Source organism: Pseudoalteromonas fuliginea (genome assembly GCF_000690055.1).
Classification (GTDB): Bacteria; Pseudomonadota; Gammaproteobacteria; order Enterobacterales; family Alteromonadaceae; genus Pseudoalteromonas; species Pseudoalteromonas fuliginea.
In genome coordinates this window covers 1-56,257 of sequence record NZ_JJNZ01000070.1, presented here as the reverse complement: position 1 = coordinate 56,257, position 56,257 = coordinate 1, and the positions used below count along the sequence as shown (strand labels likewise).

42 protein-coding genes are annotated in these 56,257 nt (G+C 38.6%); 26 read left to right on the top strand and 16 right to left on the bottom strand.

Going from position 1 to position 56,257, the window contains the following annotated elements:
- Positions 1–358 precede the first annotated feature (358 nt).
- Positions 359–2,068 carry a bifunctional ornithine lipid synthase OlsF gene (gene olsF, locus DC53_RS03120; protein WP_007376911.1) on the top strand — a complete coding sequence of 570 codons (1,710 nt, stop codon included), beginning with the start codon at positions 359–361 and terminating at the stop codon, positions 2,066–2,068.
- A 196-nt stretch (positions 2,069–2,264) separates the two neighbouring features.
- Here the strand turns inward: olsF and dapE are convergent, their stop codons facing one another.
- The gene (gene dapE, locus DC53_RS03125; protein ID WP_033031544.1) at positions 2,265–3,449 is read right to left on the bottom strand and encodes a succinyl-diaminopimelate desuccinylase; all 1,185 of its coding nucleotides are present in this window, start codon (positions 3,447–3,449) and stop codon (positions 2,265–2,267) included.
- Between the two features lie 499 nt (positions 3,450–3,948).
- On the opposite strand from dapE, the gene DC53_RS03130 reads away from it, so the two are divergent.
- A complete protein-coding gene (locus tag DC53_RS03130) occupies positions 3,949–4,602 on the top strand; it encodes an OmpW/AlkL family protein (RefSeq protein ID WP_007376909.1) in 654 nt (217 codons plus the stop codon).
- A gap of 61 nt (positions 4,603–4,663) precedes the next feature.
- On the opposite strand, the gene DC53_RS03135 is transcribed toward DC53_RS03130, so the two are convergent.
- Positions 4,664–5,200, bottom strand: a complete 537-nt coding sequence (locus DC53_RS03135; protein ID WP_033031543.1) for a thioesterase family protein — start codon at positions 5,198–5,200, stop codon at positions 4,664–4,666.
- A gap of 105 nt (positions 5,201–5,305) precedes the next feature.
- Between DC53_RS03135 and DC53_RS03140 the strand changes: the two genes are divergently transcribed.
- Positions 5,306–5,800 carry a hypothetical protein gene (locus DC53_RS03140; RefSeq protein WP_008134718.1) on the top strand — a complete coding sequence of 165 codons (495 nt, stop codon included), beginning with the start codon at positions 5,306–5,308 and terminating at the stop codon, positions 5,798–5,800.
- Between the two features lie 30 nt (positions 5,801–5,830).
- Here DC53_RS03140 and tyrR read toward each other — a convergent pair whose 3' ends face one another.
- The 3 genes from tyrR to bcsE all read right to left on the bottom strand — a co-directional run bounded on the left by tyrR (position 5,831) and on the right by bcsE (position 10,957).
- Positions 5,831–7,387: a transcriptional regulator TyrR gene (tyrR, locus tag DC53_RS03145; RefSeq protein ID WP_007376906.1), complete on the bottom strand. Its 1,557-nt coding sequence runs from the start codon at positions 7,385–7,387 to the stop codon at positions 5,831–5,833.
- Positions 7,388–7,588: 201 nt separating this feature from the next.
- Positions 7,589–9,169, bottom strand: coding sequence for a cellulose biosynthesis protein BcsG (gene bcsG, locus DC53_RS03150; RefSeq protein ID WP_007376905.1), 1,581 nt, complete (start codon positions 9,167–9,169; stop codon positions 7,589–7,591).
- 168 nt (positions 9,170–9,337) lie between these two features.
- The gene (bcsE, locus tag DC53_RS03155) at positions 9,338–10,957 is read right to left on the bottom strand and encodes a cellulose biosynthesis protein BcsE (protein WP_033031542.1); all 1,620 of its coding nucleotides are present in this window, start codon (positions 10,955–10,957) and stop codon (positions 9,338–9,340) included.
- Positions 10,958–11,069: 112 nt separating this feature from the next.
- On the opposite strand from bcsE, the gene bcsR reads away from it, so the two are divergent.
- The 12 genes from bcsR (at position 11,070) to DC53_RS03215 (ending at position 31,041) form a co-directional block, all read left to right on the top strand.
- Entirely contained in the window at positions 11,070–11,261 is a 192-nt protein-coding gene (bcsR, locus tag DC53_RS03160) for a BcsR/BcsP family cellulose biosynthesis protein (RefSeq protein WP_007376902.1), read from the top strand.
- A gap of 21 nt (positions 11,262–11,282) precedes the next feature.
- Positions 11,283–11,996 (top strand): cellulose biosynthesis protein BcsQ, encoded by a 714-nt coding sequence (gene bcsQ, locus DC53_RS03165; RefSeq protein WP_033031541.1) that lies wholly within the window; start codon positions 11,283–11,285, stop codon positions 11,994–11,996.
- Entirely contained in the window at positions 11,993–14,665 is a 2,673-nt protein-coding gene (bcsA, locus tag DC53_RS03170) for a UDP-forming cellulose synthase catalytic subunit (protein WP_033031539.1), read from the top strand. Before bcsQ ends, bcsA begins: the two co-directional genes overlap by 4 nt.
- Positions 14,658–16,904 (top strand): cellulose biosynthesis cyclic di-GMP-binding regulatory protein BcsB, encoded by a 2,247-nt coding sequence (gene bcsB / locus DC53_RS03175; RefSeq protein ID WP_033031536.1) that lies wholly within the window; start codon positions 14,658–14,660, stop codon positions 16,902–16,904. Before bcsA ends, bcsB begins: the two co-directional genes overlap by 8 nt.
- On the top strand, positions 16,904–18,034 hold the full coding sequence (bcsZ, locus tag DC53_RS03180) for a cellulose synthase complex periplasmic endoglucanase BcsZ (RefSeq protein WP_033031534.1): 1,131 nt from the start codon (positions 16,904–16,906) through the stop codon (positions 18,032–18,034). Before bcsB ends, bcsZ begins: the two co-directional genes overlap by 1 nt.
- Entirely contained in the window at positions 18,025–21,843 is a 3,819-nt protein-coding gene (locus tag DC53_RS03185) for a cellulose synthase subunit BcsC-related outer membrane protein (RefSeq protein WP_033031532.1), read from the top strand. Before bcsZ ends, DC53_RS03185 begins: the two co-directional genes overlap by 10 nt.
- A 247-nt stretch (positions 21,844–22,090) precedes the next feature.
- Positions 22,091–23,584 carry a peptide MFS transporter gene (locus DC53_RS03190; protein WP_033031529.1) on the top strand — a complete coding sequence of 498 codons (1,494 nt, stop codon included), beginning with the start codon at positions 22,091–22,093 and terminating at the stop codon, positions 23,582–23,584.
- Between the two features lie 138 nt (positions 23,585–23,722).
- Positions 23,723–26,470, top strand: a complete 2,748-nt coding sequence (locus DC53_RS03195) for a metallophosphoesterase (RefSeq protein ID WP_007376895.1) — start codon at positions 23,723–23,725, stop codon at positions 26,468–26,470.
- Positions 26,471–26,773: 303 nt separating this feature from the next.
- Complete coding sequence (hppD, locus tag DC53_RS03200; RefSeq protein ID WP_002958202.1) at positions 26,774–27,820, top strand: 4-hydroxyphenylpyruvate dioxygenase; 1,047 nt, start codon at positions 26,774–26,776, stop codon at positions 27,818–27,820.
- Between the two features lie 136 nt (positions 27,821–27,956).
- Complete coding sequence (gene fahA / locus DC53_RS03205; protein WP_007376894.1) at positions 27,957–29,270, top strand: fumarylacetoacetase; 1,314 nt, start codon at positions 27,957–27,959, stop codon at positions 29,268–29,270.
- Positions 29,271–29,405: 135 nt separating this feature from the next.
- Positions 29,406–30,569 carry a M23 family metallopeptidase gene (locus DC53_RS03210; RefSeq protein WP_007376893.1) on the top strand — a complete coding sequence of 388 codons (1,164 nt, stop codon included), beginning with the start codon at positions 29,406–29,408 and terminating at the stop codon, positions 30,567–30,569.
- Positions 30,559–31,041, top strand: a complete 483-nt coding sequence (locus DC53_RS03215; RefSeq protein ID WP_033031527.1) for a bactofilin family protein — start codon at positions 30,559–30,561, stop codon at positions 31,039–31,041. The genes DC53_RS03210 and DC53_RS03215 overlap by 11 nt, the downstream gene beginning before the upstream one ends.
- A gap of 21 nt (positions 31,042–31,062) precedes the next feature.
- Here DC53_RS03215 and DC53_RS03220 read toward each other — a convergent pair whose 3' ends face one another.
- Positions 31,063–31,536 carry a hotdog fold domain-containing protein gene (locus DC53_RS03220; RefSeq protein ID WP_033031524.1) on the bottom strand — a complete coding sequence of 158 codons (474 nt, stop codon included), beginning with the start codon at positions 31,534–31,536 and terminating at the stop codon, positions 31,063–31,065.
- A gap of 183 nt (positions 31,537–31,719) precedes the next feature.
- Between DC53_RS03220 and DC53_RS03225 the strand changes: the two genes are divergently transcribed.
- From DC53_RS03225 to DC53_RS03235, 3 genes are all read left to right on the top strand, one after another.
- The gene (locus DC53_RS03225) at positions 31,720–32,919 is read left to right on the top strand and encodes a multidrug effflux MFS transporter (protein WP_007376890.1); all 1,200 of its coding nucleotides are present in this window, start codon (positions 31,720–31,722) and stop codon (positions 32,917–32,919) included.
- Positions 32,916–33,560: a LysE family translocator gene (locus DC53_RS03230; RefSeq protein ID WP_007376889.1), complete on the top strand. Its 645-nt coding sequence runs from the start codon at positions 32,916–32,918 to the stop codon at positions 33,558–33,560. The genes DC53_RS03225 and DC53_RS03230 overlap by 4 nt, the downstream gene beginning before the upstream one ends.
- Before the next feature lie 66 nt (positions 33,561–33,626).
- Entirely contained in the window at positions 33,627–34,091 is a 465-nt protein-coding gene (locus DC53_RS03235) for a methylglyoxal synthase (protein ID WP_002958191.1), read from the top strand.
- Positions 34,092–34,110: 19 nt separating this feature from the next.
- Here DC53_RS03235 and yegD read toward each other — a convergent pair whose 3' ends face one another.
- The 6 genes from yegD to DC53_RS03265 form a co-directional block, all read right to left on the bottom strand.
- The gene (gene yegD / locus DC53_RS03240) at positions 34,111–35,475 is read right to left on the bottom strand and encodes a molecular chaperone (protein WP_007376888.1); all 1,365 of its coding nucleotides are present in this window, start codon (positions 35,473–35,475) and stop codon (positions 34,111–34,113) included.
- Between the two features lie 62 nt (positions 35,476–35,537).
- Positions 35,538–36,380: a DNA ligase gene (locus DC53_RS03245; RefSeq protein ID WP_007376887.1), complete on the bottom strand. Its 843-nt coding sequence runs from the start codon at positions 36,378–36,380 to the stop codon at positions 35,538–35,540.
- A 33-nt stretch (positions 36,381–36,413) separates the two neighbouring features.
- Positions 36,414–37,070 (bottom strand): HAD family hydrolase, encoded by a 657-nt coding sequence (locus tag DC53_RS03250; RefSeq protein ID WP_033031522.1) that lies wholly within the window; start codon positions 37,068–37,070, stop codon positions 36,414–36,416.
- Positions 37,071–37,308: 238 nt separating this feature from the next.
- Positions 37,309–37,608, bottom strand: a complete 300-nt coding sequence (locus tag DC53_RS03255; RefSeq protein ID WP_007376885.1) for a hypothetical protein — start codon at positions 37,606–37,608, stop codon at positions 37,309–37,311.
- A gap of 105 nt (positions 37,609–37,713) precedes the next feature.
- Positions 37,714–39,996, bottom strand: a complete 2,283-nt coding sequence (locus DC53_RS03260; RefSeq protein ID WP_033031519.1) for a TonB-dependent receptor — start codon at positions 39,994–39,996, stop codon at positions 37,714–37,716.
- A gap of 438 nt (positions 39,997–40,434) precedes the next feature.
- Positions 40,435–41,298, bottom strand: coding sequence for a mechanosensitive ion channel family protein (locus DC53_RS03265; protein WP_008137029.1), 864 nt, complete (start codon positions 41,296–41,298; stop codon positions 40,435–40,437).
- A 700-nt stretch (positions 41,299–41,998) separates the two neighbouring features.
- On the opposite strand from DC53_RS03265, the gene DC53_RS03270 reads away from it, so the two are divergent.
- Together DC53_RS03270 and DC53_RS03275 are read left to right on the top strand one after the other, a co-directional pair.
- On the top strand, positions 41,999–44,134 hold the full coding sequence (locus DC53_RS03270) for a M3 family metallopeptidase (protein ID WP_033031517.1): 2,136 nt from the start codon (positions 41,999–42,001) through the stop codon (positions 44,132–44,134).
- A 114-nt stretch (positions 44,135–44,248) separates the two neighbouring features.
- Positions 44,249–45,112, top strand: coding sequence for a carboxylate/amino acid/amine transporter (locus tag DC53_RS03275; RefSeq protein WP_204247241.1), 864 nt, complete (start codon positions 44,249–44,251; stop codon positions 45,110–45,112).
- A gap of 269 nt (positions 45,113–45,381) precedes the next feature.
- Here DC53_RS03275 and DC53_RS03280 read toward each other — a convergent pair whose 3' ends face one another.
- The 4 genes from DC53_RS03280 to DC53_RS03295 form a co-directional block, all read right to left on the bottom strand.
- The gene (locus DC53_RS03280) at positions 45,382–47,814 is read right to left on the bottom strand and encodes a hypothetical protein (protein ID WP_033031512.1); all 2,433 of its coding nucleotides are present in this window, start codon (positions 47,812–47,814) and stop codon (positions 45,382–45,384) included.
- Positions 47,815–47,847: 33 nt separating this feature from the next.
- Complete coding sequence (locus DC53_RS03285) at positions 47,848–50,544, bottom strand: TonB-dependent receptor (protein WP_033031510.1); 2,697 nt, start codon at positions 50,542–50,544, stop codon at positions 47,848–47,850.
- Between the two features lie 117 nt (positions 50,545–50,661).
- Positions 50,662–51,651 carry a FecR domain-containing protein gene (locus DC53_RS03290; protein ID WP_033031508.1) on the bottom strand — a complete coding sequence of 330 codons (990 nt, stop codon included), beginning with the start codon at positions 51,649–51,651 and terminating at the stop codon, positions 50,662–50,664.
- Positions 51,652–51,660: 9 nt separating this feature from the next.
- Complete coding sequence (locus DC53_RS03295; RefSeq protein ID WP_033031506.1) at positions 51,661–52,173, bottom strand: sigma-70 family RNA polymerase sigma factor; 513 nt, start codon at positions 52,171–52,173, stop codon at positions 51,661–51,663.
- A gap of 245 nt (positions 52,174–52,418) precedes the next feature.
- On the opposite strand from DC53_RS03295, the gene exbB reads away from it, so the two are divergent.
- The 6 genes from exbB to DC53_RS03320 all read left to right on the top strand — a co-directional run.
- Positions 52,419–53,390, top strand: coding sequence for a tonB-system energizer ExbB (exbB, locus tag DC53_RS03300; protein WP_050484165.1), 972 nt, complete (start codon positions 52,419–52,421; stop codon positions 53,388–53,390).
- Between the two features lie 3 nt (positions 53,391–53,393).
- Positions 53,394–53,828, top strand: coding sequence for a biopolymer transporter ExbD (locus DC53_RS03305; RefSeq protein WP_033031504.1), 435 nt, complete (start codon positions 53,394–53,396; stop codon positions 53,826–53,828).
- A 2-nt stretch (positions 53,829–53,830) separates the two neighbouring features.
- Positions 53,831–54,664, top strand: coding sequence for a TonB family protein (locus tag DC53_RS21420; RefSeq protein WP_050484164.1), 834 nt, complete (start codon positions 53,831–53,833; stop codon positions 54,662–54,664).
- Between the two features lie 74 nt (positions 54,665–54,738).
- Positions 54,739–55,341, top strand: a complete 603-nt coding sequence (locus DC53_RS03310; protein WP_045984463.1) for a biliverdin-producing heme oxygenase — start codon at positions 54,739–54,741, stop codon at positions 55,339–55,341.
- Positions 55,342–55,391: 50 nt separating this feature from the next.
- The gene (locus DC53_RS03315) at positions 55,392–55,799 is read left to right on the top strand and encodes a YbaN family protein (RefSeq protein ID WP_045984464.1); all 408 of its coding nucleotides are present in this window, start codon (positions 55,392–55,394) and stop codon (positions 55,797–55,799) included.
- A 54-nt stretch (positions 55,800–55,853) separates the two neighbouring features.
- The coding region (locus DC53_RS03320) for a transposase (protein ID WP_240474586.1) at positions 55,854–56,257 on the top strand (404 nt) is incomplete at its 3' end.

Here is a 56,257-nt window from a genome sequence, read left to right as displayed (position 1 = left end):
ATAAGTAATACCAACCTGCATAAATCTTTGATCAATTTAACGAATTAAATTGCACTATAACGTCGTTAAAAATTTTTTATTTAGAACAACTAGATACAAAAATTTTTGCCTAGTCCTAGCGTAATTTTCTTAACGTTAAATAGACCCCATATATAAGCTGATTGGTATAAAAACCGAGCAACAAAGAGTAAATTGCCCCTAGGCAGAGTCCTACGGGCTGCGGATGTTTAACCTCAAAAGATAAACATGCCCTGGCTCAATTCGCACTTTAAAAAGTCACACAACTGCAAAGTAACTGTCACACCCTTTTTTTATTCTAAGTAAATGGTAAACATGCCAATGCGTGAAAGAGGTTTATATGATTAGTATTGATAAAGTGATTGCAGCAAATTTACCACAATTAGAAAAATCACCAAAAGTAAAAGGCCTTGTAAAAAAAGGGCTAGGGTATCTGTTACATGAACAGGAGTTTGTTGCCTTTGGTGATGCTTACCCTCACTTGCAAGGTTTAGAGTTTGTTGAACAGGTATTAGATGAGCTTGATTTTGATACACGCTACAAACCTAAACAAATTGAACATATCCCCAATGAAGGTAAGCTGGTTATTGTTGCAAACCACCCTATCGGCTCTTTGGATGCACTTGCACTTATTAAAGTACTCTCAACTGTTAGACAAGATTTAAAGGTTGTAGCTAACCGTATGCTGATGTCGGTTACCCCCATGCATGAACTGTTACTACCCGTTGATAACTTATCTGGAACAAGTAAAAAACAAGAACTCAATAATATCCACCAACACTTAAAAAACGAAGGTGCACTGCTTATATTCCCAGCCGGTGAAGTCTCTCGTTTGAGCCCCACAGGCATAAAAGATTGCAAGTGGAATAGCGGTTTTTTACGTATGGCAAAAAAAGCCAACAGCCCCATTTTACCTGTTTTTATAAAAGCTAAAAACAGCCCTTTATTTTATGGCACATCAATGATTTATAAGCCTCTAGCGAGTTTGCTACTGGTCAAAGAAATGTTTAAGCAACGTCAAAAGTCATTGGAGTTTGAAATTGGAGCTTCAATTCCGCCTGAGTCTTATTTGATAGAAAATCTAAAAGATAAAGAAGTTGTAAACCTTATTCGTAAGCAGCTTTATAGGCTAACGTCTAAAAAGCCGTTACCACTAAAAACACAAATGCCTCTTGCTATACCTGAATGCAGAAAAGAGCTAAAAAAAGCGATTGATCAATGCCAGTTGCTGGGTAAAACAATCGACGATATGCATATTCACCTTTATCAATATACCGGTAGCTCTGCGGTGTTTAGAGAGCTAGGTCGATTAAGGGAAATTGCATTTAGAGCAGTGGGAGAAGGCAGCGGTAAGCGTCGAGATATAGATAAATATGATATGGATTATCAACATCTTGTATTATGGGATCCTACTCAATTAGAACTCGTTGGTGCATACCGATTAGCTTGTGCGCAAGATATAATAAAAAAACACGGACGAAAAGGGCTCTACACCGATAGCTTATTTTCCTATACAGAGGCCATGACCCCCTACTTACACCAAGGTATTGAGCTTGGTCGCAGCTTTGTACAACCAAAGTATTGGGGACGTAAAAGCTTAGACTATCTTTGGTATGGTATCGGCGCCTTTATTAAAAACTACCCACAATACCGTTACTTATTTGGCGCTGTAACCGTACCTAATACCCTACCAGAGCAGGCAAAAGCCATGCTTGTTTATTATTATCAACATTACTACAAAAACAATGTGCAACTAGCAATGCCTAACAATGAATTTAGACTAAGCGATCAACAACTAACACAATGCCAAACAGTGTTCAGTGGCAACAATGTGAAAGAAGATTTTGTAGAGCTTAAGCACGTACTAGCCAATATGGGAGCGCAAGTCCCCACATTATTTAAGCAATACACTGAGCTCTGTATGCCCGGTGGCGTACAGTTTTTAAGTTTTAGTATTGATCCCGACTTTAACAATTGTATAGACGGCTTGGTTTTAGTCGACCTGGAAAGCGTAAAAGAGAACAAAGCAAAACGTTACTTAAAAAAATAATAACTAGTGCAAAAACTAGAAAAATTTATTACAGCATGTGTTTGGCATTCATGTTATCTCATTGCCTATTTATGCACAGTAACGGCATTGCATAGACGTGGCCGATTAAATAACCTGAACTCTGGATAAATCTATCTCAAGTAGAGTTCAGGTTAAACACACTATTACAAATACAACCTCAAAAGGTCAACACGCCCTAGCAATTTAAAAAAACCTGCTCGAGCAAAGAGCTATAAATTGCTTCTATTTTTACTAAATCACTTATAGGTACATGTTCGTTTACTTGATGTATCGTATTATTACGCACACCGCACTCTATAACTTGAGTGTGGTTATTTGCAAAAAAACGCCCATCGGATGTTCCACCGCTGGTACTGAGCAGTGGATAACAGCCTGTTTGCTTGTAAATAGCCTGCTCAACATGAGAAAGTAAACTCCAGTCATGAGTGTCTGCTGTATAATATGGCTCACACGGACGCTCCCACTCTATTGTAAAGTAATGGGCAAACTCACTAAGCGATTGTGTCAATAACGCTTTAATCGCCTCGCTGCTATATGCATGACTATAACGCACGTTAAAAGTAACCTCACAATAAGCTGGCACAAGATTATCAATAACGTTATCAATATTAATACCCGTTACTTGCAATGTGGTTTTTGAGCTTTGTTCATCAAGTTGCCACGTTTGTTCACTCAAGTAATTAACTATTTTAGCAGCTATAAAAGCTGCATTGATCGTATTATCAGGATAAGCCACGTGCCCAGCCTTACCTGTTACCTTAATGCGTGCAGAGAGTGCACCTCTTCGCCCATTCTTGATAGTGTCACCTACGCACATATGGCTGGTTGGCTCTCCAACAATACAGCCATCAAGTACAACACCTTGCTCGGCCAGTTTATTAACGATTACTTGAGAGCCAAATTCAGCCTCGCCTTCTTCATCAGATGTAATAAGCCAATACAATGTTCCTTGCTTATTCTCGCTATTATTAATCAGATTATTTGTTGCGCTAAGCATTGCAGCCACACCACCTTTCATATCTGCAGCGCCTCGACCATACACTGAATCACATACAATATTCCCTGCAAAAGGTGGACTTAACCATTGCCCTGTTGCTGCTGGTACTACATCTATATGCCCTGAAAAGGCGACGCATGGTCCGGTTCCAAAACTAATTGAAGCGATTAAATTACTCACGCCGTTTACATTAAAATGCTCACACTGTAATCCCAAGTCACTCAATTCTCTAGTAAGCCAATCAATTGCTCCAGCCTGATTAGGTGTAACAGATTCAAATCGAATAAGCGTTTGTAAATATGCAACAACGTCGCGTTGGAATTCTCTTTCACTGATTGCTTTATCAAAAATAGCGATAGCCATATCAAACGCCCTTTATTGCTTAGCCCTAACTTTAGTTAAGAGACTCACGAAAATATTGAGTTATTATTAAAGCCTGAATTTATGACTAAGCGATGTCAGTATTAATACACAGCTGTGACTATTTTTTATATTTTATTATTATAAGGTGTTTAACTTTTGAGGTTAAATTTACAGCAAACTGTGTGGCAATCAGGTAAGGCAGAGCCTAATCATGAAAAAAGAGACGTTGTTTTCTCGATTCTGGTTAAGGGGGATTTATAACTTTTGCTACCTAAAAACCTGAACTTGCACGCACTAAACACATTCAGAACAGCGCTTTTAGTTATTTAAGAAATCAAGAGTCAAGTATCTCTGTCGCTAATCAACATCAAAATTAATCTAAATCAATAAAACACTTCACAACGTTCAAACATTTTTGAAACTTTGATCTAGAACAGGTTTTGAACATTTTAAAACTGCAATAATAGCGTCAATCAAAAAGTAGTTCTTGGAGAACAACATGAAAACCACTATTAGTATTGCATTACTGACTTCTTTATTAGCACTTTCTCCTGCTGCACACGCCAATTTTAGCGTAAATGTGGGTGCTATTAACATTAACCCTGATAACAGCAGCTCAAAAATTAACGAAGCACCGACTTTAGGTCTAAAAGGTGATTCTGATACGCAACTAGGTATTACGCTTGACTACGCATTTAACGACCAATGGGTGCTAGAGCTTATTGCAGCAACGCCATTTTCGCATGATGTTAATGGTACTGGTGGGCTAGCGGGTAATAAAATCGCGAATATAAAACAACTCCCCCCTTCACTTATTGCTCAGTATCACTTTTTAGATACAAGTTATGCATTAAGACCATTCGTGGGTATTGGAGTTAATTATACAACATTCTTTGATGAGCAACCGTCGCAAGCGCTTAAAACAACGCTTGGTACAAATGATGTAGAAGTAAAGTTAGATGACTCATTTGGATTTGTAGCACAAGTAGGTGCAAATTATAAAATTGATGAAAAATGGGGTTTACATGCAATGGTATCAATTATGGATATTGATACTGATGCAACAGTATATGCTAATGGCGCAAAAGCTCTCACTTCAACCGTTGAACTGGACCCAGTAGTCGCCATGTTTGGGGTTAGGTATAATTTTTAAAAATGCTTTAATGCATGTGTGTGCAAAAGGCCGAAAGGCCTTTTTTATTTTAATTAACTAATCACTTGGGTAAGTTATTTGCTTTTTTCTGTTCAAGCATTTCTTTCCAATGCATAACTTCACTCGGTAGTATCGGTGTTATACCTTTAAAACTAGCGACTTCAAGCATTTCTTCGATACTTACAATGCCTTTTTTACTTTTAAACACACCGCGTACATAAGCAATAGCATGTAAGCCTCGTGCTGAATGAAATTTTTGTTCTATATAAAAATACTTATGATCCCAACCAACTAGTTTTGTACTAATAGTGTAGCGTTGCATTGGTTTAATATCACGGATATACGTGATAGCGGTAGCATTAACAATAGGAAACCAACGGCGTTTCAAAATTTGCTTAAGCAAACCCACTCGTTCCGTCATCCATGTACGTGACAAATCCATCATGGCTAAATAACGTGAATTTGTTAAATGCAGATTTATATCGCAATCAGTTGGTAGTGCTTTGTAATCAATATCTACTGTATCAAGTAAGTCTTGATATTGATGATTACGCTTAATTTTAAAAAATAATAAAAGAAGTCGAATATATAAGTTCACAGCAAAGGTCTTACCAGTTCAATTTACCTGAGTGTAACACAGGCACTTGCTAAGACGAATATTCTACTTTAATCTGAGGTTATAAATACAACTAAGAACTTACTTATGAATTCAAAATTAAACATCCTTATTGCTAGTATATTCTTAACAGTGAGCCACCACGCGTTAGCCGATTTTAATTTCCCCGGTAATGGCTCTATTACTTACTCTACAGGGGTAGAAAAATCGTTTGAATTTGGTTTTGCTTGGCAACAAAAATTTAAGAAGTTTACTATTGGCTCAAAGAGTTATGAAATGGATCAAATTCCTAGTTCTTACTCAGTCGCCATCACGCTTGCAAAAGACGGCAGCCAAGTATGGGTTCAAGAATTTAATAATGGATTTATAGAAGCGTTTGATTGGACAATAGGCAAGCACACCATCACTCTAAAAAAACAACAGTTTAGTGATCAAGTGAAAGGGAATTATGTTATTGAGTTAGATGGCCGAAGTTACTTTTTTGCTCGTAATAATGCCAGTATTGTTATGAAATTTGATGAAGATGGTATAAAGACGATTGCCATTGATGGTGTCAAAAAAAATATGGGCACTAAAAATTAATTAGCGCCCTATTTTAAATATTGCCGTATTTTAAACTTTAACTGTTTTACGGTTAATACCGTAATCTCGTAGCTTATTTGCAACTGCTGTATGGCTAAGACCTAAACGTTTAGCGAGCTGTCGTGAGCTTGGATAAGCTGGATAAAGTTTGCGTAATAATGTTGCTTCAAAACGTTTTACCGCTTGATCCAGTGAACCTTCAAAATCAGATTCTAAATACCCTAAGTCATGCGTAAACGTAGGTAACTGTAAATGCTCTACTCGTAACTCACTATCATCTAATAAAGATACCGCACGATAAATTGCATTTTCTAATTGGCGTACATTTCCAGGCCAAGGATACTGTTGTAAAAAGCTTAAGCACTCTTGAGATAACAGTGGCACCGCGTGACCATTTTGCTGTGCATATTTTTGAATAAAATGCTCTGCGAGTGGCCCAACATCGGCTTTTCTATCTCTAAGTGGTGCAATATCTAATGTTAATACGTTGATACGATAGTATAAATCCTCTCTGAACACGCCCTCTTGCACCATAGCAGGTAAGTCTTTTTGAGTAGCTGCGACTATACGAACATTAACTTTAACTTCGTTCTCATCACCTACTTTTCTAAATGTACCATCTTGTAAGAAGCGCAATAACTTAGTTTGCAGTTGAGTCGACATTTCGCCCACTTCATCTAAAAATACAGTCCCACCATCGGCTTGCTCAAGTACGCCGCGTTTAGGTGCTGCATTTTCTTCATAGCCTGCGTAGCCAAATAACTCAGATTCAGCAACATCATCAGGAAGTGAAGCACACGACAGCGCAATAAAAGGCTTCACTGAGCGATTAGATGCGTAATGACACGCCCGTGCTAATAGCTCTTTACCGGTTCCTGTTTCACCCGTAATTAGTATTGGTGCTTCTAACTGAGACATTTTACGCGCTTCGCGAACAACACGACGCATAGCAGTACTAAAGTTATGAATAGTTGCAAAGCTTTCTTGTCCGTAACGTCTAAATGCACTAACTTGTTGACCTAATCGGCTTTGTGATTTTATATTAATAACAGCACCGGCAAGTACATCACCTTCACCACCTTGCGGCACAGCAATAGGTAAAATATCGGCTATAAAGTCTTCACCAGCGACTTCCACTCTGGTGGTTTGCCCTAATACTTCTTTACTTTCTAACCAGCGAGTAAAATTAAAGCCTTTCAACAAATTATTGATATTTGCACCAATAACCTCTTTTTCACTCAATTGTAAGTCTTTACAAGCCGCATCGTTACATAAGCGTACCCAACCCTTGGCATCAATAGAAATAACACCATCGGGCAATGCTCGAAGCAATGTGTTTAGCTCATTATGCTCACGCTCAGAGGGTAAAAAAGCGGTTGTACGTACATCATGAACACCATCAATTAAACGAATTGATGGCATTATTTTCTGGAACTGTTCAAACTCAATTTCAGGGAAACTTACATACATACGACAATTAACTGAATCAACCTCTATTCCTTTTAGATCAACACTGTAATTAACTAAAATATTGAGAATTTCTTGGGCGATACCGATTCTGTCAGCACAATGAATATCTAAACGCATACATCCTCTAAGGAAGGAAAACTATATTAATTGAATAATACGCTAAGTGGCAATGAGAAGGTAGTTTATTGTAAACATTTATTATAAATACTAGTATTTATAATAAATGAATAGATACATGGATTTATTCACGTAATAACAGCAATAACATATTTACTCCATGAAATATGCCACTACTGCTATTGCAGTTCTTAATAAAAATTAATCACCTTGTGGGTATTCAGACCAATCACCGCCATCTAATTGTATGTATGGTCGTTGATTAACATACATCATTATAGTATCTGCATTTTCAGCAACTTTTGGAGCTTTCGGTAAATTATCTAACAAATTTGCTATACTATTTTTCCCACCAAAAACATTAGTTTTCAATGTTTTACTCACTAATTCTGACAATGAAAAATAACTGATTGAATCATCAATTACAATTTGGGAATAGTTTTGCACATCAGGGCCAATAAATTTAATTGCAACTGGAACTGATACAATAGCTGGGCTTGGTATTTCTCGCAAACCAGCAAATTGTACTTTGTCTCCTTTTAGTGCAGCACCATGCTCAGGTACTACCATCAGCATTACATTTCTACCACGTTTTTCTAGGTTTTTAATAAAGCCATTAATATCAGAAAATAAGTTTGCATGCCTAAGAGGATAACTCTGCTGGCTATTCATGCGGGCTCTATTAGCAAGTTGATTACCATCGTGTAAACTCGTGGTATTGTAGTACATTGCACAAGGCTTACAGTCTTTAGCTTGTTGGTCAAGCCAGCCGTTTAGAACCGCACCATCTGAATAAATAGGGCTATTATCAAACCCATACTGAGCAATAGGCATAGAATCAATATTAAATGGCTTGCTGTCTAAGCCACCATATCTATTTATTAGGCCTTTAAATTCATCAAAATGCCCATCGTGATTCATCACTACGTTGTTTTGATAGCCTAGTTTTTCTAAGTTCTTAAATAAATAACACTGTTCTGGCGCATCTTTGAACAAAGACGCTTGGTTTGTTTGTCCACAGCTTGCTCTTAATAATCGAATGGCTGCTGGACCACTATATGATGTGGCTGAGTTGAAATCAGGAAACACCACATCAAAATCTTTATACATGTCTGTAACGCTAATACCTAAAAAATTTAAGTCAGCAACTGCCATAGAACAAATATTTAAAATAATAACGTCAAACAACTCGCCATTGTATTCCTTTGGAAAGTGACTTGTTAATAAGCTTTGTTGTTGATAAAAATCACTAAGCTTTTGGTCGGGCGATTGGTATTGGGTTGTTACAACAGGCGCCTTACTTTGAGTTGCAATACTACTGTTATTAACCACTGTAGGGCTTTCATTAATATCTAATGAGTTACTTTGACCTTGCCAGCCAATAAACGCCAAGCCAATAATAGTCACTGTAGTAAACCGAATCCATTGAGAGCTGTACCAAAATAAAACAACAATAATGAATAAGCCAAGTAGCATATCGACATTAACTACCCGCCCAACTAGTTCGATAAAATAATCAAAGCTAAAATCTTGAACGTTACCAGCCTGTTTAATTAAACGATTAATGGGAGGTAACCACGAATCTTTATACAGTAAAATCACAGCTATAATCAGTGCGATAATGTGTTTAACCTTCTCAACTCGCGCATTTTTAAATTGTATTACTAACAAAGCGGCCAACGCAGCATTGCTCAAAAAACTAAAATCGATTACGCCGTAATAATACAGGGCAAATTTAACTAAAAAATAGAGATTCCAAACCCCTAGACCAGACAATTTCACTTACGTTCCTTATTTTTAGGTGTATAGGGTTCTAGCACTTCGTGCTTAAATGTCATTTTGTAATAATACTTTTTTAATTTAGATACTATGTAAGAGCCAATTAGGCACAATAAAACACCAAATAACCCCGAGATTAATGCTGTAATTAAAAGTTGATTAATACTCATATCACAGCTCTTTAACTTTCATTGTAAAAGCTTTTGCATCAGGGCGTTCCTGAGTGAAAAATTCAGGCGTAGCAATATCAATACTGGGATTTTTTGCTAAAGCAGGATCGAACTTGTAACTGTCATTTTCTTTTAGTTGATTTGTAAAATCACTCACATCTTTATCTCTATAATATCGGCGTAATTGTTTACATTCTTGCTGAATATAGAAGTGGTCCGAAATAATGCTCTGTTGAGCAAAAAAATCACTGGTTTCTAATTTGAATAAATGTTTAATCGCATTCATTACATCATTTTCTCTACAAGCATGTAGATACAAGTAAACTTTGTTTTCAGCAACACTAAATACATCACCTTCACGTTTTATGTGAAATAGATGAAGTGGGTGAATAGGATCTATTCTTGGTAATAACTCAAGTACAACCAGTACCCCACTGACACCTAAATTAACCGCCGAGTCACTGTGCACTTCAACTTGGCGAGTAAAATCAATAAATGGTAAGTAACCTTTTGAAAACGTGTTTTCAGTATATCGTAATACATGCTCAACAGATGGAGGCAATGGTCGAGAAAATTGAAAGCCTTGGATCGACTGAATTTGCGATAACAACCGAGAAGGTTCGGAAAAGCTATACAAAATAAGATTAACACCCAGCGTTAAAAATAAGCACTCGTCTTGGTGCCTGATAATCCCATCTACATTTTGAATCACGAGTTTTAACCAACGACCACAATTTTTTCTCAATTCAAAACATTGTTTACCCAACTCAGATAAGTCGGTATAGCGTGTAACCGAAAATACTAATGTTGCGGCTTCTAGCTGAGGACCTTTTTCAAATAAATCGCTGTTACTTTTTACAACATGATAATTTGCAGGCAGCTTTGTTCCCTCTGGTACTGAGTTTTGTACTAACCACACAACATCTTCATCATTAAAATGTTTATTGCTAAGTGTTTGGGTTTCTATTTTCCCTTCTTCTACAACTAACCGATCATTTTGCAAAATTAACTGATAGTGAGTATTTGATAATACCCCTGTGCTGTGTCTCCAATAGTCGTACTCAAGTACTCGTGCAGCCGAATCATTATCGACAAACACAACGCCGCTAAAGAGTTGATTTAAGCGCCTTACTAAAAATCGATAATTAGCAACTTCAGGACCTGAGATTAAAAATAGAAGACTAGTATTTGTATCAATTAAAAATGATTTATATTGCTCAATAAGCGTTTCAAATTGCTGTTCAGTGGTATCACGTAATTGCTGAGTACTAAAATGAACAACGATTAGAGCATTTTTTATATTTTCATACGCACTTAACTCTTTAATAATCCCTTTATTTATGCGTTTTGCATTCCACTCACTAATTTCTTTTGTAAATGAAAAAGAATGTACTCGGCCTTGCTCACTAGCATCAAGTAGTAAATTCGAACAAGAAGATTCAAAGAATGACTCTATCTGAGAAGAGACTATAAAAATATTTTCTTTCACATCATTGGGGCTTATTGAATGCAATATAAACTCAATAGAAAAATTGTCTAAAGGCGCTAAAACAGCATAAATTGCAGCAGGTTTTATTTCTTCAGCTGCGGGGTCTAATCCCAAAATGTTAAACTTATGCACACAAAACACCTTTCAAAAAAATACTTTTTTACTAGTTTTAGCCGCTATTCTATATATAATAGTCAAATAATGTCCATATATTATAAAATAAAACATACTGATACAGGTAGTAATGCAAAACTTAATTTCAAAAAATCCTCAAACACTCACATCTAACGATATAGCAAACTTAGCTCATCGCTTTGGCGGTAAAAGTGAAGATTACATTGAAATAGTGAATACGCAAAAAAACATGCAAACTATAAATAAATATGCGTTATTAAAAGAAATTGATAACGAACTTGCGTCTATTACTAGCCGTTGAAACTATAGGTAACCCCATCACGTGCAAAGAATTTTTTTAAAAGGTATAAAAGGTGGTACAGGTTGTACCGCAATTGTGGCTAATCTTGCCTGCGTGCTGAAAAAATCCGGTGTACACGTAATTGCGGTTGATTTAGACCCAAAAAGTGATTTAGGGCTGCATTTTGGTTTGCCTTGGAAAAATACACAAGGCTGGAGCGACGCTGAAAATTTCAACGATATCCTGACATGTTTTTACCAAGATAGTGACGGCATCATTTTTTTACCCCATGGCGAAAAAACACCTTCTAATACCGCATTAAACGAACTGATTGATAATTGCAATAAACTGGACAATGTTCAAAACGCTTGGGTACTCTTCGATTGTCCAAGTCATATAGATATCAGTAACTACACCTTACATAAAGACGATATTGTCATTGAGTTAGTCAATTGCGATGCGGTATGCCACAGTCTTATTTATAGACGTTTGCAAAAACTAAAAAAGACAGAAAATTCGTGGCATCACTTTTTTTTAGTTAACCGATACAATTCATCCTCTGAATTAGAATTCGATTTATTCTCACTTTGGCAGTCAACACTCCCACTTATGGCACCTTTTTTTATAAATAGTGACGAAGTGATTAAAGAGTCAACGGCTTATCGTAATGTGGCACTAAACTGTGCACCTTATAGCATTGCTAACGACGATTTCGAAACGCTGGCTGGCTGGTTGGTAAGTAAAACAGCATTATGATCTCATTTAAGGCACTTCATAAACACCCTTTTCAAAACACCTTTCGACTGGTGCTGAGTTTATTGTTTAGCGAAAAATTAGTCCGTTTGATTCTGTTTAAGTTTCACGGCTACTTCAATCAACACAGAATGAATGCGATTGAAGCATTGCTGATGCCATTTCTGATTATAGTAAGTTCTCTATTTGTAAAAATTAGCGTTCATAAGCGTAATATTCGTGAATCGATAAGCGTGAATTATCCGCATTTAAGACAACCGTATAGAAACCATCCTTATTCAAATTCAATACGCTTTATTTTACAAAGCGTTTTTTTGACGTTCGTTAAAAAAACGACAAAAAAAAGGGCGACGAAAGAAAAAATATCACACCATTTCTATGACTCAGTGAATCGTCTCTTTAGGCAGTTTAGGTGGTTTGATTTAAAATTAGGTAAGTTACTAAGGCGTATACTGTCAAAAAGCAAAAAAAAACCTAAACAAAGTGCTTTTTACTCTATTGCCGATGCGCGTGTTTGGCAAAATAAATATGTAAAATACATTGTGATTGCATTCATATTGTTTTTATTAACGATTTTTATCACTATTCCTTTCAGTCTAGAAGCGCAAGCCATTTTTATAAGCTTCATTTTATTAGTCGCCTATTCACTTAAGCGAATAAAAGGCCAGATGGCAACGATTGTAATGATCACTTTATCGGTAACAACGTCCTCACGTTACTTGTGGTGGCGTTACACTGAAACACTCAATTGGGATGATCCTCTTGCTTTAGCCTTAGGAGCCGGACTACTACTTGCTGAAACATATGCTTGGCTTGTTTTAATACTTGGTTTTTTCCAAACTATTAATCCACTCGAACGCAAGCCCATACCATTACCTAGAAACACTGACTTATGGCCTACGGTTGATGTGTATATCCCAACTTACAATGAGCCATTGAGTGTTGTAAAACCAACTACATTAGCAGCGCTAAGTATCGATTGGCCTGAGGACAAGTTAAATGTGTATATTCTCGATGATGGTAAACGTCCTGAATTTGCCGATTTTGCAAAAGAAGTTGGCGTAGGGTATTTAACGCGTCCGGATAACAATCATGCCAAAGCTGGCAATATGAACAGCGCTATGCGCTATACCCACGGTGAGTACATTGCTATATTTGACTGTGACCATGTTCCCGCGCGTTCTTTTTTGCAAACAACCATGGGCCAATTTTTAAAAGACAGTAAAGTCTGTTTAGTGCAAACACCACATCATTTTTTCTCTGCTGATCCGTTCGAAAGAAACCTTAACAATCACAGCCAAATCCCAAATGAAAACATGTTATTTTACGGGCTTATTCAAGACGGTAACGACATGTGGGATGCGACTTTCTTTTGTGGTTCTTGTGCGGTATTAAAACGAGAAGCGCTGGATAATATTGGTGGTTTTGCATTTGAAACTGTAACCGAAGATGCTCACACAGCACTGCGCATGCAACGCGCAGGCTATAAAACAGCTTATATCAACATTCCACAAGCCGCAGGACTCGCTACGGATAGTTTATCGGCGCATATTGGGCAACGAATTCGTTGGGCACGCGGTATGGCGCAAATTTTCAGACTTGATAACCCTTTAATGGGCAAAGGGTTAAGTATTCCTCAACGCTTGTGCTATATAAACGCAATGTTACATTTTTTATCGGGAATACCTCGTATTGTATTTTTAACAGCCCCTTTAGCACTGATCTACTTTAATGCCTATATTATTTATGCGCCTTTTTTAGCTATTTTTATTTATGTAGTACCTACGCTTATTCAAATTAAAGCGACTAATTCACGTATTCAAGGTAAATACAGGTACTCATTTTGGGGCGAAGTGTATGAGTCGGTGTTGGCTTGGTACATATTGAAACCAACCACTGTTGCCTTATTTAATCCTAATAAAGGTAAGTTTAATGTAACAGAAAAAGGTGGGCTAAATGATGAAGAGCATTACGATTGGGGAATTTCGAAACCCTATCTCATACTATTAGCAATTAACCTTCTGGGCATCGTGTTTGGGGTACTGCGTTTGATCTTTGGTGACCCTTCTCAAATAGGTGTGTTAGTGATTAGTATGGGCTGGGCGCTCTACAACATGATTATTCTAGGAGCCGCTGTTGCTGTTGCAGCAGAAGCGCGTCAAGTAAGGCACTCACACCGAATAAAAGCCAACTTTCCAGCGGGTATTCGCTTAGCGAATGGGCACACATTAAAAGTTAGAATCACTGATTACTCAGATAATGGTGTCGGTATTGAGACAGAGCATGCCCACCTATGTAGAGTAAACGATAAAATTGAGTTGTTAATGAGTCGAGGAGACAAACAATTTTCGTTTACAACTCATGTGTGTAATACCCGTAATAAACAGATAGGTCTGACACTTAAAGATTTGTCGCTCGAAAAACAACGTGCATTTATACAGTGTACTTTTTCTAGAGCAGATGCTTGGCTTGATTGGCAAAATAACTTTAGGCATGATCGCCCGTCATACAGCTTCAAAGAAGTACAAAAGACTAGTTTAAGAGGCTTTAGTAATTTACTATTTCATGCGCCTAGGCCATTACAACCGACTATTAAACTGTTAACTCGTTTAGTTATGTATATAAACTCATTCATTCCAAAAAAACCTATAGTGCAAAATAATTATGATTAATAAGCTACTTAGTACACTCGTTATATTTTTACTCATGAACATTGCTTGGCAAGCTAATGCTATTGAGCCCATGAGTGATAAGACCATATTCAACAATGGCTACCCTGAGAGTGCTCAAGTTACTAGCTTACGTCTTGATTTTGAAGCTCTCGGTTTTAATAATTATAAGCTAGACGCTATAAATAACGATTCAAATGTCGACTTCACTAATCGCATTGATAAGTTGAGTAAAAATTTGATGTTGAATTTCTCATACACAAACTCCCCTTCATTAATTGCCAACGTATCGCATTTAAAAGTGTATTTTAATGAAAATTTGGTGACAGTTTTACCTATAAATGAACCTTCAAATATTATTAAAAATACCGCTGAACATAATATAGCGCTCAACGCAAAATACATTCAAGACTTCAATCAAATTCGCTTTGAGCTTGTTGGTTATTATAGTACGTCATGTCAAGACTATTTTAGCCGTGCTATTTGGGTAGAAATAAACAAATCAAGTAATATAACTCTCGACCAAACTTCACTGGCTATTGATAGTAAAATTGAGTATTTACCTGAACCATTTTTTGATAGCAAAGATTACAGTAAACTAACTCTTCCGTTTATTTTTTCCGGCACACCAAATAAAGAAGCAATAGAAGCCGCTGCAACACTTTCGAGCTGGTTTGGTGCTCAAGCTGATTGGCGTGGCGCTAACTTCCCTGTTGTACTTAATCAATCACCTAATCAACACAGTGTTGTATTTATTACAAACGCATCTAAACCTGCTTTTTTAGCCGACTACCCTGATGTAGAAAAACCAACAATCGAGATTATTTCCAATCCAATACACCGTTATAAAAAAATACTCCTTATATTAGGACGTGATGAAAAAGATTTAAAAACCGCAGTAAACGGTTTAGTGTTTGGCCATAAAGTAATGACTGGCCGAAGTGTAAGTATTGAAGGCATGAATAAGATTCCACTTCGCAAAGCTTACGATGCACCTCGATGGCTGAGAAGCGATCGCCCTGTACATTTTGATGAGTTAATTGACTACCCAACTCAGTTACAAACTACAGGGCTCAATAGCGGTCCTGTTAAGTTGAATATTCGCTTTGCGCCTGATTTATTTACGTGGCGTGAAAAAGGGATCCCGATAACGTTGCAATATCGTAATACGCCAGAAGATGACACACTAAGTTCTAGGCTGAATATGCTGATAAACCAAGAGTTTATTAGTGGCTTTTTATTAGAAAAAAATGACTCTACTGTAAGTACAACAAAAACACTGTTACCGTTAATTGCTAATACAGATTCAACTCAAAGTACTGAAAACTTTTCGCTTAATGGTATTAGCTTGGCTAAACGTAATGAGCTTAATTTTGATTTTCGATTTGACGTACTAAAAAATGCAACATGTACTGGAGCTCCTCTTGGCGGCGAATATGGTGTTATAGACGGTAACTCTCATATTGATGTAAGTAATTTTAATCACTATATCGCACTACCAGATTTAAATGTATTTGCTAATAGTGGATTCCCGTTTACAAAATACGCCGATTTACAACAAACATTAGTTATTTTGAATGAAAACCCAACACCTAAAGCACTTTCAATGCTCTTTAATTTAACTGGTCATTTTGGCGCTATAACAGGCTACCCTGGTCACCGTTTAACAGTAAAATATTTAAGTGATGATATAAACTACAACGATAAAGACATACTGTTTATAACCAAACCAAGTACGCGCAGTGACAAGCTAAAAGAAGATGAACCAAAAAACATTTTGCTTAACAACAATCAACGTGCAATTAAACTCGCTATTTATAACGGTGCTTATGACGATAATAAAGCTGAAAAAATACAAATAAACGTAAAGAGTAGCGGCAATATGGCGGTGATTACAGGCTATCAGTCCCCCTTTAGCTCGCAACGTTCTATAGTATCGTTAACGGCAACAACAAATGAAGCGTTTGGCCTATTAGATAACGCACTGATGAACTCGCAAAGTCGAGAACAAATTAAGGGCAGTGCAACAATAATTACAACACAAGGGATCGAAACAATTAAAACAGATAAACAGTATTTTGTTGGTCAGATCCCTGTTCATACCTTAATTTGGTTTCACTTATCAGATCACCCATTTATATTAGCGTTATTATCTATTTTAACGCTACTGATGATCTCATTTATTCTATGGCGATTATTACAAGCACTTACATACAAGCGTTTAGCTGAAGGAGATAAATAATGAAGTCACTTATAAAGGTAATCTGCATTGCTGTGGCATTATTTGCTTTTAATACGAAAGCACAGATAGAACAGTGTCAACCGTGGCAAGCATGGCAAGTATTTAAAAGCCACTTTATAAGCCCAGATGGTCGTGTTATTGATTTAGGTAGTAAGCAGAGTATTACAACATCTGAAGGTCAGTCTTACGCGTTATTTTTTGCTGTAATAGCAAACGATAAAGCAATGTTTGATTTAGTACTTGATTGGACCGAAAATCATTTATCCGAAGGTGATTTAAGTACGCGTTTACCAGCATGGCAATGGGGTATAAATGAAAAAAATGCAGGAGCAATTTTAGATTCAAACCCTGCCTCTGACTCTGATTTATGGATAGCTTATAGCTTATCACAAGCTGCTATTCTCTGGGATGACCGTCGTTATAGTATATTAGCGGCCGTGCTAGCTCAGCGTATAATACGAGAAGAAACAGCCTATATTTCCGGTCTTGGTTTGTCATTACTACCGGCCCCAGCTGGCTTTGACTTTAAAGACGAACAATATAAATTAAACCCTAGTTACTCACCTTTATTTATATATCAACAATTTAAAAAACTATATCCTCATTCTCCTTGGGAACAACTACATGAAAGCTCAGCAAAGTTAATTCTAGATACGGCCAAACAAGGTGTTAGCCCTGACTGGGTAATGTACGACACTAATAATGGTTTTTATTACGATAAAAAAACAAGTGACGTAGGAAGCTACAACGCTATTAGGGTTTATTTATGGGCCAGTATGATGGCAAACGATGCACCTTATAAAAAAGAATTGTTAGCACAATTTAATCCATTTTTAAAAACAATTAATGACCGTGGTTATGTGCCATTAAATACGTTTTCGAAATCAGGTAAATCAGAAAAAAGAGGCCCATTAGGCTTTAATGCAGCTTTACTACCTTTACTTGCAATACAAGACGATGATTCCTTAGCGATGACAATTCAGCAAAAATTAATGGTTGATAAGTCATTCACTCAAACTCGTTACTACGACAGTGTATTAAATTTATTTGGTACAAGTACTTTAAATAAACGTTTTGCAATTACAGCGGATGGAACATTACAACCTAAATGGAGTACTGAATGCAGCTAAAGGTTGCCCTACTCTGCGTATTAATACTGAGCCCAATGCTAAACGCAAAAACAGTAAATGATATTGATACGCGATCTGTTGAGTGGTTACTAAGCCAAATAAATATTGGTGAAGCACAAAAAAATAAAAGGCTTATTGAAGATAGCTTGAAAAAGCTGGTCGCGATTGCTCCAACCCGCATAGAAACACAGTGTGCTCAAGCGCATTACAACTTTGTTAACGGTGATTTAGATGGAGCAAATCAATTACTAAGCAAATTAAATAACGGACTTGTTAAGCAACCCCCTTGCATTGAAAAACTCAAAGTCATGTCTCGAATTGAAGGCAAAGATAAATCGGCTATTCAAGAAGCTAAATTACTAGCTCGCGCAGGTCGGTACGAACCTGCACGTCAAATTTATAATAAAATATTTAATAATGTATACCCAACACTCAATTATGAACTAGAACATTTAAGCTGGTACGCACAAGACAGCTCTCAATGGCAAAGTGTTAAAAATGGTTACGAAACATTATTGCAAAGTTACTCTAATATAGGCCAAGTTGAGATTGCTTACGCGAGGCATTTACTCAGACGTAACCCAAGTGACAAGCACGCTATTCGTATTCTAAGTAAATACGGCTCAACTTCTAGCTTTAGTAATGAAGTAGAAGAGATTTGGCTCGGTTCGCTAGCAAACATGCCAATTAGTGGTGCCACTGATAAAGAGTTTCAAACCTACTTTATGCTTTACCCGTTTAGTACTAAAGGTGAGTTACAGTATCAGGATTTCAAAAAAGATTTAACAGCACGTCAAACCTTAATTGCAGATCCAGCCTATCAGCTCTGGGTTAGAGGCGATAAACTCCTTGAAAAAAACAAATTAAAAGCGGCTGAACCGTTACTGTTAAAAGCGATAAGTGGGCGACCTCAAGACGGTGCAATAATGCGAAGTCTGGGTATTCTTTATTTACGCTTAGGTGACAATCAAAAATCCTATGAGTACTTTACACGAGCGCAACAGCACACCGCCGATTTTGCACAAAGAGAAACCTTAAAAGGATTAGCTAAAACAGCAAAGTTTTGGCTTTATATACGCCAAGCCAAAGATGCAATTAATAAGAATGAATTTAAAATAGCAAAGCTAAAATTAGACTTAGCTGATGCATTGGAGCAAAACCCTAATGCAGTTTTATATAACAGAGGCTTGTTACAATTTGCTCAAGGGCAATACTCTCAAGCAGCACGAACCTATCAAATTGTTTTAAAGAATGCCCCTCTCAATAACAGCGCCTTATTAGGTTTGCTTGAAATAGCTGAACTTGAACAAAGTGAACAAGCTTTAACGTCTTTTTATAGCCGTTTAACATTTGCTCAAAAGGAGCAAATTAAGCAATCCTATTCAATATCGCTTAGTAGCCAATATCGAGCAAAAGCAAATACCCTAGCGCAAGCAGGTGATTTAGAGCAGGCTGAAAAAGTGTTGCGTGAGGCAATAGATATTGCACCAGAGCAATCTTGGCTATATTACGACTTAGCTTTTATATACCAACAAAAAGGGCTTACTGATAAAGCTCGTACGTTGTTTAATAACGTATTGTGGCAGTTCCCTTTAAACCCTCAGCTGCGCTATAGCCACGCGCTTTTTCTACGATCTATTGATGACTACCAAGGCGCTATTGCAACCTTGCAATATATTCCCTTTAGAGCCAGAAATGCAGATATTGTTACGCTAGAACAACAGCTACAACTTAACGAATCTTTAACTCAAAGCGAGCGCCATCTTGATGCTAAAAATAAAGCAACGGCCATCTATCATTTAAGCGCCTTAGAAGCACAAAACTTAACTCCCGTAATGCAAGCCGAATTAGCACGTAATTGGTATCGAATTAATGAAAAGCTATACGCTGTTAAACTTATAAATAAAGCATTAACGGCACAACCTACACTTTCTGCTTATTGGCATATGCTTTATGGCGAATGGCTATTAGAACAAGGAAATGAGCAACAAACTAAACAATGGTTCACCAGTTATGCTCTTTCAGAAAATGCATCTAAAAATGATGTTAATCAATATGTACAGTTACAAAACAACTATATTAACCAGTATTACAGCGGCAGCGATTTAATTGCGAAACTAAATCAACTAGACCAAAAATATAAAAATAACGCAGCAATAACCACAGCATTAATTAACGCAAATTTAGCGCTTGAACAACGCCAAGCAGCGATTATCTTATATCAGCAAAAAGTACAAAATAAGCAAATTATTGAGCCACAAGCTTTACTAGCGATTGCTAAAGCGTACAGAGAGCAAGGTGATGATTTTCAAGCCAAAGAAGTAACACAACAAGCTATAACGCAAACTTCATCACAGGAAAGCTATTTACAACGTCAAATTATGGCATCTCTTAATGATTTTAACTACTCAGGTGACGCACTTGGTTTAGCTACAGAACTCATTACTAAATCGCCAAATGATACAGAGTTACGTTATTTGGGCGCCCAAGTGGCCAGCAATTTCAATGAAACAGAACAAGCTCAACTTTGGTACACACAAACACTCTCGCCTAACCGCACATTAACTGAAAAAGAGCTTTATAACTCGCTTTCGCTAATAAATGAAAGCGATGAGTGGTATATAAACGGCGCAAAGCGTGAGCTTATTAATGAACAAAACAAAAACCAAGCTTACATCGCTATTGGTGTTAACTTTAGTGGCCAGACAAGCACTGAAAGTGAAGCAACCCTTGGGGCTGGTTTAGTGCCTATTGAAGCCTATTTCCCACTTTGGCAAGGTCAAGGCTTTGTAAAAATAGACCCGACAACAATTAGTGCGCAAACAACACGTTTTGATGAGCAATTTGCGGGAAGCCGTTATGGCCAAGGTGCTTTATGTATATTTACGTGTTCTCTTGATGAAGTAAGCCCGAAAGAAAGCGGCGTAGATATTGGATTAGGCTGGCAGAATGAAAACTGGCGTTTAGATATAGGTACAACCCCTTTAGGGTTTTTAATTGAGGATATTGTCTGGGGCGTAAATTACGCCGATGATATTGGCGACTTTGGATACAGCCTTGAATTAGAGAAGCGTCCTGTTACCAGCTCAGTACTTTCTTATGCGGGTCTTGAAGATATAAACACCGGTAAAATATGGGGCGGCGTACGTTCTACAGGCCTTACTGCAAATATATCACACGATTTAGGTGGTAATTGGGGATTTTGGTCTAGTGCTGACTTTACCTCATATAAGGGCCAAAATGTAAAAGACAATCAGCGATATCGTATTATGGGTGGCAGTTATTATCGCGTAATTAGCAATCAAGAACGCGAATTCACTGTAGGAGCAAGCTTATTACATTGGGCATACCAATATAATTTAAGTGAAGAAACTTGGGGGCATGGTGGTTACTATAGTCCACAAAATTATGTTGGTTTATCAGTACCGCTTAGTTATGACGCACGTTGGGGCAATGATTTTGTTTATCGTTTGAAAACGGGCGTTTCATATTCACAAACTAAAACCCAAGCAATTGACTTTTTCCCTAACGATCCAGACTTACAAGCAGAAGCGTTTATTCGTCAGCTTGAAACAGGAGCAAATCCAGCGTTTGAGGGCGACACAAGTTCAAGTATCTCTTATAACCTAGAGGGCAGCTTTGAATATAGAATAACGCCACACTGGTTTTTTGGTGGTTACCTGGCAATAGATCGTTCAGACTTTTACGAGCCTAACTTTGGCCAATTGTATATGCGATACTACTTCAACCCTGTATATGGCACTCTTGAATTTCCTGGCACTCCAATTGTACCTTATGCCGAGTTCTAACTCGGCATAAGGTGATACACCGCGCAATACTTCCCCTAGCACTAAGGTATATGTATACTTGTGCCCAATTGTAACTAGGATAAGGGTGTGCCTCTTACCTTGTGGTGTTATTACCCTATAGCAAATCATTATCTTAGCTACAAATACTATACTGATGGTCGAGCATTCTAGTAAATACAAATACTAAAATAGCTAAAGCAAAAAATTATAAGGCCATTACAACAATTCTTAAAGTTAGGAAGTAAATATGAGTTCAGCTCCAGATAGTGGCTGGTTTGGCCACCCTAAAGGACTTTCGACATTGTTCTTCACTGAAATGTGGGAACGAATGAGTTATTACGGTATGCGAGCTATGCTCGTATTGTTTATGACGGCAAGCTTACAACAAGAAGGCCTTGGCTTTACCGTTGCATCAGCTGCTGCAATATATGGTTTATACACAGGCGCAGTATACTTTTTAGGTTTACCTGGCGGTTGGCTAGCCGATAGACTATTCGGTGGTCAAAAAGCGGTTTGGTATGGCGGTATTATTATTATGTGTGGCCATATTATTTTGGCAGTTCCACATGATTATTCATTTTTTATTGGCTTAATATTTGTAGCGACGGGTACTGGTTTATTAAAACCAAATATCAGCGCAATGGTTGGCCAGTTATACAGTGATGCCGACGAACGTCGTGATGGTGGTTACGCTATTTACTACATGGGTATTAACCTAGGTTCTTTGATTGGTTACTACGTTTGTGGTTACTTTATGGAAAACGTAGGCTGGCACTGGGCGTTTGGCGCAGCAGCTGTTGGTATGGCTATTGGTTTAGTGCAATATAAGCGCTCACTTAATAACTTGCCAGAGCATAGCGTTTTACCAGCCAACCCATTAGGCCCTAAAGGTACTTCCCGCGCATGGGGTGGTATTGCTGCGTTTGTAATTATAGCTGCAGCAGTGACTACAGCTGCAATGACCGGCGCAATTGTAATCAATCCAACAGTGGTTGCAGGATACGTAGCTGTTGTATTCACTATTATCTTTTTTGTTTATTTTGGTGTTATTTACTTTACAGGTAAATTAACTGATGCTGAAAAACAAAGAATGTGGGCGCTATTTTTAGTATGTATTGCATCAGCATGTTTTTGGTCTGGTTTTGAACAAGCAGGTTCATCATTAAACTTATTTGCACGCGATTATACTGACCGCCTTATTGGTACTTTTGAAATCCCTACAACGTGGTTTCAATCGTTAAACTCGCTGTTTATTATTGCCCTATCACCATTTTTTGCAGCGCTTTGGATTAATTTATCTAAAAGTCTAGTATCACCTAGCTACAGCGTTAAGTGTGCGCTTGGTTTAATTATCATGGCGTCAGGCTTTTTAGTTATGTTTATGGCGGCTCATTACGCTGCTGAAGGCTTAAAAGTAGCGCCTTACTGGCTTGTTACTACCTATTTTTTACATACAGTAGGTGAGCTTTGTTTAAGCCCTGTAGCATTAAGTGCGGTAAGTAAACTATCGCCTAAACGTTACACTGGTCAAATGATGGGTGTATTTGTATTAACTTACTCAATCGGTAACATCATCGCAGGTTTACTTGCTGGTAATTTCGATCCGAATAATGTCCAAGAAATCCCTAACCTATACCTACAAATTGCATTATTTAGCATTGGTGTTGGTGTTGTTTTAGTACTCATGACATTTAAAGCTAAAGTATGGGAAAAACAAGGGTTAGAAGAAAAAGCTTCTTAATTGTTTTTTAAATAATATAGCTAAAAACCAATCCCTCATAACCGCTATGAGGGATTTTTTTATTCAACTTTGCCGCACCACTGTTAACTGATATTATAGCCTGATTGATTAGAGAATAGACTCAGGGAACAGCTGTATATGCAATCGTTAACGATATTACATGCCACAATTTTAGCATTTTTAATTATGCTTTTATCAGCTTGTGGCGGCTCCAGTGACGAGGTTACACTCAATCCAAACAACCCAGTTGAACCAGAGCCAAGTACACTCACATTATCAAGCTCGACTGGTTTAGACACGACATTAGATGAAGGTAATTTTATACTAACCGCTCCTGCTGGTGCGACTTCTAGTAATACAGAGCTTACTTACGAGAAAACACTATTAGATGAAGCAAATGAGCAACAAAATATAGTTTCAGATTTACATAGTCTTACACCAAACTCGCTGACTTTAATTACCCCCATCACTATTACAATAAAAATCCCTGTGGACTATGCATTAGGCGGGCAACTCTTTATAGCAAAACTATCAACCAATACATGGGACATAATCGAAAACTCAACCGTGTTAGATGGCTTCGTTAGCGCGCAAGTGAACACATTAGGCACCTACGCAATACAAATGCAGCGTAATGAAACTTTTGCCAATATAGGCCCAACTTGTGATGCGAATGCCACTAAACAATCAGTGAGGTTTGTGCATGTTGCCGATTTACATGCTCGCTTTGGCTACCAAGAGCAATATTTCAGCCGTATTAAAGCCTACTACAACCAAGTAGCAAGCCAAACTCCTCATACCTTATTTACAAATGGTGGTGACGACTATGAAAAAGGCACCGTCGCAGAGCAACTATCACAAGGTACTGCAACAGAAGAAGCAATTAAAGCGATGCAATTTGATGTTCGTGTTGTTGGAAACCATGATTACGCATGGGGCCCAGAAAAACTATTAAGTTATTCACAAGACGAGAATGCCATCGTACTGGCGAGTAATACACGGTATGAAGGTGAGCAACTACAAGATTTTGCAGGCGTTGGATTTGCAAAAGTACAAGTAGGGTGTGTCACTTTAGGTTTGTTTGGTATGACTTCTGTGCCATGGAATGAACTTGATGAACCAATTGAAGATGAACCAATCCCTGATTTCATAAAACAATTTAAAATGAGCTGGCAATGGCAACAAGTGGCGCAAAGCATTGTTAGTCAATATCGTGACGACGTAGATTATATGATCATGCTGAGCCATTTAGGTGTCGGTCTTGATACTGATATGGCAACTAACGTCGCAGGCATTGATTTAGTGCTTGGCGGCCACACGCATGGTGGTGAAAGTTTCGAGACACTAGACAACGGCGCGATTGTTATTCAGCCAGATTTTTATGCTAAAGGGATTACTGATTTAACGCTTGATTTTGATTTAGCGGATAAATCATCTCCGGTTGTTGATTACAAAACAATTGAAACCGACTCTATTAATGAACGAGATGAAACGACTAAACAAGCTATTGATGAAATTATGGGTCGTTATGCTCCTGACGCTGAAACAGAAATAACTATTTCAGAAAATTATCCAACTACTTTACAATTAGCTGAAATAACTGCCTTAGCCGCAAAACATTCAAGCACAATTAGCGCAGCATTACTTAACCCTGAACTAGTACAAAAGCGCTGGACACCCGGCACACTGACTCAAGAAGACTTCCATAAAGCTTTTTATGTAGAAAGGCAGCCATCAAATACGCCTGGGTTTAATTCTATCTATAAAGTAACAGTATCGGGAAGAGACTTAGCAGCGATGTTTGCCAGTCAACCTGATTGGTTTTTACTTAAACCTGAAGATATACAACCCACAAATAATTACGAAGTTGCGCTATTTAAAGGCGCGGCTTTAAATCCTGATTTATTTTTTAATAGTGTGACATTCTCAAACATAGAGCCAATAGCCGAAGCTTGGTGGCTACTTGATAAATATGCTCGATTTAGAACAAGCCAATGCCTACATTTGGATACCGACACTGAGCTTTACTCGTGCAGTAACGTAGCAAATGTAACTATATGGAATTTTGAGGATGCTAACAATCCGTTAGCGGCTGATTTTGGGCCTTCAGTACTTAACTATTTCGATCCAAATGAAACCAATTGGGGCACTGATGAAACCCAATATAACACCACCACTCAGTTAAATATTGATGATTTAACTGACGGCCCTTCGGGTGTAATGGCATTTTCGCGCCACTCCCCGACAGAAGGCTTATTAATTGAATTAAACACCCCTGCAAATGGTGATTTTGCAAACGAAGGAATGGTATCTGACTACACACTTGTTATGGATTTATATTGGCCTTCAGAAGGCAAAGATATTTATCGTGCAATAATGCAAGCAGAAACAAACAGTTATCTGGATGACGATGCTGACATATTTATAGACCCAAGTGGTGGTTATGGTAAATCAACAAGCGACAGTGGCTACTTTGGTAATACTCAGGCAGAAGCATGGCACCGTGTCGCATTTGTTTTCTACACAGCACCTACAAATGGGGTATTTGAAGTATACATTGATGGTGAATTAGCTGGCGTTAAAGAAGACGGCGAAATTGACCGCCAATGGGCACTCAATAAAACGGTGCTTTTATTTACCGATAATAATTTTGAAACCGTAGCGGGTTACTTGAATGCATTGCTTTATGCTGGCCGTGCTATGACCCAAGATGAAATTAAGCGTATGGGCGCTGCACAACAAAAATTAACATTTGAGCAATCTACACGTACTTTAAACCAAACAATTGAACGTCACTACAAAGCAGCTCCAGCAATAAAAACTAACCCATGGCTAGAGCAGCGAAACAAGTTTTTTGGCAACGCCTCTCAAAGTGTAAACAATTAAGTACGAAAAAGCTTTTACTTATTAATTATAAAAGGGGGTTTAACGCAGGTTAAACCTCCTTTTTAGTATTTAAATACAATAACTTAAAAACAAGCACTCCCACTTGAATTTATACCATATAACTTCATTTTACTTAACTGTATTACAAACACGTAACTTTATAATAACCGTCCTATAAAATTTACACATGCACTAGACACTAAATAGCGCCCTCCTCTTCCCCAAATTAAAAATCTGGTTGATTATCTACTGCAATATGACAACAACACATAATCGCAGTGCTTAATTGCGGGAGTAATAATAATGAGTGAAGTAAATAACTATTTAGGTTTAGTCGGTATTGAATTTACCGAGTACGCAACACCTGATGCTGATTATATGGATAAAGTATTTACTGATTTTGGCTTCTCTAAGCTTAAAAAATTCAAAGGTAAAGACATTGTTTATTACAACCAAAACGATATTCACTTTTTACTGAATAACGAGCGTGAAGGTTTTTCTGCAGAATTTGCTAAAAGCCATGGTCCTGCTATTTGTTCAATGGGTTGGCGTGTTGAGAATGCGCAAAAAGCATTTGAAACAGCAGTAGAGCGTGGTGCAAAACCAGCGACCGACTCAACGCATAAAAATATGCCTTATCCTGCAATCTATGGTATTGGCGACAGCCTAATTTACTTTATTGAACAATTTGGCGACAAAGGCACTATTTACGAAAGTGATTTTGAAGACTTAGAAACGCAAAATGTTGTAGAAGATAAAGGCTTTATCCGAATCGATCATTTAACCAATAACGTTTATAAAGGCACCATGGAAAAATGGGCTAACTTTTATAAAGACGTATTTGGTTTTACTGAAGTACGCTACTTTGACATTAAAGGTCAAAAAACAGCGCTTATTTCGTATGCACTTAAATCGCCATGCGGCACCTTCTCTATTCCAATAAACGAAGGTAAAGGTAACGATAACAACCAAATTGATGAATACCTTGGTGAGTACAACGGCCCAGGCGTTCAACATTTAGCGTTTTTAACAGATGACTTAGTAAGCTCTCTTGATAAGCTTGATAAATCAACAATTGCCACTTTAGATATTATCCCAGAGTACTACGATACTATTTTTGACCGTGTACCTTGGGTTGCTGAAGATAAAGAAAAAATTCGTGAGCATCAGATACTCGTAGATAGCCAAAGTGAAAATTGTTATTTATTACAAATTTTCTCTAAAAACTTATTTGGTCCAATCTTTATAGAAATGATCCAACGCGTTGATGATGGTGGCTTTGGTGAAGGTAACTTCCAAGCATTATTTGAATCAATCGAACGTGACCAAGAGCGTCGCGGCGTTTTATAAAATATTTGAGTAAATTAAAAGCAGCGAACTTCGCTGCTTTTTGTCGTTTTAATATTTAAAAAGTATGGCGCCAAGTACAAGTATGATTAAATAAACTATACCTTGTCGCCATACAGTAAAATCCAAAGGAAATGTAATGAGCCTAATTAACGAAACCCACGATATTAATTTAACCAGCTGGGTAGAATCAGCTAATGTTGATAATTGCGACTTCCCGATTCAAAACTTACCGTTTGCAGAATTTCGTCGTAAAGGGTCTGATGAGGCCTTTCGTGGTGGTGTTGCAATTGGTGACCAAGTAATCGATTTAGCAAAACTAAATAAATTAAACGTTTTAACAGGTGACGCTAAAACAGCCGCAGATGCAGCAAGTGAAGCAACCTTAAATACATTTATGGGTTTAGGGTTGCAGTATTGGTCAGCCCTTCGTTTAGCGCTTTCAAAAGCACTAAGAGCAGGCTCTGAGCACCAACAAGCGCTTAGCGATACATTGGTTGCACAGTCTGATATAGAGTTTTCTTTGCCTTGTCGTATCGGTGATTACACCGACTTTTACACTTCTATTTATCATGCTACTGCTGTGGGTAGTTTATTTCGCCCTGATAACCCATTACTACCTAACTATAAATGGGTACCTATTGGTTATCATGGTCGCTCTTCATCTATTGACGTATCGGGTCAAACATTTCATCGCCCTAAAGGCCAAACTAAAGCTCCTGATGCAGAAGTGCCATCATTCGGTCCTTGTAAACGCCTTGATTACGAACTAGAGCTGGGTATTTACTTAGGTAAAGGCAATGCACTGGGCGATGCAATCGCTATCGAAAATGCTGAAAACCATGTATTTGGCTTTTGTGTATTTAACGATTGGTCAGCACGTGACTTGCAAGCGTGGGAATACCAACCGCTTGGTCCATTTTTAGCTAAGAACTTTGCCTCAACGGTATCGCCTTGGATTGTAACAACCGAAGCATTAGCACCTTATAGAACAAGCTGGACACGTGATGAAAACGATCCACAGCCTATGGACTATTTAGAATCAAAAGCGAATCGCGACCAAGGTGCTTTTGATATTCAAATGGATGTTAAAATTCAAACGCAAAAAATGCGTAGCGAAGGCCATAACCCAACGCGCGTATCAACATCTAGCTTTAAGCACTCTTACTGGACTGTGGCACAAATGGTTACTCATCACACAGTAAATGGCTGTAACTTTATGCCAGGTGACATGCTAGGTTCGGGCACTCAGTCAGGTCCAACGCACGAAGAAGCAGGTTCATTACTTGAGCTTTCTCGTGGTGGCAAAGAAAAAATTACGCTAAGTAATGGCGAACAACGCAGCTTTTTAGAAGATGGCGATAACGTTATTATGCGTGGCTGGTGTGAAAAAGAAGGCTATGCACGTATAGGTTTTGGCTCTGTAGAGAGTACAGTTCTGCCTACAAAATAATACGAGTATTAAATAAAAGGGCTGCTTACTAAAAGCAGCCCTTTTTTATTAATTTTTGAACAGTTACAATTTTTCTCTGGCTTTTTTAACTCAAATTGCTATCTTAATTCGGTTAATAGCCAATGTTTATATGCCATGTCAGTATTTATAAAGTCTTTTTATCAAAAAACATTTCCAGCCCGTCAGTTACTTATTCGCCAAAATGGTGAAGTTAAGCATGTTGTTTTGGCGTCTTGGGTTCAGCTTACTGTTGCAGTACTTGTTTTTGCTACTTTAGCTTGGATCAGTATTTCTACATTACGTGTTTATTCACAAACGAACAAAATTTCCAACATCCAGCAAAACCAATTGAATAAACAACTACTTTGGCAGAAAAAAGTCAGCGAACAAAATGCACTTTATACAAATCAGTTAGAACAGCTGGCTATTCTTGAACAAAAACAGGCTTTATTGCAAAGCATGATAGAGTCATTACCAGCCTCGATTAGCAAAGATTCAATACAGCTTGATAGTAATCTCGAGTCACCAATTAGTGAACGAAAAGAAGAATTTCATGCTCCACTACTTGATGAAGAGCCAAACAATAAGCAAGTGAACTTAGTTACCCCGCTTACTTTTTCAGCAAGATACCAACATTTAGCACAAGCTTATCAAAAAAACTTTGCATTACTTGATAGCCAAATAAATAAACGACACGACGATATTTTAGCAATGCTTAAAGGCGCAGGGCTTGAATCGGCACTTAAACAACATTTGGCACTAAGCGAACAAAAAACAGCACAAGGTGGCCCACTTGATGTTTTTGATGAAACAAAAATTCCGACCCAATTTTTACTTATTGCCGATAAACTACTCTTATTAAATAACCTTGAAAGCTTTTTAACAGAGCTTCCGAATTCTTTACCTTTGCCTGCTGCAAAATATTACATTTCAAGTAGTTTTGGTCTTCGTAAAGATCCGATGAATAATCGTCGAGCCTTTCATAAAGGAGTCGATTTAGCTGGTTGGCATAAAACCGAAATTTTTGCCCCTGCTGACGCTATAGTTCTCAGAGCCGGCCGCAACGGTGGTTACGGTAACTTTATTGAGCTTGAACATAAAAATGGCCTTGTGACTCGTTTTGGCCACTTAAATAAGATTAAAGTGAAGAAAGGTCAACTAATTACTAAAAATGATGTAATAGGTTTAATGGGGAGCACCGGTAGAAGTACCAGTACTCACTTGCATTATGAAGTATTACTTGATGGCAAACATGTTAATCCTCTAAAAATAACAAAGGCGCTTTCTCATGTTCGGTAGAAAGAAACAAAAACCAGGAAGCTCTAGTTTAAAAAGAGTAAATAACACTCCCTCTATTATTTCACAAGATGTTCGTCTCACAGGCACCTTAGTTAGCCAAGGTGAAGTACAATTAGATGGTCGTATTGATGGTGATATTAAAGTAAAACATTTAGTTATTGGCTCAACAGGTATTATTGAAGGCATGGTTGAAGCACAAAATGTAATTGTAAAAGGCAAAGTTATTGGCTCAATAAACGCCAGTGAAGTAAATGTTAAAAGCGGCGCACATGTTCATGGCGATGTATTCCACGATACCTTAAGCATAGATGCCGGTGCGATTATTGAAGGTAGTTTAAAGCAACGTTTTGAAAAAGATGCAATTGAGCTTATTAGTGAAGAATTAAAACCAGTCAGTGAAGTTAAAATGTTGTTAGAGGAAGACGACAGCGGCTTGTCGTTTGTAAATAAACAAGCCACAGATAAAAACTAAATCAACTCAGTTGACTGTCCATTATTTTTTTTCAGTGATATACATAGTAATATCAGCGGTGAATACGAGTTCATCGCGGGTATTATAAAGTTTAACCGGTACTACTAGGTCCTCTTTATCAGTCCACTTATGTGGTAAATCAATTTCAGCGACAGCTCGTACATCTGTGTCTACTTTAGCTAAATACTGCACTGTCATTCCTTTTGGGATCCAACGATGCGTTTTAACTGGCACTGTTGCATCAATCATTACACCTGCACACAGTTCAGCTAAATTACACTGCGCAATAGCATGAATAGTTCCAATATGATTATGAACGCTGCGACGATTTTTAACCACCGCACTACAATGGCCCTCTCTCAAATCGAGTACGTAAGGTTTCATCGAACCAAAATATGGCGCTTTAAAGCAAACAGCTTTAGTAAAAAGCCAATTCCCAAAAGGTAGGCGCTTAAATTTATGCCATATTTGTACAAGTGCAGATTTATTACTCATTATTATTTTCCATCAACAGTTACTTTTTTAAAATTAACACATCAGACCAGTTTTAAAAAGTGCATTTATGCTGGCTTTTTAGCTTAATCCAATCAAAAAGTAAGAATGACAGCCTATGCAGGGGTCATAAGCCCTTTCTTTTTTATGAGTGCCCACCTAAAATACTCGACAAAAGGAGACTCAATGCAAACACAGCCCGCTAAACCTAATATGACCTTGTTACTTATCTTAGCGTTACTCGTTATATTTTGCCCTATGGCAATCGATATTTACCTACCTGCTTTTCCAACTATTGCAGAACAATTTGCAGTTACTGAACAACAAGTACAGCAAACCGTTGCTATTTTTATGCTAACAGTAGGTCTAGGCCAATTAATTGCGGGCCCTTTGGCTGATAGATTTGGCCGAAAACCAGTGGCAGTAGTGGGTATTAGTTTGTATGCAAGCTCTGCATTACTCGCATACTACTCGCCTTCTTTTGAGATATTGCTGATAGCACGTGCTTTTCAGGGAATTGGAGCCTGTGCCACGTTTGTTGTCGCATTTGCGATAGTGCGTGATAAATATGGTAGTGAACGAAGCGGTCAGATGATCACCTACCTTAACGGGATTGTGTGTTTCATTCCGGCAATGGCACCTATTTTAGGGGCTTGGCTTACCGTACAGTTTGGCTGGCGTATGAACTTTATGTTTTTAACCGCGTTTGCCATTTTGGGCCTTATTGTTACGCTATTCTTTTTTAGAGAAACTCGCCCTGCTGATAGTCATTATCAAGGGCATATTTTAGATTTACGTCGCTTTACACCGATTATTAAAACACCGGTATTTTTGTTTAATAGCCTAATTTGTATGGTCTCAATGTCGGCCATATTAGTGTATGTAACGCTCGCTCCAGGCTGGCTTATTACACATTTAGGCGGCACCGTAGCCGACTTTACTTTTTGGTTTACGTTAAATGCCGTAATAAGTATTGTCGCAAGTTTTATTTTACCAACCTACATTAAACGAAATAGCCAACGTGCTTTGCGTGTCGGTGTGAGTGTACTGGTTTTTTCAGGCATTTTAATGTTAGCCCTTAGCGGTATAGAAACAGCATTTGCGCTTATGTTACCTATCTTAATTGCTGCATTAGGGTTTGCTTTAAGTTTAGGCTCTGCAGCAGGAATGTCTCTGTCTAGCTTTCCTAAACAAGCAGGCACAGCCTCTGCATTACTCGGTGCTATGCAAATGAGTGGCGCTAGCATATTGGTAGTATTGACCCAGTATTTAGGGCTAAGCACACCATGGCTAATTGCTTTTCACTTATTATTACTAGCTCCGCTTTGGTTTATTTTAATGAGCAAAAAAGCCCATACTTTACACCCAGCTAAAAGTACTCAATGATCAATCCTGACTTTCTAATCTCATTTTTATTAGCCAGCTTTTTAATGGCAGTAGCGCCAGGGCCATCAAATGCATTTTTGATGGCGCAAACATTTGCTAATGGTCGAGGCGCTGGTATGCAAAGTGCATTTGGTTTTGCATTAGGTGGAGTTATTCATACGCTATTTGCTGTTGTAGGCCTAAGCGCAGTACTAAAAGCCTCTCCTAGTGCTTATGCCGCAGTGCAATACGCAGGCGCAGCATACTTATGCTATTTAGGGTTTATGATGATTAAAGGCACGCTAAAGCAGCCAGAGCAGACACCTGAGGGCAAGCAAACCGATAAACCGCATATAAGTACCAGTAAAAAAAGTAATGTCATGTTTCAGGCGATGATGACTGAAGTACTAAACCCTAAAGTAGCATTATTCTTTATTGCATTTATTCCGCAATTTGTAGATCCAACGCTTTCATCGGCTACTTTTCAGCTCGCTTTTTTTGGCTTACTTTACCCTCTTTTTGCTTTTCCAATTGACTGCACGTATATTTATTTTGGCGACAAAATTGCACAGTTTTTTAGACGTAACCCAAATAGCCAACTTTGGATTGATAGGATCACTGGCATTGTATTTATTGCCCTTGCTATCAATCTATTATTTTAACTAACCTGCACTTTGGTTAAGAGGTTCATTCTTCCGAGTTTAGGTTCATCAATAAAAAGAATTAGCATGGAACAAAAAACACAATCTCTTCCCGCACAAAAAAATATTGCTTTAGTGGCGCACGACGGTAAAAAAGCAGCATTAAAATTATGGTGTGAAAAACACAAAGAAATACTAAGTAAGCACACTTTATATGGCACAGGTACTACGGGGCATTTAATTCAAAAAACGACGGGGCTTGATGTAGTTCAGCTTTTAAGTGGTCCTATGGGCGGCGATCAACAACTTGGCGCTAAAATAGCAGAACATGAGATACATGTTTTAATATTTTTTTGGGACCCATTAGCATCACAGCCTCATGACCCTGATGTTAAAGCACTACTGCGTTTAGCAGCTGTTTGGAATATTCCGGTGGCGTGTAATGAAGTGAGTGCAGATATGTTATTAAGCTCACCGCTTATGGACGTAGAGCTTGAACGTACATTGCCAGATTACGAAAAATACCTCGCAACCCGACAAATAGATCTTTAAACCTCAATTGTAATCTAGGTTATTTATAAAGCATGCTGGCCCATTTAGTCAGGCCAGCGGTTACACTACCAAAGTGATCCCCGTTAACCATTTTTATATCGCCTAAGTGCTCACTTAAAGCCGCTTTAATCAATGGTGATTGTGCACTACCGCCTGTTAAGTAAATAATGTCTGGCGTGGTCGCAGCGTCGCTGATTGCTTGTTTTGCTAAAGTAACTATTTGGCTAATACTACTCTCAACGGCAACAGCTAAATCGCTTACAGATACATTTTTATTCAGTCCACTATCTAAAAAGCTTAAATCACAATCAAACGCACTAGCTGATGAAAGTGCTATTTTAGCCGCTTCACCTTGTTGCACTAATTGATGGCCTTGCTTGTTTTGCTGTAAATGTATTAAACGCTTATAAAGCTCAGGCGCACTTACATCACGTAATTGTGCATTTAGCTCTCGGGTATGGCTTTCACTATAAAATTGGCTTTGTAAGTTTACATCGTTAATTTTACACGCTTGCCAAAACGCTTGATTAGGCAAAGGCAAACCCGATTTAAACGTACTGCCTAAACCCAATAACGGCATTAAACCATGAAAGCTCAAAGCAATATCTAAATCATTTCCGCCAACACGTTTACCACTGTGAGATAAAAAATCGCTATCGCGCTGGCTATTTCCTCTAAAGCTTGGGCCCATTTGTACAAATGAGCAGTCACTTGTACCACCACCAATATCAATAACGAGTACTTTTTGATCCTGAGTTAAATCACTCTCGTAATCGATACCCGCAGCAAGTGGCTCATATAAAAACTCTACGTCTTTAAAACCAGCACGTTTAGCAGCACGCTCTAAAATACCGACCGCTTGTTGATTTGATTGATCGCCACCCACAGCTTGGAAGTTTACTGGGCGACCAATCACTGTTTGTGTAAGTGTTTTACCTAAAGAGCGCTCAGCGCGTTGCTTAATTTTTAAGATCATCGCGGTTGCGATATCTTCAAAAAAGTTAATTTGACCTTGCTTTAAACCTGTTGCACCAAAAAATGATTTAGGGGACTTAACAAAATAGCCTTCTTCAGGAAACTGCACGTACTCGCTAATCGCTTCACGACCAATAAATAGGGTTTCATCTGAAGGTTGTAAATCAAGGTCTGACTTAATACGAGGTAAGGTATTTAATAATGCTTGGCGCTGCGTTAAAAAGTCATGCTCATGGGCTGTGCCATGTAAATGCTTAGCAACAAAATCAACAACCAACGCACTGTGATGAGTGTAAAGTGTAGACGGTAAGTAATGTTTTCCTTGCTCTAGCGGTACTAATTGAACATTACCCTCGCTCATTACACCCATAGCACAATTAGAACTACCGTAATCAAAACCTACAAACATACTTCACCACACATTACCAAAAAGGCCGCGCAATTTAGCACACTTTGTAAAATTTATAAATGTTATAAACTATCTCTGACCCGTAAAAAACTAGCAAAACGCGGTAACCCATTTTTTGTTAAGCCATGAAATCGGTACGTTACAGTACTACCAATTTCCGGTGGAATGGAGCGCTGTGCATCATTAAACCCAGTACCAATAGAAAATACCTGCCCCTGCGCTGTTTTTACCCTTAATGCCCCTAACATTCCTTGATATTTACCTTTGCCTGGTAAGTGTGCAATTACAACCGCTTCTGCATCTAAATAAGGTTTTAATTTTAGTAATGCATTACTTCTTCCATTGCTGTGCTTCGCGCTGGCCAAATGAAGCATTACACCCTCGCCGCCCTGCTTAGTTATGTTCTCAAAATACTCTGTAAGCTGCTCATTATTTGTAAAGCTATATTGACCTACTGCACTAATGTGCGGCAAGTTTAGGCTAGTAATTAGCTCATTATAGTTTTTATAGCGAGTGCTAAAAGGCAGATTTTTATCTGGCATATCAAATACTTTATAAGTAATAGTTTGCCAATCATGATTATTAGGTTTTTTAGTTCTGACTATGCCACTCAGCGCAGAAAAGTGCTCACGTTTAGTCCACAGCTCACCATCAAGCCATACATTTGGCAATGGCGCTGTAAACCAACTTGGCGCATTGATAATATTACCCTTACGAGTTAAAAACTCCGTGCCGGTCCAGATAGCTCTTACGCCATCATATTTTTCACTGACTAAATACTTACTTACATCATAATGCTTAGTTTTGTCATATACTTTAGCCAGTAAAACAGACGGCTGTGCTGCACTTATGCATTGCGTAAAAAGTACAATAACAATTAAAAGCAGGTGTTTAATAGTAAACATTGGCGCATCCAAGCATGTAAAAGTTGGCTTAAACTATAGTTGAGATTGCGCCCATTGCCAAAACTCATCTAAGTTGCTCATTTGATAGGTAGCTTGGCTAAAATCGTGATCTTTAGTATGGCTATTGGCAATGGCTACCACACGTAACAAAGCATTGTTGGCCGCCGTAACGCCGGTAAATGTATCCTCAACAGCAATTGCATTGCCTGCCTGTATATTTATCTGCTCAAGTGCCAGTAAATATGGGTCCCCAGCAGGTTTAGGATTACTTACGTCATCTTTTGTAACCACCGTATCAAACAGCTCATAAAACCCTAAACCTTTAAGTATTGGCATAGCTTCACTTTTAGCACTGCCTGTTACTAGCGCCATTTTTAAGCCACTCTCTTTTACAGCTTTCAACGTTTGCTCTGTAAATGGCATCAGTGGCGGTAAATGTGTTACTACATATCCACCAAATAAACGGTATTTTTCATCTGCTAAAAATTGTGCACTTACCGATAAGTTATGCTCTTGCTTAATTTCGATTGCGGCTTCTAAAGTGGGCCGTCCCGAAAAGCGCTGACAAAAATCATTTTCTAAATAACTAACACCGTAAGGCTTAAGTAGTTTACTCCAGCATACAAAGTGCATACTTTCTGAATCAACTAATGTGCCATCCATATCAAATAATATTGCTTGTAAAGTCATCCTCATTCCTTATACCAACCTGCATAGATCTTTGATCAATTTAACGAATTAAATTGCACTATAACGTCGTTAAAAATTTTTTATTTAGAACAACTAGATACAAAAATTTTTGCCTAGTTCTAGCGTAATTTTCTTAACGTTAAATAGAACCCATATATAAGCAGATTGGTATTATTTAACCTAAGCTAAATTTTGACAATAAAAAAAGGCGCCTTAAGCACCTTTTATATAAATACAGTTATTGCGTTAAGCCTGCTGGCGGCTCACCCGTTGCTTCCTCACCCGTATCAACATCAACAAGCTCATAGCCACGCGTTTTGCGCATAACTTTAAGTACAGGTTTTTCAAATGCTGTTTTTAAACGCTCTGAGTCATCTTTTAATTCATCTAATGTTGTACCAAAAGGGGCTGCGCCTGTTTCTGACCAGTTAGTTACTTTGCCGTTCAAGTTATATTCCACTTCGTGTATTTGATATTGCGCTGCTTCATCTTTCGTTGCTTCACAAAAAATTACACGGTAATTCCAAAATCCAGCCATCTTTTTATCTCTTTAAATTAATTAACGCTACTTTACCAGCTTTATAAAAACATAAAAGCCTGCACAAGGCAGGCTTTTAAAAATTAATATAATTTAAGGTTATCTTTAGAAGAAGTTAACTTTAAACTCAGCGCCAACATAGCGTTCTTCATTAACCATTGCTGTGTTGTTATTAAAGTCGATTGCACCAATAGCAACTTGCTCATCAAATAAGTTACGAGCAAAAACAGCTACTTCGTATTCATTATCATCCTGAGCCCAAGTATAACCGGCGCGCACACCTACTTCTGTTAACGGTTTACCTTCAAACTCAACCGCTTCATATAAGAAGAAGTTAACTTTACTGCGGTACGATACATCGGTGTAAGCGTAAAAGTTACCATCGGCTAGTTCTTTTGAATAACGAAGTGTTATGTTAGAAATAAACTCAGGTGCATTAGGTAAGCTATTACCATCAATGATTGCTCTGCCATTCACTGTCGTATCAGTAATATGCAATGTGTCACGATCTGGTACAGGAATGGTAATGCTGTTATCTTTTAACTCTGTTTTGTTATAACTAAAGTTAAACGTGGCATTAAGCTCATCAGTTAATACCCACTCGGTATCAAGTTCAAAACCATAACCTGTTGTCTTATCTGCATTGAGCAAACTTGTGGTATTTGCAGTCCCACCTACAGCAGTTAATTGCTGATCATCCATAGTAAAATAATAAATACTCGCATTTACACGCCCGCGACCATCAAGTACGTCTGATTTGAAACCTGTCTCATATGAAGTAACAGTTTCAGAGTCAGCTGTAGTAACCTCGTCAGAGAACGTGATACGACCTTGAATACTAGGAGCGCGGAATGTATTTGCAACTCGTGCATATAAATTAACATCATCATTTAATTTATAAGACGCTGAAATATCCCAACTTACATGATCATCACTTACATCAGTTGTACGGGTGATATCGTTTTTACATTGTATCAAGTTATTTAGGCAGTCATCGCTAACTATTTTACGTACTGCTTCAAAGTCTTTTTCATCGTCAGAGTAACGAAGGCCAGCCGTTAGTTTTAAATCATCAGAAACAGTGTAATCTACAGAACCAAATACAGCCCAAGCTTTAGTATCTTGCTGTTGATTAACGTAACCGTTTAACGCGCCCCCAGCTAACGTATTGTAGCCGAAGTTTTCAATCGTTACTGATTCATCAAAATAAAATAAACCGGTTTGAAAATTAACATCACCGTCGTAGTTACTCGCTAAACGTAATTCTTGCGTGTATTGGTCGTGATCTGGTAAACCACTTTCACTTTCTGATGGGAATGGAATTGAACCTGGACCATGAAACTCACCTAAAAAGTCAGCACCATAACCACCATCAATATCGCCACGCGAGTTTACTTCTGCGCTTTCCCAACCTGAAATTGAAGTAATAGTGTAATCATTAAAATCATATTCTAGCTTTAAGCTTAAACCTTGTGCATCAACAGTTTGCTTTTCACGTGCTGCTGCATCGTGGTAAACAACTTTATAATCAAAGTCATCAACTAGATCGTTAGTGCCACTTTTAATTGCATTCGCACGAAATGGAATAGGTGTGCCATCCATATTACGTACGTGATAATTAAGTAAGGCTGAAAAATCATCTTTTTCATATAAGAATTGAACACGTGCAGCTCTATCAGTGTAACCACCTAATACATCATCTTGTTCAAAACCTGGCGCACGGTTATCAATAAAATTATCTTTGTCTTGCCAAAGAACAGAAACACGTGCTGAAAGATTATCAGTTAAACCACCACCCACCGCGCCTCTAAAATCAACGGCACTGTCTGTGCCATATGATACTGAGCTAAAACCTTCAAATTCTTGGCTAGGTTTAACCGAATCAAATTTTACAAGACCAGCCGGTGTATTACGGCCAAACAATGTACCTTGCGGACCACGTAAAACCTCTACACGCTCAACATCAAATACAGGGAAACCTTTTAGAATCGCATTTTCTTGAACGATATCGTCAACAACCAGTGACACAGGTTGTGATGCATTTAAATCAAAGTCGGTATTGCCTAAACCACGAACATAAAAACGTGGAAATGTACGACCATAAGAAGACTCAATCGCTAAACTTGGAATTTTCGCATTCATAAAGCGAATATCCATACCGGCAGAGCTATACACATCAAGGTTATCACCTTGTAATGCAGATACTGCCACGGGTACTTCTTGAGCGTTTTCGACACGTTTACGAGCGGTTACTTGAATAACTTCTAATTGGTTGCTTTTTTTAGCTGTTTCTTGCGCAGCTAAAGAAGAAAATGAAGTACCTGCTACTGCAGAGAACAACGTTGCGTTAATTAGGGTTGCTAACGTAGATCGTTTCATTGCTTTCATGTTGGGTTTAACCTTTTGTGTGCACTCTTATTCAACGGTTTATGTGTTGCGCAATTTATACCATGGAGGTAGATTGCGGGTTCGACCAATTTTTCGCGTCTTGCTATAGGCTGCGCGGACCTTATTATCGAGAGTACAAAAACGATGTTATAAGGCTGAACGAACGATCGATATTATACCACCACGTAATAATTTTACTGCAAAAAGATGAGCAAAAAAGTAAACTCTTTTGCAACATTTAACTACACGTTATGCCATTTTTATACATTTAAAGGCATAAAACACAACAAATAAGGACATATGTCCTTATAAAAAAACACCAAACAAAGTAGCCACTTGCACTTTTTAAACAAAAATAAAAAACAGGAACATAGTTTGAAAATAAAAAAGCTGCACACGGCAGCTTTATTTTTTATGGATTCAGATAACTGAATGTTTTTATTTGATACGCTTAAGTGCAATTTCACCATCTATATGAATATCACGCTGCGGGAAAGCAATCACTACATCATGCTCTTCAAATACAGCGTAAATACTAAAGCGAATATCACTGCGTACTTTTCTAAGCATAGTCTCCGACTCTGCGCACACCCAAAAAATAGCGTTAAATACAAGTGAGCTATCTGCAAAGTCATCAAATAGTACTGACGACTTTGGATTAGCCAATATAGCTTCATGGTCATCAAGTACTTGCTGAATTAGCTTTTTAACCAGCAGTACGTCCGATCCGTATGCAACACCAACGCTCACCGCTGAACGCGCATTACCATCAATTAGTGTCCAGTTAGTTACTGTATTTTCTAATAGCTGGCTATTGGGTATCAGCATATGCACACCATCGTTTCGGCGTATACGTGTTGAACGTGTATTTATTGTCTCTACAACCCCTTTTGCATCACCCACTTCTAAAAAATCACCAATACGAATTGGTCGCTCCCACATAAGTATCCAACCACTTATAAAGTTGTTGATAATATTTTGTGCACCAAAACCAACGCCAATAGCAATAGCGCCCGATACGAATGCAAATGCAGTAACGGGGATACTAAGTACTTCTAAGGACGTAAAAACTAAAATCGCAATGCTTATAATAAAGTAGATACGAGTGAATAAATGCACCGCGTCTTGGCTTAACTTTTTTGCTAGTAAGGTTTTTTTTATCAACTTACCAATACGCGTAACAACAAACCAAATAGCGAAAAGTATTAAAGGTACTTTAATGATTTTTGCAACGGTAATATGTACATCGCTGTAACTAAATACAACAAAGGCAAGAATTTGGTTTATGTGTTCTAACGTCATTTATTTTCCAATACAAGCAAGGAGCGCTTTAAAGTTAAATCGCTATAGAGTGAAAGTGATTCAGTGTTGGGTAAGTTTAGCACGTCATAATATAACTTAAACACACTGTTAATAAGTTCAATATGCACTGATTTAACTCTTACTGCAGCAAGTCCCCTCTAGTTATTAAAAAGTGGCGCGAGGTTTGTAACCTAGTGGGCTCAGTAAAAACCGAGCAAAGCTTCCACATCCTGCTCACGCCCCTTATCTACATCCTGTAAGCAACAAAGAGTTAATCGTCCTTAGAAATAACCCGACGGGCAGCGCATGCTTGGTCTTTGTGCTACGTTATCGCCTATTTATGGGGAATAATCACACTTCATAGGCTCTGCCTTGCCTAAAAACCAAACATACTGATGCAAGTTCAACCACCAAAGTTCAACACGCCCTAACCTACATTTTAGAGCATCGTAATAAAATAGGGTGTCTACTTGCATAGCAAGAGTAAATGTATAAACAGCGCCTCTTTTGATACTCAGCAGTAGTTAAAACGATGTTTTAGAGCTGTATTTACCTACCTAAATGCCTGTTATTAGCTAATTTGCGTTCAAATCCCGCTTAATATCGATAAACTTTATTGTATATAAATCAGAATTTGGTAAGTTAACTGGGTTTTTAAACTCATAAAGCCTATTCCGGCTAATCTTTCTATGGAGTTATTATGCGTAAGACACTGATCGCCACTACTATTGCTAGTGCCCTAATACTATCGGCCTGTTCATCAGATGAAACAACAAAAACGGCAGAAGAAGGCGCAGCACAAGTGCAAGACATGAACGCAAACAATGTTTTATTTAAACCAAGCCCATTGCAATATATGGCGCCAGAATTTGATAAGTTTGGCACAAAAGACTACGAAACAGCGTTTGATGCTGGTATTGCACAGCACACAGCGCAAATTGAAGCTATTGCTAATAACCCAAAACCTGCAACATTTGAAAATACATTAGTTAAAATGGAGCTATCAGGCGAGTTATTGAACCGCGTATCGGCTGCTTTTTACAACTTATCGGGTTTAATTTCAGATGACGAATACCAGCGCATTGATGAAAAAATGGCGCCGGTATTATCAGCTCACTCAGACGATATTTACTTAAATGGTGCATTATTTAAGCGCGTACAAACAATTTATGACAATCAAGATAAATTAAATGCTGAAGATCAACGTCTAGTTGACTTTTACTACAAGCAGTTTGTAAAAGCAGGTGCTAAATTAAATGACGCTGAAAAAGCTAAAATGCGTGAAATTAACTCAGAGCTAGCTCAACTGTCGACCGCGTTTTCACAAAACATTTTAAAATCATATAAAGAAGACGTCATTGTCGTTACTGATAAAAGTAAATTAGCCGGTCTTTCTGAAGGTGAAATTGCAGGTCTTGCAGCTTCTGCTAAAAAGGCGGGTAAAGACGGCTACATGATCACGTTAGTAAATACAACGCAACAGCCTATTTTAAGCAGCCTTGAAAACCGCGACCTGCGTGAGCAAATTTTTAAAGCTTCTGCAAATCGTGCTGCAAAAACTAACGGCCCTATCATAATTAAAGAAACCAACCTACGCGCTCAAAAAGCAGAGCTTTTAGGTTATAAGGATTGGGCTTCTTATGTAATGACATCGCGTATGGCGCAAACAACTGACAATGTATATGGCATTCTAGACGACCTTGCGCCAAAAGCAGTTGAAAAAGCCAAAATAGAAGCAGCCGCTATTCAAAAAGTGATTAACGATTCAGGCGAAAGCTTTGAGCTTAAACCATGGGATTGGACTTTTTATGCTGAAAAAGTACGAGCAGAAAAATACAACTTAGACCCAGCACTTGTTAAGCCATACTTTGAAATGCAGTCGGTAATTCACGACGGTTTATTCTTCGCGATGAATAAACTATATGGCATTACGTTTAAAGAACGTAAAGATCTTCCCGTTTATCATGAAGATGTAACTGTATACGAAGTATTTAACGCTGATAACAGTGCTATCGGCTTATTTTACTTAGACCCATATGCACGTGAAGGTAAACGTGGCGGTGCATGGATGAGTGCATACGTAAGCGAAAGTGGCTTAAAAGGTACTAAACCAGTTATTTACAATGCGCAGAACATTCCAAAACCTGCTGCAGGTGAACCTACGCTAATGACGTTTGACGAAGTGTCTACTATGTTCCATGAATTTGGTCATGCTGCACACGGTTTATTCTCAGATGTTAAATACCCAAGCTTAGCGGGTACTGCAACGGCGCGTGACTTTGTTGAATTTCCGTCGCAAGCAAATGAAGATTGGATGATTGAACCAACGGTACTTGCTAACTACGCTAAGCATTACAAAACAGGTGAGCCAATTCCACAAGCTTTACTTGATAAAGTACTTGAATCGCAAAAATTCAACCAAGGTTACGGCACTACTGAATATTTAGCCGCTGCACTACTTGATATGGAATGGCATTCATTTGGTTCTGATGAAAAAATTACTGATGTTCAAAAGTTTGAACAAGACGCGCTAGAAAAACACGGTATTGCTTACTACCCTGTTCCACCGCGTTACAAATCAAACTTCTTTAGCCACACATTTGCAGGTGGTTATTCAGCAGGTTACTACGCGTACCTATGGACTGAAGTGTTTGCAGCAGATGCCTTTGCACATATGGAAAACAACGGCGGCTTAACACGTAAAAATGGTGACAAGTTCCGTAAAGAAATCCTATCAAAAGGTAACAGCCGCGACTTAATGCAAAGCTACATTGAGTTTAGAGGTCAAAAACCAACTACCGACGCATTACTTAAGCGCCGTGGTTTAGTTGAGTAAATAACTTAATTTATTAAGCTCACTTTTATAAAAGCCCGCTTGCGGGCTTTTATTGTTTATACCCTCACATATAACAGATAAACTTAGCTCAATATTTATTAAAAGATGATGGTTATGCAGTACTTATTTACAGTCACTTTGCTATGGGCGTTTTCGTTTAGTTTAATTGGTGTGTACTTAGCAGGACAAGTTGACGCTTGGTTTAGCGTATTAATACGCATAGCACTGGCAACACTGATTTTTTTACCTTTTTTAAAGCTTAAACAAACGCCTAAACCTTTAGCCTTAAAGCTTATGCTGATTGGCGCTATACAACTTGGTGTTATGTATAGCTTTTACTACCACTCATTTTTATTTTTAACCGTTCCTGAAGTACTGCTATTTACTGTAATGACCCCTATCTACATCACCCTATTAAACGATGCAATTGAAAAAAAATTCAACCCTCGATTTTTTGTAGTCGCACTTATCGCTGTTTGCGGCGCGGTTGCTATTCGTTACAAGAACTTAAATAGCCACTTTTTGATTGGCTTATTACTTGTACAAGCAGCCAATATTTGCTTCGCAACTGGGCAAGTAACTTACAAGCGTTTAATGGCAAACAATACTCTTGATGATAAGGCTCTATTTGGGTGGTTTTTTATCGGGGCACTAATTGTCGCCATTGTATGCTACGTTTCATTTGGCGATGCAAACAAACTGCCAAGCACATCAACCCAGTGGGGGGTACTTATTTATTTAGGTACTATCGCCTCTGGCCTTGGCTATTTTGCATGGAACAAAGGCGCAACCCTTGTCAATGTTGGAGCACTGGCAGTTATGAATAATTTACTCATTCCGGCAGGTATTATAATCAATATACTTATTTGGAACCGAGACGCTGATATTATAAAACTCAGTCTAGGTGGTACGATCATCTTATTGGCACTCGTGCTTAATCAGTATCTAGATAAAAAGTCGGCAACACCTAAGCACTGACCTGAAACTGTCACTAAAGGTAATTAACCTGAACTCTGGTTAAGAGATTTACTAACATATTGAATCATGGTGATATTTAAATTTATTTTCTCTAGCCAGAGATTTTCAGTGAAAACAAGTCGAATTTACGCGTCAATCGCTGCTCTATTGCAAGTAAATTCAACGCAGTTAGCGCTGAAAATAGCTGCTCAAGATAGATTTATATTACTCTAGGGCGTGTGATGTTTCGAGCTCAACATACCCTAGAGTCATTGATCTGTTGTGGTCAACTAATCCTCTTCACACTCAGTCCACTCATAAAATAAGCTTGATTGGTTAGCTGTACGCCATGTTTCATATACAAAAGTGATTTCAGGAATTTCTTTAATTCTGAATGAGAAATGAAATCCTTCTGATGCCTCTTCGTTACGAACACACGTTACCACTGGTAGTAACGTTTTAAACTCAACAGACTCACCTTTGGCAATAACTTGTCCTTGCATTAAGTTTTCAAAGCGAGGTGTTAAGCTTTCTAAATCACCATTGATATGACTAACATGTAGGTTTTCGATGGTGTAATCTGCATCAGTTGCAGTTAACGACCATCTTACATAACCTTCTTCAAGAAAAGGCTTAGAGCTTGCATAAAAGTCATTCGCAAATGGAGGGATATTTTCATATGGTAATGGCTGCCATAAGCTTTCATCATTGTCATTTAAACTACGTAAACGAACACCTTTCGCCTCAGCTATTGGGTCAACTTTTACTACAAAATCATACTGTGGAGCATCATCAATTAAGTCTGTTGCAGAGTATCTAAATGTGTACGTTCCTGGTTTAGTAAATACTTGGCCTCGGGTGTTAGGACAGTCGGCCTCACTTGGGCTGCTGGTAAACTCGCCGCCTTCAGGTGCACTGATCAGCTCTTCATGCGTGAAGACTTCATCACCATCGGCATCAATTGTCACAGGGCGATGCAATAACGACATACATGTAAGAATTTGATAATAGTCTTCACCTGGGCTTAAGCGTCCCCAGTTACGTGCCCACACAACCGAGCGGATCTCTGGTGTTGTATTGGTTAATTTAGCTAAACCATTATCTTGCGCATATGTTTTGGCAAATAAACCACGGTCATCTTCTACAATCAAACGTGCGGTATAAGAGCCTGGCACATCGGTGATCACTTTTGCACGGCGATACTCTTGACTTTCTGGCTCGATCACTGCTTCAATTGTGGCATTACTACCATCTGGTTTGTCTGTTAGCTCCCAATGAAAGGTAATTGGGTCATCATTAGGATCACTACTTGAAGCATCAAATACTAACGCATCACCAACCAACACTGATTTTGATTGTGCACTAACACCACTTGTTGAAGGCTGAGCATTAACGTTACCTACTTTTGCTTCCATCGTAGCATCAAGTGAAATTTGATTTTCGCCGTCAGAAATCACCATTCGAACTAAATAAGTACCGGCTATATCTAACTTTTGGATTTTTTTACCCATCGGTTTCCAAGAGCCAATATCAACAAGCTCAGCAACACTACCTTCAGGTTTTTCAACAAGTGTCGCGTCGATAATTTGCAGTGCTTCGCCTTCTGGATCATAACCGGTAAAGTTAAACTCAGCGCGAAGACCAACTTCTTGCTCACCAATACTGTAAGACGGATAATAACCAGTTGCTGATAACTCACCAATAGGTGCCGCATTGGTTGTCGCTTCAGGGTTTTTATTGACTGTGACAGTTATTTCTTTTTCTTCACTTTTTCGAGTACCATCAAATACAAATAGCATGACTTTATAACTTGCTACAGCTTGTGGAGTAAAACGCACTTTGGCGGTTGTTGCACCGTCAAGTTTTGTCAAGGGTGCATTATCAGGTTCCGTTGGGCTATAACCCCATTGCCAGCGATATTGCAGTTTCTCACCTTCTGGATCAATACTCGATGAGGCATCAAGTACGGCTTCTTCACCTAAGATAATAGTAATGTCATCTGCTTTAGCAACTGGTGGTGCATTACCCTCAGCTACACTAACCGTAACATTAACGGATTCACTGGCAATGCCATTATAAGTCACTATAAATTGCAGTTTGTAATCACCGGCCAAATCAACAAATAAAGTACTTTGACTTTGATCTGCATTGTTTAAATAGCCAGTACTATCTATTGGCTTTTCAATAAGCTCCCATTGGTATGCTAATGAGCCGGTTTCACCAGTCGGTGTTACACTTTGACTACCATCAAGACCAATGCTATCAGTGCCCAAATTTACACTATAAATTGACTCAGTAATTGCAATTGGATAAGGGCTGGTTGCAGTGAGCGTAAAACGAACAGCTTCGCTGTTGTTGGTGCCATCGTTTACGATTAAGTTCACTACATATTCACCGGGGAAATCAGCTGTAAATTCAGTTATTACACTGTCTGCACTGGTAATATCTGACTTACTTGCAGCTGGTCGCTCAATAAGCTGCCACGTGTAAGTTAAGCTAGTACCTTCGGCACTGGTACTTGTATCAGCATTGAGTGTTACTTGTACTGCGCCAGCTTCTAGTGAAAATGTTTGTTCCGTGGGCGATTGTAACTCAATGACAGCGATTGGCTTTTGCTGCGGGACTTGTACTTCGGTGTCGGCTTTTTTATCACTACTGCCGCCACAGGCCGACATAGTGAGTGAAAGTCCGATGATGGCGATTACGCAAAATATTTTTTTCATGCTTTTATTCTCCTGTCTGATAGGTGTTATCAGTTAAAATTGTAAAGTTAAGCTCAGTCGTGCTGTTCTTCCTGGTGCAGGTAATAAACCCAAGCTCAAGGCATCGAGGTAATAACGATCTGTGACATTGTCTACGGTGAAGTCGAGTGTCGTATCATCGCTAAATTTATAACTGGCATAGATATCCAGAAGGTTATAACCGTGCCAAAGGACGGGTTCATTAAACCCTGCTGGAGCGTTGTAGCGAGGGATTGAGTTACGTTGCCCCATGAAAGTGCCTCTGAGTCCCGCTTCTAACCGCTGTTCAAATAAACGCACACCAAAGTGAGCACTTGCATGCCAATTTGGCGGGATCATGTTGTTTATATAACTCTCAGGTAGGCCCCAATTATTACAGTAGTAACGTACGTAACTCCCCACATTGCACACTTCAATATGGGTGTAATGCGTACCGCTTAATTCTACAAGCCAGTATTTTGTGTCGTAGCTAAAATTAAGTTCCCAGCCATTTAGATCAAGACTGTCGATATTTCGCATTCGGAAGAAGTCGAGACCACCTTGCTTTTGCTCCCATGCATTTGGCTGGGTGCGGGTTAAGTAGTCATCAACGTGGTTTTGGAAATACGCGAGCTTGAAACCTACTTTATAATCATTGGTCAGTAATGAGTCGTTTAAATAATTTAAGCCAACTTCTTGATTCGTTGCATGTTCAGGTTCTAAAGGGATATCTAATACAGGGCTTACAGACCAACCTGAGGTGCTTTCAAATAAGCTCGGCATGCGCAGTGCTTCGCTATGGCGAAGGTAAAATTGTAATCCTTTAAATGCTTGCCATTTTATAGCAACTAACGGCGCAGTACCTGAATGACTATTTTCATATTGCACTTCTAAGCAGCCACCTGCATCGTCAGATATACAGGCGGGATCATTCGTGTTTATAACAAGGGGATTGTTGTCTTTAGAAGAAAAATGAGTAAAACGTAAACCTGCTTCTAGTGACCATGCTGATGAAAATTGCCAATCTATTGCACTAAAAGCGCTGAACTCTTTACGCCACCCGCTGCGTGAACCCACATAAAAGCCTTCGGTTTCAGGGGTGTTAGTGTCCATATTTTCATACTGTCCAGCAAAGCCATAGCTTAGTTCTAATTCGCCTGCTGAGTAAAACATCATGCTATTACTTATATCAGTTCCAAAACGTTGATAGTCATCACTGCGAGCGACATTATCAGCAATATCTACTGAGCCAACACCTGGGGTATTTAACTGAGTAAGTGCATCGGTATGCCAAACATTGGCTTTAAAATCAGCCCAGTCATATTTAATTGGCTGCCAACGGTATCGCAATGTGTAAGTTTGATTGGTTACTTCGCTATCAAGCCATTGTCTTGCTTGACCAAAAGAACGTATTTGTGAAGGCATCATTTCGCCATAAGCGCTGTTATAACGTATATAGCTCATTTCTAGACTTTGATCATCGGGCAGCAGTACGTTACTTTTTAACAGCCAAGATTCACTCGAAAAGTTAGTATTGGGGATACGCTCATTAGCACGAAAACGTGACGCGCCTTGCATTGATACTTGCGTTTCAGTGTACCAAGCAAGCTTGTCTGGTTCGCCGTAAATGACCTCTGGTGTAGGGCCATTACTACCTGCGTAGTAGTTACCTTGCTCTCTTCTTGCATAGGCGCCAATAAGGTCGCCCCATTCGAAATGTTTAGCTGCTGCTAAACTACTGGCATAACTACCAAATTCAAGTAAGCTTGGTCTCTCCATGCCTTCATCAGGTGCAAAGCGCTCGGGCATTAAATATTGATCGCTACAGTAGATCGAAAACCGACATTCAGAGCGGTACGCATTACGTGCTAAATAATAACCCGCATAAGTCCCAGGATCGGGTGCATTTGAGCTATTTCCAATGGCGCTAACACGCAACCGATAGCCTGTTAACTCGCCTTCTTTTACAATATCATCGGCGTTTAATGTACTTACACTCACCAAGCCACCAGTCGCGCCAGTGCCATCAGCACTCATTACCGGGCCTTTACTAATTTTAAGTGATCCGATTAAGTCAGGGTCAATGTAGCTACGACTTGACACCCCAGAGTAACCGCGATAAACCGTGGTTTCTTGGCGACTGCCGTCGATCACCACAGGTACTCTGCCCTGTCCTTGCATACCTCTAATATTTATATCGAGGCCACCAGAGTTGCGATTTTCACTGATCAATACACCCGGCGTGCCCTGAAAAATATCGCCAACACTGGTTCCTCTAAAACGTTGAATATCTTGCTGAGTGATCAAGTTTACTGAGCCAGCTTCGGTGTAGGTTTGATCTTTTAGATCAACGTTACGGCTTTGCACATTAATAGTATTTAGGGTTATTAAATCTTGTTGGTTTTTTTCTTGTACTAACCATGCACTACTACTAATTGGTAAGGCCTGTAAGTCAGTATTTTGTAATAGCGTCAACAATGCTGATTCGGTGCTGTATTGACCTGACATTGCAGTAACTGAAAAACCACGTACAGTCCGCTCTTCAAATGACAACGTTACACCTGCTTGGCGCGAAAATAATCTAAGTACATCCCCTAGTTCACCCGCAGGTAGATCAAATTTGATCATTTTTATTTGTGATGTCGTTGTTGCTTGTTCAGCTAAACTTGCAGTGGATGTGATAACCAACAAACAAGTTACAACAGATAATAAGTGTAGTGCAGCGCGGGGCATGAATGATTTCCTATTTCTTTAATGCATACTTATATGACGCATGAAAATAGAAACCCCGTAAGGTTAAATGATAATTATTTTATATAACTCTATTAAACTGGGTAACTAATTGAATAATTAAGGACGTATTTCAGCCCACCAACGAGTCATGTAATGCACTTTAGCGCGAGCAGTGCGAGCAAGAGTTGTTAAAATGAGGTTGGTATCATTTAATTGAAACACCCCAGATATTAAGTAATCATCTAAACTTGGCGCACATTTTACAAACCCACGGTGATAACGTGATAACTCCGCTAAAAAATGCTTTATGGGCATGTTCCGCACAGAAAGAAGCCCTTCGGTCCAACTACTGTAATCAAATATATGATTATCTAACTGCTGCACTGAATTTGAGGTTATTTTATAAAGGGCTCCTGCATTCATTACTTGGTTAGTACGTAAAGAATTTGGCTGCTGTACAACAATATTGCCCTGCATAACTTTAACTAGCGCATGGTCATCTTCATGACGCACAAAAAACTGTTTACTATCACTTATTAGCACTCCATGATTAAGTTTTATTTGGAGCGGCTGTGTGCTCACTGAGCCGGTATATTGCATTTCTCCACGCGTTAAATGAATGCGTTTATTTTGGTTGTTAAAATTAAGCTCAACGGTACTGCCACTATTAAGCCAAAGCTGACTATTATCGGCTAACGTAAAAAGTTCACGTTGATTAGTGGTTGCATAATCTGCATTAAGATATTGCCAAGCGCCTTGTTCATCAGCTAACCAACTAACACTTGCTAAACTAAGCGTGGTACCTGCTATTTTCTTTAATGCTTGGCGGCGGCTCATGCTCTGTATGTCACGATCTGTTTTTTGTAACGTTGAATGAACTATGCTGGCGCTTTTTTGTGTCGCGTTTGAAAATGTTGATTCTAATAACTCAATCCGCTGCCATGCCAGTTCGTGCAAAGGATCAGCTAAGCGCCAACGTTGGTACTCATCAAGATCTTTAGATTGTGCGTTGCCTGACTCGAAACAAATACGCCAAGCAATCGCTTGTTGCACAATTTGATCAGTTAAAGGCGTGTGTTTTGATTTTTGCACAACAGTGGTATCCATCTATTACTTTTAATCCGAATAAGTGAGGGTATAACACCCAAACATAGCTTTAGCGATGTACTTTTCAATAGATGATAAGCTTACATCGAGTTGTTTTGCCACTTCTTTATAACTGAGCCCATCGAGTCTAACCATTAAAAATGCCGTTTTTTCAATTGGCCTTAAACCACTTAATAGTCGGTCTATTTGTTCTAATAACCTCAACAACTGAAATTGCTCTTCCGGTGAGAAATAAGCTGTTTCTGGCATGCTTTCTAAAAAAGCGACATAGTTCTTTTCTAAAATCTTGCGCCGTATGTCATCAGTTACTAAGTTACCAGCAACTTTTGTAAGCCACGCTCTTGGGCTACGTATTTCGCTATATAAAGAGGGTTTATTTAATAAACGCATAAACGTATCTTGAGCAAGATCTTGTGCACTATCAGTGCTGTAGGTACGCCGCGCAATCCACCGAACAAGCCACTCATGGTGTTCCTGATAAAGCGTATTAAACCCTACTGAGTTAGCGGTATTGCTAGTCAAAATTTAGATATTCCTGTAGCATATTTCCCGAGAGTATAAATGATTTTCATTCCCATTCAAGTATATTGCGATATTCTGTTTAGTTTAATAATAAAAAATTTGTTATTCATTGATGGAAATAGATTCTCGTTCGGCATTAGTTATAGAACCAATAAATTGTTCATCAAAAAGATGCACACATTGACATAGTTTAATGGTGATACACCGTTGAATTTATGGATCATATTTAAAGATTAGGAATAAAAATGTTTACAAGAGCCATGCTGTTGTTGTGCTTGCTTAGCGGTGGGATTGTGCAGCTATCTATGACAGTACACGCCACAGAGCAACCCCTCTCGATGGTGAGTACTAGTGAAGTAACACCTGAACTTACACCAGTTGTAGATACAATTGTTGAGCAACCCGTAATCGTAACAACTAGTTCTGACGCCATTAACGCCACTGATACAGAGCATGGATTTACCGAGGCCGCTTTTGATGCTCATGACTTATCGCCTTGGGGAATGTACAAAGCAGCTGATGTTGTAGTGAAAAGTGTAATTATAGGGCTGCTTATTGCCTCGTTAGTGTCATGGGCTATTTGCATATTTAAATCTGTACAGCTCAATGTTGCCAAACGACATGCTAAAAAATTACTTGCTCATTTGATCCAAAGCACAAGCTTTGCAAAGGCGAGCCATGACCTAACACAGCAAAAAAGCGAAGCGTTAATACTTTTAACTGCAACTCAACATGAGTTATGCCTTAGTGCGGCAGGACCGGCTACAGACGAAGCGTTAAAAGAGCGCTTAATTGCTCGTTTAGAACGAGTACAGACCTCTCTTTCTGCAAATATGAATAGAGGGACTGGCGTGCTGGCAACGATTGGATCTGTAGCACCATTTGTAGGTTTGTTTGGTACCGTTTGGGGTATTATGAACAGCTTTATTGGCATTGCTAAAACGCAAACAACGAACCTTGCTGTAGTCGCACCAGGTATTGCCGAAGCATTACTAGCTACCGCTTTGGGTTTAGTGGCGGCAATTCCAGCTGTTGTTATGTATAATCATTTTTCTCGATCAATTGGCAGTTATAAAGCCATACTGACTGATATTCTTACTGCCACCATGATATTAATTAGTCGTGATCTTGATAGGAAAAACCCTCAGGCAAAGCCTTTAGCTAACTTACTTAATGATGATAAAAAACCTGTTAACATCATATCTAAAGAGTCTTAAATCATGGCGTTTAGCACTAAAAATACCGATAACGATGGTTTAGATGAACAGCATGAAATTAACGTTACCCCCTTTATTGATGTGATGCTGGTATTGCTGATTATTTTTATGGTCGCAACACCGCTTGCTACAGTGAGCGTGCCCGTTAAGCTTCCTGCTGTTGCAGCCCCTGCGCAACCAGAGAGTGATGATCCTACCTATCTAACGTTACAAAAAGACTTAACCTTAATACTCGGTGAGGGCGATGTCATTCAACAACAAAATTTGGCTCAAGAGCTAAATCAACGTGGAATTGAAACTGAGCAACGTATTTTATTGCGTGCTGATAGCAAAGTTGAATATGGGCAGTTTATGACATTAATGAATCAATTAACCAAAGCAGGCTATTCACAAGTTGCGCTAGTGGGCTTAAAACACGAAACGGACGTTGCCCAGTGAGTATGTTTGCAGGCACCACTAAAAAAGCTTCTCGCTTAGTATCGTGGCAAGTAATTACCGCTATTTTAGGGGCTGTTATTTTACACCTTGCTATTGCCAGTTATTTTTTATTACCAAAAGAACGCAATAACAATGTGCCTATTCAAGCATCGCCACAGGTCTTTGAGGTAAGCGTTGTTGCTGCCCCAAAATCTGAACAATCAGCGCTACCAGTTGGGCCAAAGCAACAAGAATCAGCGCCAATGAAGCAGCAACGCAGTGAACCTGAGACTACAAAAATAGAGCCTTTAGTAAAGCCAATTATAGAAAGTAAATCTGACTTTACCATCAAAGACAAACCAATTAAGCCTGCGCTAAGTAAACCATTAAAAAAAACCGCTGAGAAAAAAACAGACGTTGCACCAAAGTCTCAACCTAATAACACAGCGGCAACTGGAGCGAGTGAACAATACGTAGAGCAAACGAGTGCACCTGCAGCGTTACCAGTAAAAGAAGCCAAAGTGGCATCTGGGCCTGTAAAAGGTGCTTTGAGCGAACAAGAAAGCTCAGCTAAACAGCTTTGGCAAAGTGCGTTGCAGGTGCATTTAGAAAGGAAAAAACGTTACCCACGAATGGCTAAATTACGTGGGCAACAAGGTATTCCATGGGTAAGTTTTACCATGGACAGAGAAGGTAATGTACTCGATATTGCTTTATTTAAGCCCAGTGGAATAGCAGCATTAGATCAAGAAGTCATCGAATTAGTTAGGCGTGCAGAGCCTTTGCCTGCACCACCAAAAACAGTAACAGGAAACCCAATAAGCATGGCCGTTCCTGTTGCATTTTTTATTCATTAACAGCGATACCGCTGTGTTTATATAACCATTACTAACTACATGACAAGTAGTTAGCTAATATTTAAGGATCGCTCATGATTGAACAGTTATACGTTAACGAAGAAGTTAAAATACTCACTTTAGCCCAAAAGCTAAAACTAGACACCACAACCACACATGACAGCCTAGATAAGACAATTATGACAAAGCGGCCTTTTGCAGACTTAGACCGTTACGCTTTATTTTTAGCGGTACAGTATCGTTTTCATTTAGCCATAGCGCCACTGTATTGTAATCCTGGGCTATTATGTTTATTTGCAGATTTACCTGAACGAGCGCGTCTTAGCCATCTTGAAAAAGATCTTCTAGATCTCAATGTTGACCTTAATGATATGAAAGCGCAGATCCGTTTGCCAGACATTGGCTACCCTGCTTCTCTTGGCTGGCTTTATGTCTGTGAAGGCTCTAATTTAGGCGCGGAGTATTTATTGAAAGCGGCAAAACGTATTGGTTTGTCTGAAAAGTTTGGCGCGACCCATTTAGCTCCTGCCGCAATCGGTCGTGGACAATCATGGAAAGCCTTTACAACAGCTTTAAACGCTATTGAGCTCACGCATGAAAAGCAAATCCTTGCTATTGATGGAGCCCGAGATGCTTTTAGCCTAGTACGTAGTGCCGTTGATAGTGTATTTGAATAACAAGTAATGTAATTATTTATATGATCTGGCAAAAAACGAAATGGTAAATTATGAAGTTTATTAATAAGACTAACCCTAAATTAGTTACAGAAAACTTAAAGAAAATAGCTTATTTGCTCAGTGGTTTTTTACTTACTGGGCTGGGTATTATTGGTGCTTTTTTGCCTGTCATGCCAACAACTGTGTTTCTTATTGGTGCTGTTTTTTGTTTTAGCCGCTCATCACAACGATTTGAGTATTGGCTACTTAATCACCCTCGCTTTGGTAAAACACTGAGGAATTGGCAAACGTACGGTGCAATTTCTAAGCCAGTAAAGATCATGGCAAGCCTTGGTATGGTCATAGGCTATGGATTATTTTACTTAGGCGCGCAACCCTCTTTATTATTAGCCTGTGCTGTAGCGCTATTTATGGCTGCGTGCGCGTATTATGTTGCTTCACGGCCTTTGCCGAAATAGGGATGCTAATTTCAAATTCACCTCATTTTTTAAGTCATCAATTTAAATTGTGAGGTGAACATATTATCTCTGCTAAAAGATGTTTTTCCTGGGCGATTTTCAAATACGTGTCCAGCAGCTATTGAATTGCATGCTACTTTAAATTTAACGCAAGGTTGCTTTGAAAAAGCAGGTATAACACCAGACAGTTACTCTGAACGTGAAGAACTTCCAACATTTAAAGAGTTGAAAGGACAGTTGTTACTTGCTGATAGAGGATATTATTCAGGTAGTTATATTCATGAATTAGATAAAGCAGGAGGATTTTACGTATTAAGAGCGAAGGGATTAAAAGCAGTCAGAGTACATAATGCTTTTAAGCAAAATGGACAGGAATTAACAGGAAGTCATTCCCCAAAGTTATGTGAATTGCTCCCCAAATTACCTAAAAATGATATTATTGATATGAATGTTAGCAT

What these genes read in the sequence shown, in the direction of transcription:
- DC53_RS03305 (WP_033031504.1), top strand. Translation starts at nt 53,394, where the DNA reads ATGGCGTTTAGCACTAAAAATACCGATAACGATGGTTTAGATGAACAG.
- yegD (WP_007376888.1), bottom strand. Translation starts at nt 35,475, where the DNA reads ATGTTTGTAGGTTTTGATTACGGTAGTTCTAATTGTGCTATGGGTGTA.
- DC53_RS03275 (WP_204247241.1), top strand. Translation starts at nt 44,249, where the DNA reads ATGCAGTACTTATTTACAGTCACTTTGCTATGGGCGTTTTCGTTTAGT.
- DC53_RS03210 (WP_007376893.1), top strand. Translation starts at nt 29,406, where the DNA reads ATGTCAGTATTTATAAAGTCTTTTTATCAAAAAACATTTCCAGCCCGT.
- DC53_RS03215 (WP_033031527.1), top strand. Translation starts at nt 30,559, where the DNA reads ATGTTCGGTAGAAAGAAACAAAAACCAGGAAGCTCTAGTTTAAAAAGA.
- DC53_RS03130 (WP_007376909.1), top strand. Translation starts at nt 3,949, where the DNA reads ATGAAAACCACTATTAGTATTGCATTACTGACTTCTTTATTAGCACTT.
- DC53_RS03280 (WP_033031512.1), bottom strand. Translation starts at nt 47,814, where the DNA reads ATGAAAAAAATATTTTGCGTAATCGCCATCATCGGACTTTCACTCACT.
- DC53_RS03140 (WP_008134718.1), top strand. Translation starts at nt 5,306, where the DNA reads ATGAATTCAAAATTAAACATCCTTATTGCTAGTATATTCTTAACAGTG.
- DC53_RS03230 (WP_007376889.1), top strand. Translation starts at nt 32,916, where the DNA reads ATGATCAATCCTGACTTTCTAATCTCATTTTTATTAGCCAGCTTTTTA.
- hppD (WP_002958202.1), top strand. Translation starts at nt 26,774, where the DNA reads ATGAGTGAAGTAAATAACTATTTAGGTTTAGTCGGTATTGAATTTACC.
- fahA (WP_007376894.1), top strand. Translation starts at nt 27,957, where the DNA reads ATGAGCCTAATTAACGAAACCCACGATATTAATTTAACCAGCTGGGTA.
- DC53_RS03285 (WP_033031510.1), bottom strand. Translation starts at nt 50,544, where the DNA reads ATGCCCCGCGCTGCACTACACTTATTATCTGTTGTAACTTGTTTGTTG.
- DC53_RS03245 (WP_007376887.1), bottom strand. Translation starts at nt 36,380, where the DNA reads ATGTTTACTATTAAACACCTGCTTTTAATTGTTATTGTACTTTTTACG.
- DC53_RS03255 (WP_007376885.1), bottom strand. Translation starts at nt 37,608, where the DNA reads ATGGCTGGATTTTGGAATTACCGTGTAATTTTTTGTGAAGCAACGAAA.
- DC53_RS21420 (WP_050484164.1), top strand. Translation starts at nt 53,831, where the DNA reads ATGTTTGCAGGCACCACTAAAAAAGCTTCTCGCTTAGTATCGTGGCAA.
- DC53_RS03190 (WP_033031529.1), top strand. Translation starts at nt 22,091, where the DNA reads ATGAGTTCAGCTCCAGATAGTGGCTGGTTTGGCCACCCTAAAGGACTT.
- DC53_RS03290 (WP_033031508.1), bottom strand. Translation starts at nt 51,651, where the DNA reads ATGGATACCACTGTTGTGCAAAAATCAAAACACACGCCTTTAACTGAT.
- DC53_RS03265 (WP_008137029.1), bottom strand. Translation starts at nt 41,298, where the DNA reads ATGACGTTAGAACACATAAACCAAATTCTTGCCTTTGTTGTATTTAGT.
- DC53_RS03315 (WP_045984464.1), top strand. Translation starts at nt 55,392, where the DNA reads ATGAAGTTTATTAATAAGACTAACCCTAAATTAGTTACAGAAAACTTA.
- exbB (WP_050484165.1), top strand. Translation starts at nt 52,419, where the DNA reads ATGTTTACAAGAGCCATGCTGTTGTTGTGCTTGCTTAGCGGTGGGATT.
- bcsB (WP_033031536.1), top strand. Translation starts at nt 14,658, where the DNA reads ATGATTAATAAGCTACTTAGTACACTCGTTATATTTTTACTCATGAAC.
- DC53_RS03310 (WP_045984463.1), top strand. Translation starts at nt 54,739, where the DNA reads ATGATTGAACAGTTATACGTTAACGAAGAAGTTAAAATACTCACTTTA.
- bcsA (WP_033031539.1), top strand. Translation starts at nt 11,993, where the DNA reads ATGATCTCATTTAAGGCACTTCATAAACACCCTTTTCAAAACACCTTT.
- DC53_RS03185 (WP_033031532.1), top strand. Translation starts at nt 18,025, where the DNA reads ATGCAGCTAAAGGTTGCCCTACTCTGCGTATTAATACTGAGCCCAATG.
- olsF (WP_007376911.1), top strand. Translation starts at nt 359, where the DNA reads ATGATTAGTATTGATAAAGTGATTGCAGCAAATTTACCACAATTAGAA.
- DC53_RS03220 (WP_033031524.1), bottom strand. Translation starts at nt 31,536, where the DNA reads ATGAGTAATAAATCTGCACTTGTACAAATATGGCATAAATTTAAGCGC.
- DC53_RS03270 (WP_033031517.1), top strand. Translation starts at nt 41,999, where the DNA reads ATGCGTAAGACACTGATCGCCACTACTATTGCTAGTGCCCTAATACTA.
- DC53_RS03195 (WP_007376895.1), top strand. Translation starts at nt 23,723, where the DNA reads ATGCAATCGTTAACGATATTACATGCCACAATTTTAGCATTTTTAATT.
- DC53_RS03235 (WP_002958191.1), top strand. Translation starts at nt 33,627, where the DNA reads ATGGAACAAAAAACACAATCTCTTCCCGCACAAAAAAATATTGCTTTA.
- DC53_RS03260 (WP_033031519.1), bottom strand. Translation starts at nt 39,996, where the DNA reads ATGAAAGCAATGAAACGATCTACGTTAGCAACCCTAATTAACGCAACG.
- DC53_RS03225 (WP_007376890.1), top strand. Translation starts at nt 31,720, where the DNA reads ATGCAAACACAGCCCGCTAAACCTAATATGACCTTGTTACTTATCTTA.
- tyrR (WP_007376906.1), bottom strand. Translation starts at nt 7,387, where the DNA reads ATGCGTTTAGATATTCATTGTGCTGACAGAATCGGTATCGCCCAAGAA.
- dapE (WP_033031544.1), bottom strand. Translation starts at nt 3,449, where the DNA reads ATGGCTATCGCTATTTTTGATAAAGCAATCAGTGAAAGAGAATTCCAA.
- bcsZ (WP_033031534.1), top strand. Translation starts at nt 16,904, where the DNA reads ATGAAGTCACTTATAAAGGTAATCTGCATTGCTGTGGCATTATTTGCT.
- bcsR (WP_007376902.1), top strand. Translation starts at nt 11,070, where the DNA reads ATGCAAAACTTAATTTCAAAAAATCCTCAAACACTCACATCTAACGAT.
- DC53_RS03250 (WP_033031522.1), bottom strand. Translation starts at nt 37,070, where the DNA reads ATGACTTTACAAGCAATATTATTTGATATGGATGGCACATTAGTTGAT.